Source organism: Nonomuraea sediminis, from assembly GCF_018531495.1.
Taxonomy (GTDB): domain Bacteria; phylum Actinomycetota; class Actinomycetes; order Streptosporangiales; family Streptosporangiaceae; genus Nonomuraea; species Nonomuraea sediminis.
Map to the genome: position 1 here is coordinate 56,825 of NZ_JAHDTI010000004.1, position 55,968 is coordinate 112,792.

Sequence of the window (55,968 nt, forward strand, 5' to 3'; positions counted from 1 at the left end):
GCGGCCTGGCGCTGGGCGCGTCCCTGTTCGGCTACGCCGACGGTCTGCAACTGCGCAGCTCCACCGCCATCACGGGGTTCTTCCTGTTCGGCTCCATCCTGCTGCTGCTCTGGGTGGTCAACCGGGTCCGCAGTCACCTGAAGAGCAGGCTCGCGCCCGAACTGGCCGGGCCGGGGGCCAAGGAGTACACGCTCCTCGGCGCGGCCGTGGTCGGCGCGATCGCGCTGTTCTGGCTGTGGCTGACGGTCAAGGCGCTGCCCAACGAGCTGGTTTTCGTTACTCCGCACATCCTCACGCTGCTGGTGCTCTCGGTCGCCTCGCAGCGGCTGCGGCCCCCCGCGGCCGACGGCGTGCGCTACCGACGGGGAGAACAACACTGATGGTGATGGACATCGACTGGGACGGGCTGCGCGCCGAGGCGGTCGAGGCGATGCACAAGGCCTACGCCCCCTACTCCAAGTTCCCCGTGGGCGCCGCGGCCGTCGTCGACGACGGCCGCATCGTCACCGGGTGCAACGTGGAGAACGCCTCCTACGGGCTGGGCCTGTGCGCCGAGTGCGGCCTGGTCTCGGCCCTGCACGCCTCCGGCGGCGGGCGGCTGGTGGGCTTCACCTGCGTGGACGGCCACGGCGAGCTGCTCATGCCGTGCGGGCGCTGCCGCCAGCTGCTCTACGAGTTCGGCGGCGAGGATCTGCTGATCGAGACCGTGGACGGCCCCAAGCCGATGTCGGAGATCCTGCCCTACGCCTTCGGCCCCGACGACCTGAACAGGGGCGCGTGATGGACGCCATCGAGGTCATCCGCGCCAAGCGCGACGGCGGCGAGCTGTCCTCCGACCGGATCGCCTGGGTGATCGACGCCTACACCCGTGGCGTGGTGGCCGACGAGCAGATGTCGGCGCTGGCCATGGCGATCCTGCTGAACGGCATGAACAGGCGCGAGATCGCCGACTGGACCCAGGCGATGATCGCCTCGGGCGAGCGCATGGACTGGTCGTCGCTGGACCGGCCGACCGCGGACAAGCACTCCACGGGCGGCGTCGGCGACAAGATCACGCTGCCGCTCGCGCCTCTGGTCGCCGCGTGCGGCGCCTACGTGCCGCAGCTTTCTGGGCGCGGGCTCGGGCACACCGGCGGCACGCTGGACAAGCTGGAGTCGATCCCCGGCTGGCGTGCCTCGCTGTCGAACGAGGAGATGCTGGCCGTACTGCGCAGTGCCGGAGCGGTCGTGTGCGCGGCCGGGTCGGGGCTCGCGCCGGCCGACAAGAAGCTGTACGCGCTGCGCGACGTGACGGGCACGGTCGAGTCGATCCCGCTGATCGCCTCGTCGATCATGTCCAAGAAGATCGCCGAGGGCACCGGGTCGCTGGTGCTCGACGTGAAGGTCGGCTCCGGCGCGTTCATGAAGACCGTCGACACGGCGCGCGAGCTCGCCGAGACCATGGTCGCGCTGGGCACCGACGCAGGCGTGCGCACGGTCGCGCTGCTGACCGCGATGGACCGCCCGCTCGGGCGCGCGGTGGGCAACGCGCTGGAGGTCGAGGAGTCTGTCGAGGTCCTGGCGGGCGGCGGGCCGTCCGACGTGGTCGAACTGACCGTACGGCTGGCGCGGGAGATGCTCGAGGCCGCCGGGGTCGCCGGGGTCGACCCCGAGGACGCGCTGAAGGACGGCTCGGCCATGGACGCCTGGCGGCGGATGATCACCGCCCAGGGCGGCGATCCCGACGCCCTGCTGCCGCGCGCGGCCGAGACGATGACCGTGGAGGCGCCCGAGTCGGGCGTGCTCACCCGGCTGGACGCGTACGCCGTGGGCCTGGCCGCCTGGCGGCTGGGCGCGGGCCGGGCACGCAAGGAGGACCCGGTGTCGTTCGGCGCGGGCGTCACGCTGCACGCCAAGCCCGGCGACGTGGTGCGGGCCGGGCAGCCGCTGCTGACCCTGCACGCCGACGAGACCGAGCGCTTCGCCCGCGCCCTGGAGGCGCTGGAGGGCGGCTACGCGGTGGGTCCCGCCTCGCAGGAGCAGCTCCCGCTGGTGATCGACAGGATCACCGCTTAGACGAGGGCAGGGTCCTCGGAGAAGATCTCTTTCAGCACGGCCATGTGGGTCGGGCGCGCCTGTTCGTAGCGTGCCCGGCCCTCTTCCGTGATGCAGACGAACACGCCCCGCCGGTCTGAACTGCACACGCCGCGGGTGACCAGGTCGGCCTTCTCCAGGCGGGCGACGACGCGCGACAGCGCGCTCTGGCTGAGGTGGACCTCCTCGCAGAGCTCCTGAATGCGCAGGTCGGCATCGTGATGGACGATGCGGTCGAGCACCTCGAACTCGCTGGGCCCGAGACCGTGCTTCTCGCCGAGCTCGCGTTCGAGCGCGCACATGGCCTTCGCATGCTTGGCCAGGACGTAATGCCAGGTCCCGACCACGAACTCCTCGTCCATGACGCGGAGGTTACCACCTCGCTAAATCTCATGCAACGGAATTAAATGCTGTTGCATAAGATGCTGATGCATGTATTGTTTGGACCCATGTCCTCTTCCTCGTCCCGTTGGGGCGCGCTTGCCGTGCTCTGCGCAGTGATCTTTCTTGACGCGCTTGATGTCTCGATGGTCGGTGTGGCGCTTCCCTCCATCCAGAAGGATCTAGGGCTCACCACCTCTTCTCTTCAGTGGGTTGTCAGCGGCTACGTGCTTGGCTATGGCGGTTTGCTCCTCCTCGGAGGCAGGACCGCCGACCTGCTCGGGCGACGCAGGGTGTTCCTGGTCGCGCTGGGTGTCTTCGCCGTGGCGTCGCTGCTCGGCGGCCTCGTCGACGACGGGGGGCTGCTGATCGCGGCCCGGTTCATCAAGGGTGTTGCCGCCGCGTTCACCGCGCCTGCGGCATTGTCCATCATCACTACGACATTTCCTGAAGGGCCGGAGCGCAACAGAGCGCTCAGCATCTTCACCGCCTGCGGCGCCAGCGGATACTCCCTGGGGCTGGTGCTGTCGGGCATCCTGACCGAGATCGGCTGGCGGTGGACGCTGCTCATGCCGGTGCCCGTCGCGGTCATCGCGCTGCTTGCCGCCTTGAGGGTGCTGCGGAGCAACGAGCAGGAGGAGCGGGCCGAGGGCGGCCACGACCTCCTCGGCGCCGTGCTGATCACCGCCTCGATGCTGCTGCTGGTCTACACCGTCGTCCAGGCGCCGGAGGCCGGCTGGGGCTCGCTGCGCACCATCGGCTCGCTGGTCGGCGTCGCCGCCCTGCTCGGCCTGTTCGTCTTCGCCGAGCTGCGGATGAAGCACCCGCTGGTCCGGCTCGGCATCCTCAGGTCCGCCTCGCTGGTCAGGGCCAACCTGGGCCTGCTCATCCTGATGGGCTCCTACGTGGCCTTCCAGTTCGTGGCCATGCAGTACTTCCAGAACCTGCTGCACTGGTCCGCGTTGGGCACCGCGCTGGCGTTCTTCCCGGCCGGCCTGCTGGTCGCCGTCACCTCGACCAAGATGGGCGACTTCGCCGACCGCTTCGGCACCGGCAAGCTCATCGTCATCGGCGCTGCCGCGCTGTCCGGCGGGTACGCGATCTTCCTGGGCATCGACGAGCACCCGAGCATCGGCGGTCTGGTCCTGCCCGGCATGATCCTCATGGGCATCGCCTTCGCGCTGATGTTCCCCTCGCTCAACATCCAGGCCACCAACGGTGTGGACGACGACGAGCAGGGCCTGGCCTCCGGGCTGCTCAACACCTCCGGCCAGGTGGGCGGCGCGATCGTGCTCGCGGTGGTTACCGCCGTGCTCACCTCGAACTCCCCGCACGGCATGACGGTCGACTCGCTCCGCTCGGCGATCGTCGTCCCGCTGGTACTGGCGGTCGTCGGCCTGCTGATCTCGGCTCTGGGCCTGCGCACTCCCCGTACGGCTCCCGCCGTCGAGGAGACCAAGGCCTACGAGACGGTCTGACCCTTCGGTGTAAGGCCCCCGGCGCGTGCCGGGGGCCTTTCGTCATTCCGTGAAGGAGCCCAGGACGTCGCCGTACTCGAGGTCGCCCGTGTCCAGGTCACGGGTCTTCCCGGTGCGCACGTCCACGGCAGCCAGGTAGACCTCGTCTTCCTCGTCCGAGAGGCGCACCATCACCTCGTCGGCGTTGAGCCAGCGCTCCACGGTGTCGATCTCCTGGGCGCCGTCCGCGCCCACCAGGCGCCGCAGTTTGGTGACGTGTCCGTTGCGCGTATCCAGCGTGATCACGCGCTCGTCGTCGGCCACGGCCAGCGTCCGGCCGTCGGGTGAGAGCGCCCCGCCGCTGATGCCCACCTCGGCGTCGATACGGAAGCGGCGGCCGGCCACCTTGATCTTCGTGTACAACGAGGTGTCGCTCTCCATGGACTCGTCGATCACGCGCTTGCCGTCGTCCGTGACGGCCATGGTCCAGGCGCCGTAGGTCGTCGTGCCCTTGGTGAAGTCGAGCAGCGGGCTGTCGACGCCGCTCTGGAGGAAGTTGACCGCGAAATAGCGGCCGTTGCGCGAGGAGGCGAACTCGGGATCGGAGCCGTGCAGCTGGATCCTGAACGTCTTGTACTTGCCGGTGGCCAGGTCGCGGACCACGTAGTCGTTATGGGTGTCCAGGTAGGCGATGCGCCGGCCGTTCTGGCTGACGGCCACCTCCGGCACGTACGTCCCCTGGTGGGGCTTGTCGGCCTGGGCCTCGTCCAGCCGCCATTCGGCGCCCGACGTGCCCACGAGGCGCCACTGGGCGCACTCCGGCGGCTGCCGCGAGTCGATGGGCGCGTCGCTGTTGCAGAAGCCTTGGTAGGCGCGGCTGATCGGCTCGTCCAGCCGCTCGGGAAGCGGGTCGGGCTGCACGTCCTCGGCCGTGGGGCCCTCGGCGGTGGGCGTGGGGTCGAGCTCGGAGATCGGGGCGTCGGCCTGCTGGGCGGCCCTTTCCATGTTGTTCGCCACCGCGTTCGCCGCGACGATGGTGACCGCCACGAGCGTGCCGGCGCTCGCGAGGCTCAGCGCGGTGAACACGCTCCGATTGATGAGGCGGCGCCTGACGACCAGCCGCGGCGCGGTCTGGGCGACGTCCATCGGCACCGCGGCGGGCAGCTCGGCCGCCAGCCGTACCAGGGCGGGCGAGGGGACGGGTGCGGTCGATGGAGCCGGCGGGGGCGGGGCCATCGCCCAGGGGTTGGCGGTCGCCGTGAGGACGTCGGCCTGCCCGGGCGCCACCCATGGGCTGTCCGCCTGCGGGGCGCCGGTGGGCGGCTCGGGCGTGGGGTCCTCGGCGGGAGGCTCGGGCTCCTCGTCCTGGTCGAAGAGGGCCGGGTGGGTGGCGCGGGCCTGGCCGGTTTCCTGGTGGAGGGCGCCGGGCCAGGTGCCGAGCAGTTGGGCGGCCCGGTCCGGGTCCAGGCCGTCGTGGAACTGGGCGACCACGGCCGCTCGGCCGAGCGGGGAGATCCCGGCCAGCGGGAAGCCCGCGGGCGGCTCCGCGGGGGCGGCGAGGTAGGCGCGGTAGAGGGCGCCGAGCACCGCCTCGGCCGGTCTGTTCCACCGATACCCGGGCCAGCGGCGGCCCGTCGTCACCAGGGCCCGGATGGCCAGGTGCCTGGCCTTCTCCGGATCTCCCGTCAGGAGGTAGGCCGATCGGGCGAACCACTCCGCATGGTCGGCGGCGAACTGCGATAAACCATCATTCTTGGTCAATTGTTCGACTCCTCGTGGAGTTGATCACAGTACGGGGGAGTTGGTCACCAGGTAAACCCGCCGTGCCATGCCGATACCGCGTACGCCGCATGCATGCGGCGTGAGCAGGGAATCCCTCGGATATGCGGCCCTCACGCAGTGGCTCCTTCGCGCTCGTCGCGCTGTGTCTCCTGGTAGGGGGGTGCGGTGCGGCTCCGCCGTCCAGCACGTCGGTCACCGTCACCCCGACGGCCTCCGCGACGGCTTCGCCGACGCGGACTCCGGCGGCCGCGCCCACCTCCACGCGCGAGGTGGACGTCCAGCACGAGCCGGGCGAGGCGGCGCTGGTGTCCACCGTGCGCTTCGCGACGCACCAGGGGTACGACCGGGTGGTGATCGACCTGCGTGGCGAGATGCCCGGCTACACCGTGAAGTGGGTGGACGAGCTGGTCCAGGACGCCTCAGGCAAGCCGATCCACGCCAAGGGCGGCGCCTACCTGCAGGTCGTGCTCACCCCCGCGCAAGCCCACACCGACAAGGGCGACCCCACCTGGACGGGCGGGCCCGTCTTCCAGGCCAACCTGGGCAACGTGACCGACGTGGTCAAGACCGGCGACTTCGAGGGCCGGGTCGGCGTCGGCATCGTGCTCGACCACCGGGCGCCCTTCAGGGTGCTCGAGCAGAGGGGGCCGAACCGGCTGGTCATCGACGTGGCAAACTGAGCTGCGTGGTAAGAAAGATCGAAGGGGCGACCCGGATCCCGGTGCCCGGCGGCAAGGTCATCGACGAGCATGTGGGCCGCGTCAACAGCGGCGACGAGGCGATCTCGATCGCGCACATGGTGGCTCCGCCCGGCTGGGACGAGCCCGCCCAGACGCCGTCCTTCACCGAGTACACGGTGGTGTTGCGGGGCACCGTACTGGTGGAGCACGCGGGCGGTACCACCGAGGTGACGGCCGGGCAGGCCATCATCACCGAGCCGGGGGAGAAGATCCGCTACAGCACGGGCGAGGAGGGCGCCGAGTACATCGCCGTCTGCCTGCCCGCTTTCAGCCCGGAGAGCGCCCAGCGCGACTGAGGCCGGGTAGCCGGCCCGAGTCGAAACGGTCGAGGACCGCCGCCGCACGCCCGCCGTACCGGAAAACGGGAGAACCCGGGGCGCGCGGGATGCCGCGCGGCCCTCCGTAGCAGGGGAGCGGCGACCGTATCATGGCCAGATGAGCCCCACCCTTGACGAGATCCGGCGAGCGCCGAAGGTGCTGCTGCACGATCACCTCGACGGCGGACTGCGCGCCGAGACGATCGTGGAGCTGGCGCGGGAGGCCGGCTACGACGACCTGCCGACCACGGATCCTGACAACCTGCGTCAGTGGTTCGAGGAGGCGTCCGACTCGGGGTCGCTCGAGCGCTACCTGGAGACGTTCACCCACACGGTCGGCGTCATGCAGACCCGCGAGTCGCTCGTGCGGGTGGCCGCCGAGTGCGCCCAGGACCTGGCCGCCGACGGGGTCGTCTACGCCGAGGTGCGCTTCGCGCCCGAGCAGCACACCACGCACGGGCTGAGCCTGGACGAGGTGGTCCAGGCGGTGCTCGAGGGGTTCAGGGAGGGCTCGGAGGGCCGGATCAAGGTCGGCACGCTGCTCACCGCCATGCGGCACCAGGCGCGCTCCATGGAGATCGCCGAGCTGGCGGTGCGCTACCGCGACGTCGGCGTCGTGGGCTTCGACATCGCCGGCGCGGAGGCGGGCTACCCGCCCACCCGGCACCTGGACGCCTTCGAGTACCTGCAGCGGGAGAACGCGCACTTCACCATCCACGCCGGCGAGGCGTTCGGGCTGCCGTCGATCTGGCAGGCGATCCAGTGGTGCGGGGCCGACCGGCTCGGCCACGGCGTCCGCATCATCGACGACATCTCCGAGGACGGCGCCAAGCTGGGGCGGCTGGCGGCCTACGTGCGCGACAAGCGCATCCCGCTGGAGATGTGCCCGACCTCCAACCTGCAGACCGGGGCGGCCGCCTCGATCGCCGAGCACCCGATCGGGCTGCTGCGGCGCCTGCACTTCCGGGTCACCGTCAACACCGACAACCGGCTGATGAGCTCGACCAGCGTGTCGGAGGAGTTCGCCAAGCTGGTCGAGGCGTTCGGCTACGGCTGGGATGACCTGCAGTGGTTCACGGTGAACGCGATGAAGTCGGCGTTCATCCCCTTCGACGAGCGGCTCGCGCTGATCAACGGCGTGATCAAGCCCGGGTTCGCGCAGCTGAAGTGGCAGCCGTGAAGCAGACCTACCGCTCCAAGACCGCCTTCGCGCTCGGGTGCGTCTGGCTGGCGTTCGTCGCGTTCAACGCCTGGGATCTGACCGTCCGCTACAACGGCAAGCCGTCGCTGATCGCCGCGGCGGTGCTGGGCGTGATCACGGCGCTGGTCTACGTGATCGCGCTGCGCCCCGCCACCGTCTTCACCGAGGCGGGGCTGGTCGCGCGCAACCCGCTGCGCTCGACGTTCGTGCCGTGGACCCTCGTGGAGGGCGCCGGCGTCTCCCACTCGATCAACGTCGAGCACGACGGCGGCCAGATGCTGCGGCTGTGGACGCCGATGAGCTCGGCCCGCGAGCGGGCCAGGGCCCAGCGCCGCGGCGCGCCCAAGGCGCCGCGCCGCGGGCGCTTCCAGACCGAGCCGGTGCAGACCAAGGCCGAGCAGATGGCGGCCGAGGCCTTCGCCGGCAAGACGCACGCCGACTGGGTGGGCGAGCAGATCAACGAGCGCGCCCAGGCCGCCAAGGGCCGCACCGAGGAGGCCGCGACCACGAAGGTGACCTGGTCGATCGACGCGATCGCCGTCCTGGCGCTGGCCGTGGTCCTCGTGGTGGCCGCGATCATCTTTCCCTAGAGACAAACCTGTTCATCCCCGCCTTGGCGATGCCGCTGGCCTCCACCTCCAGCGCCGCCTCGGTCTCCCGCGCGAAGGCCCGCTCCACCTCCTCCAGCGACGGCCGCAGCAGCCGCAGGTGCACCGAGGTCGCCATGCCGGGCTGCGTCCAGCGGTGGATCAGCCCGATCGCGGTCTCCATGAGCACGTCGGGCTCGACGATCTCGTCGAGCAGCCCGAGCGCCTGCGCGTCGGCCGCGCCGGTCCTGGTGGAGTCGAGCACGAGGCGTAGCGCCCGCCCGCCGACCACCCTGCCGAGCAGGTAGCTGGAGGCGTTCGAGATCGACAGCCCGATCCCGTTCTCCGGCAGGAAGTACTCGGTGGACGGCGTGCCGATGCGGGCGTCGAAGCAGAGCGTCCATTCCGCGGCCCCGCCCACGACCAGCCCGTTCACCGCCGCCACGACCGGCACCCGGGTCTCGAGGACGGCCCTGGTCAGGTCGTGGAAGCTCTCCACCCCTTCGGTCATCGGCAGGTTCGCCGCCTCGCGCAGGTCCTCCCCGGCCGAGAACGCCCGCCCGGTTCCTGTCACCACGATCCCGCGGGCTGCCTTCCCGTCGCCATGAGCCCGTACGGCTGCCGCCAGGCCGGCCCGCATCGCGGCGGTGAGCGCGTTGAGCTTCTCCGGCCGCCGCAGGGTGACCACGGCCACCTCGTCCCGGATGGTTGTCTCGATCATGCGGACTCCTCGACGTGGAAGGCCCCGGCACGCTGGTCGCGCCCGGGGTCGAGCAGGTGGCGCTTCTCGATCCTGGCCGAGGGCGTCAGCGAGAAGCCCTCGACGAACTCGAGGTAGGCGGGCACCTTGAAGCGGGCCAGCCGCTGCCGCGCGTGGTCGGCGATGGCGCGGGCCGTGGCGGCGTCGGAGGCGTGCCCGGGCCGCAGCTGGACGAAGGCCTTGGGCAGTTCGCCGAACAGCTCGTCGGGGATCGGCACCAGCGCCGTGGACAGCACCGCCGGATGCTCGCCGAGGACGCTCTCGACCTCGGCGCAGGAGATGTTCTCCCCGCCCCTGCGCACCATGTCCTTCAGCCGCCCGGCGTGGTGTATGTAGCCGTCGGGGTCGCGGAAGCCCAGGTCGCCGGTGTGGTACCAGCCGTCGCGGAAGGCGTTCTCGGTGGCCTCGGGGTGGTTCCAGTAGCCGTTCATCATCGGCGTGCCGCGTACCACGATCTCGCCCACCTCCCCGTCGGAGGCCAGCACGCGCACCTGCTTGCCGGGCGGCGGGAACCCGAGGGCGCCCGTGCCGACGGTGTCGTCGGCGTCGGGGGAGACGAGCAGGTCGGGACCGGTCTCGGTCGAGCCGTACAGCTCCCGCCAGGGCGCGCCCCAGCGTTGCTCGAACGTGCGGTGCAGGGCGGGGGCGATGCCCGAGCACAGCACCAGCCGCATCCGGTTCTCGGCGTCAAGCGGGTGCGGGGGCTGCTTGTGCATGAGCATCGGCATCGTGCCGAGCACGTAGGTCATGCTCGCGCCGTGCTCGCGCGCCGAGGCCCAGAACCCGGAGGCCGAGAAGCGCGGCAGCACGACCAGGGGGATGCCGCCCAGCATGCACATGATCGCGATCCACTGCGGATCCATGTAGGAGAAGGCCTGGGCGACCATCAAGACGTCGTCGTCGCGGAGCCGTACGACGTCGGCGGTGAGCTCGGCGCTCCTGAGCCAGTAGTCGTGGGTGAGCATGCACGCCTTGGGGAAGCCCGTCGTCCCCGACGTGTACTGGAAGTTCGCCAGATCCTCGCGGGACAGGGAGAGGTCGGGCGGCGAGCCGTCGGAGAGGTCCTCGACCAGGTGCACGGTGCCGGGGATGCGGGAGGCGTGCTCGGCCGTCGTCAGCGTGGCCACGGCGCCCGAGTCGCGCAGCACGTGGTCCAGGTCGGCGGCCCGGTAGCGGACGTTCACCGGGACCGTGACGGCCCCGGCCCGCACGATCGCCAGCCAGCTCAGCGGCCAGCCGGACACGTTGTCCATCATCACGGCCACCCGCTCGCCCGGGCGGACGCCCCTGTCCACCAGCGCGCCTGCCATGCGTCCCGACTGCTCATGGACGTCGGCGAAGCTCAGGGACGCGGAGGGGAAACGGAGGAACTCCCGCTCGCCGTACTTCTCGGCGGCGTGCCGGAGCAGGTCGGGAATCGAGTCATAGGTCATGAGGCGGCTCCCAGGGGTAGTCCGGCAACACGGAAAGGTCCAGCCCGGCCGTGGGCCGGACCGGGCAGCGGACCGCGGCCAGCCCGATCTCCACGAACTCCGCGCACACCTGCTCCAGCGAGGAGTCACCGGAGGGCCGGTACCACTCGCTGGTGCCTGTGCACATCGACATCAGCGCCAGCCGGGTCAGCCGCTGGTCGGCCACCCGGAAGATCTCCCGGTCGACCCCGTCGGCCAGCGTGGCGCGCCAGTACTCCTCGTAGGCGTCGCGCAGGCCGATGATCTCGGCGTGAGAGTCGGAGCCCGGGGTGAGGGAGCGGAGCTCGCCGTCCATCACCCGGGTGATCATCGGAGTCAGGGCGTGCACGGCGGTCAGCGTGGTGATGAGGATCGCCAGCCGGTCGGCCGGGTGTTCGGCGCCGACGAGCGCCTTGCGGGTGGAGTCGATGAGCTCGCGGTGTCCCTCTCGCATGAGCTCGGCGAGCAGGGCCTCCTTGCTCGCCACGTGGTGGTAGATCCCGGCGTTGGTCATGTCGACCTCCCGGGCGAGGTCCCTGATGCTGGTGGCCGCGTATCCCTGGCGCGCGAACAGCAGTACCGCCGCCGTCCTGATCCGCAGTTTCGCGTCTGTCATGAGTACCTACCGAACGTTCGGTCGCGCCTTGCATGGGAACATAACCGACGAAACCGCCCATCGGCAAGACTTGGGTTGACCCTGACACCGTGTGAGGCCCTAGATCTGGAGAGGTCATGTTCAGCATCGGAGACTTTGCCCGCCTCGGACTCGTGTCGGTGCGCATGCTGCGCCACTACGACGCGATCGGGCTGCTGCGGCCCGCGCACGTCGACCCGGTCACCGGCTACCGCTCCTACCAGGCCGCCCAGCTGTCCAGGCTCAACCGCATCGTCGCGATCAAGGATCTGGGCTTCACGCTCGAGCAGGTCCGCGCCATCCTCGACGACAAGGTCAGCACCGAGGAACTGCACGGCATGGTACGGCTGCGCCGCGCCCAGCTCGAGGCCCAGATCAGCGCCGACCTGGAGAGGCTGCGCGGCGTGGAGACCAGGCTCAGGACCATCGAGACCGAGGGGCACATGAACACCGACGAGGTGGTGATCAAGCGCATCCCTCCGACCCGGGTCGCCGAGCTCAGCGGCAGCGCCGCCAGCTACGACGCCCCCGACATCGGGCCGGTGATCAAGCCGCTCTACCGCGAGCTGATCGCCAGGCTGGAGGCCGCCGGCGTGACCATCACCGGCCCCGGCTGCGCGTACTACGTGCCCGAGGACGACGGCAGCGTCATGGTGCACGCCGGGCTCGGCGTCTCGGTGCCGCACGGCACCGACTTCGACGTGGTCGACCTGCCGCCCATCGAGGTCGCGGCGACCATCATCCACAACGGCTCGATGGACGACGTCGGCCGCACCTTCCAGACGCTGGCCCACTGGATCGAGGAGAATGGCTACCGCTCGCTCGGCCTGGCCAGGGAGGTGTCGCTGCACTGCCCGGAGAATCTCGACGAGTGGGTCACCGAACTCCAGATCGAAGTGAGCCCATGGATCTCGAAGAGCACCGCGCGGAGCTGACCGGTTACTGCTACCGCATGCTCGGCTCCGGCTTCGAGGCCGAGGACGCGGTGCAGGAGACGCTGGTCAAGGCCTGGCAGGCGCGCTACGACCCCGATCGCGGTCCCGCCAGGGCGTGGCTGTTCCACATCGCCACCAACGTCTGCATCGACATGCTGCGCGGCACGCAACGCCGGGCCCGCGCCATGGACCTGGGTCCCGCCGCCGAGCCCGGCTCCCCGCTGGGCGAGCCGCTGCCCGGCGAACGCTGGCTGTGGCCCTCGCCCGATGGCCACGATCCCGCCGACGTCACGATCGCCAAGGAGTCGGTACGGCTGGCGTTCCTGGCCGCGCTGCAGCACCTGCCGCCGCGGCAGCGGGCCACGCTCATCCTGCGCGACGTGCTGCGCTGGTCGGCCGCCGAGGTTGCGGGGCTGCTCGGGACCAGCCTCGCCTCGGTCAACAGCGCCCTGCAGCGGGCCAGGGCCTCGATGCCGGCCGCCGGCCTGCCGTACCAGGAGGTGGACGAGGAACTGCTCGGGCGGTACGTGGACGCCTTCGAGCGGCACGACGTCGAGCTGCTGGTGTCGTTGCTGCACGAGGACGCGACGATGACGATGCCGCCGTTCGGCTGGTGGCTCGACGGACGCGCGGCCATCGCGGCCGTGGTGCGCGTGGCCGACGCGCCGTGCGACGGGTCGCGCCTGGTCAGGGTGGGCGCGGGGATGTACGGCCAGTACGTGGGCGGACGGGCGTTCGCGCTGGTGGCGCTCGAGACCGGGGGCGGTCTGGTCACGGGCTCGACCACCTACCTCGACCCGGATCTGTTCCGGCTGTTCGGGCTGCCGATGAGTTTCGAGGCCGCGCTCCGTACCAACGGTTGAAGGAGGAGGACATGCCTACTATCACCGAATTTCCTGACCGCCCTTACCTGGGGATCAAGCGCGAGATCACGATGACCACGTTCGGCCTGGTCGGCGACCGGATCGCAGAGATGATCGGGTGGCTCTTGCAGCGCGGCGTCACCCTGGCCGGCGCGCCGTTCTTCCGCTACGAGGTCATCGACATGCCCAATGACCGGCTGCTCGTCCATGCGGGCATCCCGGTGGCGAGCCCGGTGGAGCCGGAGGGCGACTACTTCGCCGACGTGCTCCCCGCCGGCCGCTACGCCACCGTGCTCCACCACGGCCACCCCGACCAGCTGATGGGCGTCACGGCCGACCTGCTGCGCTGGGCCACGGACCAGGGCCTGAAGTGGGACATGACCGAGGAGGCCGACGGCGAGCACTGGGTCGCCCGCACCGAGCACTACCTGACCGACCCCCGCGAGCGCCCCGACCTGCACGACTGGGACACCGAGCTGCAGTTCAGGCTGGCCTAGAGCCCCAGCGCCGCGCTCACGTCCGCCTTGAGCGCCTCGAGGTCGTGTACGGCCAGCGCCCGCGCGTCGGCCACCTCCCCGGTCACCGGGACCACGACCTCGAGGTAGCACTTGAGCTTGGGCTCGGTGCCAGAAGGACGCACCACCACGCGGGCCCCGCCGGCCAGCCGGTAGCGCAGGCCGTCGGTGGGCGGCAGCCCGCCCTCGCCCTTGGCCAGGTCGTCGGCCGTCTCGACGGCGCGCCCGCCGAGCTCCTTGGGCGGGTTCGCGCGGAGCCTGGCCATGGCGTCGGCGATCAGCGACAGGTCGTCCACGCGGAACGACAGCGGCGCCGTGGCGTGCAGGCCGTACCGCCTGGCCTGGTCGTCGAGCAGGTCGAGCAGCGTGCGCTCGTGGTGCTTGGCCGTGGCCGCGATCGCGGCCACGGTCAGCGCGGCGCCGATGCCGTCCTTGTCCCTGACCACGTCGCCCACGCTGTAGCCGATGGCCTCCTCGTAACCGAAGACCAGGCCGGGACCCGCTCGCATGATCCACTTGAAGCCGGTCAGCGTCTCGCCGTACCGCACGCCGTGCGCGGCCGCGATCTTGCCGAGCAGGGTGGAGGAGACGATCGTGGTGGCCACCATCCGGTCGCCGGAGGTGTGGGTGATCACGTGCTCGCCCAGCAGCCCGCCGAGCTCGTCGCCGGACAGCATGCGCCAGGTGCCGTCCGGCTGCCGGACCCCCACCGCGCACCGGTCGGCGTCGGGGTCGTTGGCCAGCACCAGGTCGGCCTCCATCCGGTCGGCGAGCGCCAGCGCGAGATCCATCGCGCCGGGCTCCTCCGGGTTGGGGAAGGAGACCGTGTGGAAGTCGGGGTCGGGGTCGCGCTGCTCCGCCACGGCGACCGGGCTGTGGAACCCGGCAGCCAGGAACGCCCCCATCAGCGTGGCACCGCCCACGCCGTGCAGCGGCGTGTAGGCCACCCGCAGGTCACGCGCGTCGCCCAGCGGCAGGGAGGTCAGCGCCTCCAGGTAGTCGTCGACGATCCCGTCGCCCAGCTCGGTCAGCGTGCCCGGGCCGTGCAGCGGCAGCTCGTCGACCCGGCCGACCGCGTCGATGGCGGCGGAGATCTCCGCGTCGACCGGCGGCACGATCTGGGAACCGTCGCCCCAGTAGACCTTGTAGCCGTTGTCCCTGGGCGGGTTGTGGCTGGCCGTCACCATGACCCCGGCGTCGGCGTCCAGGTGACGCACCGCGTAGGCCAGGACCGGGGTCGGCAGCGGGCGCGGCATCAGCGAGGCGTGCAGCCCCGCCCCGGTCAGCACGGCCGCGGTGTCGCGGGCGAACACGTCCGACTTGTGGCGGGCGTCGTAGCCGATGACGACGTGCTTGCCGGGTCCGAGGACCTTGGCCAGCCCGGCGGCGGCCCGCATCACGGTCACCCGGTTCATCCGGTTCGGGCCCGGGCCCAGCTCGCCGCGGAGGCCTGCCGTACCGAACTCCAGCTTCTTGTCGAAGAAGTCGGACACGTCGCCGTGCTCGATGAGGGTGGACAGCTCGACCCGCGTGTCGGGGTCGGGATCCTGGGCCAGCCACTCCCTGGCCTGGCGGAGCAGATCGGTCACAGCCGGTCGACCACCTTGGCGAGCAGGCCGCCCATACGTGCGGCGGTCGCCCTGCCCACCTCGAGGACCTCCTCGTGGTTCAGCGGCTCGTCCGACAGGCCCGCAGCCGGGTTGGTGACCAGGGAGATGCCGAGCACCTCCATCCCGGCCTCGCGGGCGGCGATCGCCTCCAGGACCGTGGACATGCCGATCAGGTCGCCGCCGAGCGTGCGCAGCATGCGGATCTCGGCCGGCGTCTCGTAGGTGGGGCCGCGGAAGGCGACGTAGACGCCCTCGGCGATGGTCGGGTCGACCTCGTGCACCAGGGCGCGCAGCCGCTTGGAGTAGACCTCGGTCAGGTCGAGGAAGCGCGTGCCGGTCAGCGGGTTGGCGCCCGTCATGTTGATGTGGTCGCTGATCAGCACGGGATCGCCGACGTGCTGCGTCTCGGGGCGCAGCCCGCCGGCGGCGTTGGTCAGCACCACCGTGCGCACGCCGGCCTCGGCCGCGGTGCGGATGCCGTGGACGACCTTCTCGACGCCCACGCCCTCGTACAGGTGGGTGCGGCCGAGGAAGACCAGCAGGTGCCTGCCGCCGTCGGTGCGCACCACGCGGACCTTGCCGCCGTGTCCCGCCACGGCGGGCGGCGCGAATCCGGGCAGGTCGGCGAAGGGGACCTCGGCCACCGGCTCGCCCAGCGCGTCGGCGGCCGGGGCCCAGCCGGACCCCATGACCAGCGCGACGTCGAAGGACTCGATCCCGGTGGCGGCGGTTAGTGCGTTGCTCACGTCAGTAGTTTAGGAGCAGCCTGTCGAGGACCCTCACACCGAACTGGAGGGCCTCGACGGGGACGCGCTCGTCCACGCCGTGGAACATGGCCGCGAAGTCCATGTCCTTGGGCAGGCGCAGCGGCACGAAGCCGAAACCGCGCACGCCCAGGTCGGCGAAGAAGGTCTTGTTGTCGGTGCCGCCCGACATGCAGTACGGCACGGCCCGCGCGGTCGGGTCCTCCGCCTTCAGCGCCGCGATCATGGACTCCACCAGCGCCCCGTCGAAGGAGGTCTCCAGCGCGATGTCGTGGTGCACGAACTCGCGCCTGACCCGCTCGCCCAGCAGCGAGTCGATGGTCTTGAAGAACTCCTCCTCGTGGCCGGGCAGGAAGCGCCCGTCGACGACCGCGGCGGCCTGCCCGGGGATCACGTTGGCCTTGTAGCCCGCCTCGAGCTGGGTCGGGTTGGTCGTGTTACGCAGCGTCGCCCCGACGAAGCGGACCAGCGGCCCGATCCTGTCCAGGACGGCCTGCGGGTCCTCGGGGTCGAAGGGGATGCCGAAGGCGTCGGCGACCTCGGTGAGGAAGGTCCGCACCGTCGGGGTGTAGGTCAGCGGCCATTCGTGCGCGCCGATGCGCGCCACCGCCTTGGCCACCTCGGTCACGGCGTTGTCGACGTTGAGCATCGAGCCGTGCCCCGCCCTGCCGTCGGCGACCAGCTTCATCCAGGCCAGGCCCTTCTGCGCGGTCTCGATGAGGTAGAGCCGCAGCGACGGGTCCACCTCCAGCGAGTAGCCACCGACCTCGCTGATCGCCTCGGTCACGCCCTCGAACAGCTCCGGGTGGTGGGCCGTCAGGTGCTTGGCGCCGTAGACGCCGCCCGCCTCCTCGTCGGCGACCCAGGCGAAGACGAGGTCGCGCCTGGGCTTGCGCCCGTCACGCTTCAGCTGCCGGAGTACGGCCAGCATCATCGCGTCCATGTCCTTCATGTCCACCGCGCCCCGGCCCCAGATGTAGCCGTCGCGCACCTCCCCGGCGAACGGGTCCACCGACCAGTCGGCGGCGTTGGCCGGGACGACGTCGAGGTGCCCGTGCACGAGCAGGGCGGGAAGCGACGGGTCGCTGCCCTCGACCCGGGTGATCACGTTGCCGCGGCCGGGCTCGCTCTCGATGTAGGTGGGCTCGATGCCGACCTCGGCCAGCCGGGCCATGACGACCTCGGCGGCGGCGCGCTCGCCCGGGCCGCTGCCGTCGCCGTAGTTGCTGCTGTCGACCTTGATCAGCTCGACGCAGAGCTCGGCGACTTCTTGTTCGGCAGGAGTCATGGCACCTTCTCCAGGGTCAGCAGGCCCGACTTGCGCAGGAAGCCGCGCTTGTAGGCCCGGGTGATCAATGTGACGTCGACGTCGGTGACGTCGTCGAGCGGTCCGACGACCGCGGTCAGGAAGCGGTAGAGCTCGGCCTCGTGCGCGACCGTCACCTGGACGATCACGGAGTGGGTGCCGGAGGTGGCCGCGCAGTAGCGGACGCCGGGATGGGTGGCCAGCGTGGTGCCCACCCGGTCCAGGCCGTGCGGCCGTACGGCCAGCCACAGGATGGCGTCGACCTCCAGCCCGAGCAGCACCGGCTCCATCTCGGCCCGCGGCAGGATCAGGTGCCGGTCGAGCAGCGAGGCGACCCGCTTGCGCGCGGTCGGGACCGAGATGTCCAGCCGCTCGGCGATCGCGGTGAAGCCCATCCGGCCGTCCTCGGCCAGCAGGTCGGCGATCTCCTGTTCCAGGGGCGACAGCACGTCCTGGTCCTGCGGCTCCTCGCAGGGCGGCTCCGGCCGGAGCTCCTTCACCTCGGCGTCGGTGAGGAAGGGAGCGTGCCACTCGGCGACCGTGCGGAAGGTGTGCAACACCACCTGCGTTCGCGTCTGCAGGACGCCGTCGATCGCGCTGACCTGCGCGGTCAGGATGTCGTGCATCGCTTCCCTGGTCGGGGCGACCAGCTCGCAGGCCAGGTCTGCCGCGCCGGTCACCGCGTAGACGGAGCGCGTGTCGGGCCGCCGGGCCAGCGCCTCGGCCACGCCGGCGGTGCTGCCCGGCCGTACCTGCACGTGGAGGTGGACCGGGCGGCCGTGGCCCGTGCGCAGGTCGTCGTGGATGGCGGTGACCCGCAACTGGCCGTCGGCGATCAGGCGCTGCAGACGGCGGGCGACCGTCCGCTCGTGCTCGCCGATGGCGCGGCCGATGTCGCCCCACGAGGCGCGCGGGTTCACCTGAAGTGCGGCTACCAGCCGTTGGTCTAGAACATCCACCTCAAACCGCTTACATGTCGGAAATGTAAAGATATTTCTGGATGTTTGACTGTTTCAACTTGTTGCCTGCACAGTAAGCCATCACCGCACCTATGGCAAAGGAGCCCCCCTGTGGCCAGCCCTCCCCTTGCATCCACTCCTGTCGAAATCCCACGAAGCCGCGTCCGCCAGCTCATGGCGGCCAGCGTCGGCAACGTCGTCGAGTGGTTCGACTGGTACACCTACACGTTCCTGGCCACCACCCTCGCCACCCAGGTCTTCCCGAAGTCGGCGAACAACGATCTCGTCCCGCTGCTGGCGACCTACGTCGTGTTCGCGGTCGGTTTCGTCATGCGTCCGCTGGGCGGTCTGGTGGTCGGCGCGTTCGCCGACCGTTTCGGCCGCAAGTCGGCGATGACGTTCACGATCATCTTGATGGGCGTGGGCTCGCTGTTGCTGGCCGTCACGCCGACGTACGCGGCGGCGGGCGTCTTCGGGCCGATCGTCTTGGTGGTCGCCCGGCTGATCCAGGGTCTTTCCGTCGGCGGTGAGTTCGCGGCCGCGACCACGTTCCTGGTGGAGTCGGCGCCGCCCGGGCGCCGCGGCCTGTTCTCCAGCTTCCAGTACGTCAGCACGACCATCGGCCAGCTCCTCGCTTCGGGCCTGGCCGCTGTGCTGGCGAGCACGCTGGTCGAGGCGGACATGAACTCCTACGGCTGGCGCATCCCGTTCGTGGTCGGCGCGGTGATCAGCGTGGTCGGCCTGTGGATCCGCAAGGGCGCCGACGAGACGTCCCACGTGGCCGGGGAGATCCAGAAGGGCGAGGCCGAGCGTCCCAGGCTCTTCGACTTCTTCCGCCATTACCCCAGGCAGGCGCTGCTCATCATCGGCATCACGATCGCGGGCACCGTCGCCTACTACACCTGGACCAGCTTCCTGCCGACCTACGCGCAGATCACCGTAAAGTTCCCCAAGGCGGACTCGCTGCTGATCGGCACGATCTCGCTACTGTTCTTCATGGTCCTGCAGCCGCTGGTGGGCATCCTGTCGGACCGGATCGGCCGCAAGCCGGTCCTGATCACCTTCGGCCTCGGGTTCACCCTGCTCCCCGTGCCGCTGCTGGGCCTCCTGTCGAACTCCTTCGCCAGCCTGCTGATCATCCAGTGCATCGGCATGCTCTTCCTGAGCGGCTTCACGGCGATCTCCGCGGCGGTCAACTCCGAGTCGTTCCCGACCCGGGTTCGGGCCTCCGGCGCCGGCTTCCCGTACTCGCTGACCGTGGGACTCTTCGGCGGCACCGCGCCGCTGATCGGCACGGCGTTCATCGAGGCCAAGAACCCGGGCGCCTTCCCGTGGTACATGTCCGCGCTGGCGCTGGTCTCGACGCTGGTCTACATCTTCGCGCTGAAGGAGACCAAGGACCAGCCGCTCAGCTAGGTTCGCAGGGGCGTTCCCGCATCGCCTTCACGTAGTCGGCAGGAGCTCCCGCGCGCTCCGCGGCGTCGGCCAGGATGCCGAGGTAGCGCGCGGAGGGCAGCCCGCCCTCGTAGCCGTCGAGCACGTAGCACCAGGCCACCTGCTCGCCCTCGAGCGTCTGCACCCGCAGCCGGATCTTGTGATAGACGCCGCGGGCCGCACCCTCCCACTGGTCGAGCGAGGTCTCGTCGAACTCGGGCACGTCGTACAGGACGACGAACACGTGCTCGGCGGCATCCTCGACGATCGTGGACAGGCGGCCCTCACCGCCGAAGGTCAACCGCCAGCGCGGCAGCCAGCCGACACCGCGCACCGGCGAGTGCGGCGCGCGCATGGCCATCTGCTCGGGATCCATGTTGCTGCCGTATGCGGCGTAGACAGGCACAGCAGACAAGCGTAGCGCGACCCGTTCGTCGGCACGGTGAACCATGCGGGACAATAGGACACGTGACTAGGATCGTGATCATTGGCGGCGGACCGGGCGGCTACGAGGCGGCCCTGGTCGCCGCACAGCTGGGCGCCGAGGTCACGATGGTCGAGCAGGACGGGCCGGGAGGCGCCTGCGTCCTGACCGACTGCGTGCCCTCCAAGACCCTGATCGCGACCTCGGTCCGCAAGCAGGCTCTGCTGGACGCGTCCTCGCTCGGCGTGTCGTTCACCGGCGGCGAGGACCGCGACGTCGGCGTGGCGACCGTCGACCTGCCCCTGGTCAACAAGCGGGTCAAGGAGCTGGCCCAGGCGCAGTCCGCCGACATCGCGACCCGGGTGTCCGCCGAGGGCGTGGAGATCATCAAGGCTCACGGGCGGCTGGTCGACCCCCAGGTGGTCAAGGCGGGCGACCGTACGATCAGGGCCGACGTCGTGCTGCTGGCCACCGGCGCGACACCGCGCATCCTCAAGGGCTGCGAGCCGGACGGCGAGCGGATCCTCACCTGGCGCCAGCTGTACGACCTGGACGAGCTGCCCGAGCACCTGATCGTGGTCGGGTCGGGCGTGACCGGCGCGGAGTTCGCCGGCGCCTACCGGTCGCTCGGCGCCGAGGTCACGCTGGTGTCCAGCCGCGACCGCATGATGCCCAACGAGGACGCCGACGGCGCCGAGGTGCTCGAAGAGGTCTACCGCCGCCGCGGCATGAACGTCATGGGCCGCTCGCGCGCCGCGTCCGTCACCCGCACCGAGAAGGGCGTGCTGGTCACGCTGGAGGACGGCCGGGTGGCCGAGGGCTCCCACGCGCTGATGACGGTCGGCATGGTGCCCAACACCGCCGGCATCGGCCTGGAGGAGGCCGGGGTCCAGCTCGACAGGGCCGGCTTCATCAAGGTCGACAAGGTCTCGCGCACCTCCGCGCCCGGCGTCTACGCCGCCGGCGACTGCACCGGCGTGCTGATGCTCGCCTCGGTCGCGGCCATGCAGGGCCGCATCGCGGTCTGGCACGCGCTCGGCGAGGCCGTCCAGCCGCTGCGGCTGGCGACGGTCGCCTCCAACATCTTCACCGACCCGGAGATCGCCGCGGTCGGCGTGGCGCAGCAGGCCATCGAGTCCGGCGAGATCGAGGCCAACGTGGTCAAGCTGCCGCTGGCCACCAACGCCCGGGCCAAGATGCAGGGCTTCAACGACGGCTTCGTCAAGCTGTTCTGCCGCCCGCACACCGGCATCGTGCTCGGCGGCGTGGTGGTGGCGCCGCGGGCCTCTGAGCTGATCCTGGCCGTGTCCGTGGCCGTGCAGCAGCGCCTGACGGTCGACCAGCTGGCCCACACCTTCGCCGTCTACCCGTCGCTGTCGGGTTCGATCACCGAGGCCGCCCGCCGCCTCATGCAGCCGGAAGCCGCCATCGGCATCTGAAAGCGCGGCGGGCGCGCTCCCCGAAGGGAACGCGCCCGCCTTTTCTGGCTTGCTTACCAGTCGCCGCCGCCGAAGTCTCCGCCGCCGAAGTCGCCTCCGCCGCCACCGAAGTCGCCCCAGCCGCCGCCGTCGCCTCCGCCGCCGCCGAAGTCACCGAAGCCGCCGCCGTCACCGCCGCCGCCGTCCTGGAAGCCCTCGGCGTAGCCGGCCCCGTAGCCGCCGCCGCCCCAGCCCCAGCCGCCGAACGAGCTGCCCAGCAGCGTGCCGATGAACATGCCGGTCATGACGTCGCCGAAGCCGCCGTAGTAGCCGTAGGCGTAGGGCTGGTAGGCCGGGCCCGCGTCGTAGTACGGGCGGCGCTGGCCGTCGACCATGACCTCGCGCATCTGCGGGTCGAAGCCGCGCTCGACCGCCTCGGCGTCGGCCGCGCAGGCCGGCACGTCGCGCACCGCGCCGCCGGGCGGGGCCCAGCGCACGTCGCGCACCGACGGGCCGTGCTGCGGGTTGAAGAAGCAGGGGGCGCGCCGCTCGGGGATCGGCAGGTTGCCGACCTTGGCCTTCACCACGGCCAGCGCGTAGCGGCCGTCCTCCAGCGTCTGCGTGACGTCGCGGACCTGCTCGGCCCGCTGCACCGCGGCCAGCTGCGTCTTGGCCTTGTCGTAGGAGTCGAGGGCCTGCTGCCACTCGGTGATGTGCTGGCCGCCCTGGCCGGTGAGCTGGACGTCGGTGTCGAGCGCGGTGATCTCCTCACCGAACTTGGTGACGTCCTCCTCCACGGTCTGCTTGACCGCGGCCAGGTCCTTGGCCTGCTGGATGGCCCGCTGCTTCTTCTTGTTGCGCGAGTACAGGAAGTATCCGCCGCCGCCGACCAGGACCAGCGCGCCCAGGCCGAGCAGCACGCCGGTGCCGCCGCCACCGCCGGCCTTGCTGCCGGACTCCAGCGCCGCGCGCTTGCCGTCGACCGCCAGGTCGACGCGCTTGACGAAGTCCTGCATGCCCTTCACGACGTCACCGGAGTTGGCGTTGACCGACAGGTTGGCCAGCCTGCCCGCGACACCCGACTTCAACGCGCTGGACGCGGCGAACAAGGTCGTGCCGTCGAGCACGGCAACGGTCGCACTGGGACGCCCTGCCTGGGTCAGCCCATTGCCGAGCGACTTGATATAAGGGCCGACAGAGGAGTTGTCAACGGTCCCGTCGGGGAGTGCCACGGCATAGATCTTGCTGTCGGCGCCCTTCAGGGCGTCATTGATCTGCTCCTGCTGATCGGAGGTCAGCGTGGAGCCCGGCGCCACGTAGAGCCGATCCTGTTTCCAGGCCGAAATCACCGAGTTGGGATCGGGCGGCGCCGCGGCCATGGCGGCGGGCGAAACAGCAAGTACGACGAGTAGACCGGCGATCAGAGCCGCGATCGCGGCCCCTGCTCGGCGCAGCGAATGGGTCATTGGCAGCAAGCCTCCTTCGCCCATGAGGACGAACGGGCGATCGGTAAAGTTCCTCACTGCGCACGTTACCCTCAGCGGGCGGAGCGAGCGCGCAGCGTGCTCGCAGATCCTGGGATCTCAGGCGTCCTTGATCTCGCAGATCGTCGCGCCCGCCGTCACCGTCTGCCCGACCGTCGCGTCGAGCCCGGTGATGGTGCCGGACTTGTGCGCGGCCAGCGGCTGCTCCATCTTCATGGCCTCGAGCACCACCACGGTGTCGCCCTCGGACACGACGTCGCCGTCGGAGGCCACGACCTTGACGATCGTGCCCTGCATCGGGCTGACGAGCGCGTCGCCGCCCGCCGCCGCCTTCTTCGCCCCGCCGCTTCTGCGCTTGGGCGCCGTGGCATTCGCGGAAGGTGTACGGCCGGCCGTACCGAGGCCCTCGGGCAGGACCACCTCCAGGCGCTTGCCCCCGACCTCGACCGTCACCGTCTGTCTGGCGGCGGGCTCCTCCACGGCGACCTCGCCCGCATAGGGCGGGATCCGGTTGTCGAACTCGGTCTCTATCCACCGGGTGTGGATGGAGAACGGCTCGGCGGTGAACGCCGGGTCCTCCACGATCACCCGGTGGAAGGGCAGCACGGTGGGCATGCCGTCGATCTCGAACTCGGCCAGCGCCCTGCGCGAGCGCTCCAGCGCCTCCCTGCGCGTCCTGCCGGTCACGATCAGCTTGGCGACCAGCGAGTCGAACGTCTGCGGGACCGTCATCCCCGCCTCGAACCCGGCGTCGAGCCGTACACCGGGGCCCGCGGGCGGGCGCCAGACGGTCAGCGTGCCGGGCGCGGGCAGGAAGTTGCGGCCCGCGTCCTCGGCGTTGATGCGGAACTCGATGGAGTGGCCGCGCAGCACCGGGTCGTCGTAGCCCAGCGCCTCGCCGTCGGCGATCCTGAACATCTCCCGCACCAGGTCGACGCCCGCGACCTCCTCGGTGACCGGGTGCTCGACCTGCAGGCGGGTGTTGACCTCGAGGAAGGAGATCGTGCCGTCCTGGCCGACAAGGAACTCGCAGGTGCCCGCGCCGACGTAGCCCGCCTCCCGCAGGATCGCCTTGGAGCTGGTGTAGAGCGTCTCGATCTGCTCCTGCGACAGGAACGGCGCGGGTGCCTCCTCCACCAGCTTCTGGTGGCGGCGCTGCAGCGAGCAGTCGCGGGTGCTGACCACGACCACGTTGCCGTGCGTGTCGGCCAGGCACTGGGTCTCCACGTGGCGCGGGCGGTCGAGGTAGCGCTCGACGAAGCACTCGCCGCGGCCGAACGAGGCGATCGCCTCGCGCACGGCCGATTCGTACAGGTCGGCGACCTCGTCCATGCTCCTGGCCACCTTGATGCCGCGACCGCCGCCGCCGTAGGCCGCCTTGATCGCGATCGGCAGGCCGTGCTCCTCGGCGAACGCGACCACCTCGTCGGCGCCCGAGACCGGGTCCTTGGTGCCCGCCACCAACGGGGCGCCCACCTTCTGCGCGATGTGCCTGGCGCGCACCTTGTCACCGAGGGCGGCGATGGCCGCGGGCGGCGGGCCGATCCAGATCAGCCCGGCGTCGATCACGGCCTGGGCGAAGTCGGCGTTCTCCGCCAGGAAGCCGTAGCCGGGGTGGACGGCGTCGGCGCCGGAACGCCGGGCGATCTCCAGCAGCTTGGCGATGTCCAGGTAGGTCTCGGCGGGCGACTGCCCGCCCAGCGCGTACGCCTCGTCGGCCACCTTGGCGTGCAGGGCGTCGAGGTCCTGGTCGGCGTAGACGGCGACGCTGGCGATGCCCGCGTCCTGGCATGCGCGGGCGACCCTGACCGCGATCTCGCCGCGATTGGCGATGAGAACCTTCCGCACCGACTTGCACCCTTCCTCGACTAGTACTCAACGGAGTTTAGGCAACTGCCCTCAGCGGCCCAGGTACGCGCCCCCGTTGAGATGGATGACCTGGCCCGTGAGATGCCGCGCTCCCCTGGAGGCCACGAACAGCACGGTGTCGGCCACGTCGGCCGGCGTGCCCGGACGGCCGTTCCTGGTGTTCTCCACCCGGGCCCTGATGCCCTCCTCGGTCAGGCGGCCGCGGAAGAACTCCGTGTCGACCACGATCCCGGGCGCGACCACGTTCGCGGTGATGCCACGCGGGCCGAGCTCGGCAGCCAGGTCGGCGGTCCACGACTCGACGGCCGCCTTGGCCGCGCCGTACGAGCCCGAACCTGTGCCGCGGGCGGCGATCGAGCCGATCGAGATGATCCTGGCGCCCTTCGGCATCCTGGGCAGCAGGGCGGTCGTGACGAGCACGGCCGACAGCAGGTTCGCGTTGAGGTTGGCCCACCAGGCCTCGGCGACGTCGATCAGCTCGGGCGCCTGCTGCCGATCCAGGTTGGTGTTGCCGCCGGCGTTGTTGACCAGCACGTCCACCCGGACGGGCAGCTCGTCGAGCGCCTCCTTGACGGCCACCGGGCGGGCGGCGTCGAAGGCGACGTAGGAGGCGCCCAGGCGGCCTGCGGCCTCCTTGAGCACGTGCTCGCGGCGGCCGGTGATCGTGACCCGGTCACCCAGCGAGACGAACGCCGCGGCGATCGCGTATCCGATCCCGGTGCCGCCGCCGGTCACCACAACCTCGCGCATGGCATCCCTTTGATCCGAATAATCCTCTGGAAGACCATAGCCGCTCGGCATAACCGGAGGCGATGGGCCCCTGCGATGCCTATGGTGAGGTCGCTCTCACGTCGATCTCACGTCGGTCTTGGAGGTATGCATGAGCCAGAGCCTGCTCGGTGGCGACCCCGGTGAAATGCAGCTGATGGCCACCCAGTTCACCCAGCAGTCGGAGGCGGTCCGCACCACGATGACGGCGCTCGACAGGGAGGCCGCCAAGGTCGGCACCGCGTGGACGGGGCCGGGGGCCGAGCGCTTCAACGGCGCCTGGCAGAACTACCGGACCGCCTTCCAGCGCATGACCGAGGAACTCCAGGAGGCGGCGCGCGTCATCAACACCTACCGCGGCAACATCGAATCCGCCACGCGATAACTACATCCTGCTGTACGGCGGGCCGCCGCGAACGGCCGCCCGCCGTACTCCCACTACATCCTGCTGTTGTACGGCGGGCCGCCGAGAACGGCCGCCCGCCGTACTCCGGCCGAGGGCCCGTGCCCGGCGCTTGCGGCGAGTCGATGACGCTTGCCCGCCGTCACGGCGCTTCGTCACCCCGGCGCCACGGCCCCCTGGCCTGCCGTACCTGCGCGCCGGACAATCGCCGCGCTTCTCCTCGCCGACCCCGGCGCCACGGCCCCCTGGCCCGCCGTATCTTTGCGCCGGACAACCACCGCACGCCTCCTCGCCGACCCCGGCGCGGGGCGCGTCACGCTTTTCCGGCCTGCCGTGTAGATGCGCTGTCGCGGTGCGTCGCGTTTTTCTGGCCCGCCGTACTTTGCGCTGCGATTCTTCCTCGCCCTGGCGTGCCGTGACCTCTGGGGTTGTTCGGGGGTTGGGGTTTATGGGGGTTTAGTAGGCTCTGGCGGCATGATCGGTCGAGGCGTTCTGGCGGGTGTGCTGGCGCTTGGCTCCGGGGGGATCGTTCCGGCGCAGGCCAGGGCGGAACCCGACTGCAATCCGCCCATCGGGCACTACACGATGGCCGAGTCGTGGGCGCAGCGCAGGCTCGACATCAAGCGCGTCTGGCCGCTGACCCGGGGTGAGGGCGTCACCGTCGCGGTGATCGACAGCGGCGTCGACCAGAACCATCCGCAGATCCGGCTGGCGGGCAAGGCCGATCTGACCAACACCACGTTCCGCGACTGCGTGGGACACGGCACCGCGGTGGCGGGGATCCTGGCGGGGCAGTACATCAAGGGGTCGGCGTTCTACGGCGTGGCGCCGGGCGTCAGGCTGCTGTCCATCAAGCAGTCCAACGAGGACACCGGCGACGTGGCCCTGCTCGCCAAGGCGATCAGGACCGCCGCCGACCTGGGCGCCCGCGTCATCAACGTCTCCATCCAGGCCTCCGACCAGCCGGACCTGCGCGACGCGGTCAAATACGCGCTGTGGAAGGACGTCGTCATCGTCGCGGCGGCGGGCAACAGCGAGAACAGCAACGAGGGCCCCGCCTACCCGGCCTCCTACGACGGCGTGCTGTCCGTCGGCTCGGCCAACCCCGACGGCAAGCGGTCCGACTTCTCCAACGTGGACTCCACCGTCTCGGTGCTCGGCCCGGGGCAGGACATCATCTCGACGTGGCCGCGCAAGGCCTACGCCAGCGGGCTGAAGGGCACCAGCTTCGCCACGCCGTACGTGGCGGGGGTGGCCGCCCTGGTGCGCTCCCGCTTCCCCCGGCTGGACCAGGTCAGGGTACGGCAGCGCATCATCGCTACCGCCGACGGCGAGCTTGGCAAGGGCACCGGGGCCGGCATGGTGAACCCGCTGCTGGCCGTGACCGCGATCCTGCCGTCCGAGCAGGTAGCCGTGGCCCCGCCCGCGCAGCCGCCGCTGCCGGCCACCGCCATCCGGAAGGTGCCCCCGCCCGACACCCGCGCGATGAACGTCGCCGGAGCCGTCGCCGGGGGCGCGCTGCTGCTCACCGGGCTGCTTGTCGCGGCGTCCCGAGTCGTCCCATTGGGGAGAAAAAGGGGCTGGCGTGCCAGTAGGGCGAATTGACGGTGAAATGTCATAGATCGTAACCGAAACCCCTGATGCGTATGGGGCGTATTTGGCTAAAGTGTCCCTCGATCATGGTGCTCTGTTGGAAGGACATTCATGGCGGAGAAGGACTCTTCGCAGCCGGAGCACGCCCGGCGCATGGGCGATTATGACATCGTCGGCCGGCTCGGTGATGGCCCCCGTGGCACCGTCTACCTGGGTAAGGAGTCCGCGGACTCCGACGTCGTGGCGATCAAGACCGTCCCCGGCGCCGACCCTGAGTTCGTGCCGCGGCTCAAGAGCGTCAAGCGGGTATCGAGCGCCTACGTGGCGCGCACGATCGACGCGGGGATCGCGGACGGCGTGCCGTACATCGTCAGGGAGAACGTCGAAGGCCGCTCGCTTGCCGAGGTAGTCGAGCACGAGGGACCACTGGACGGCGACGCGCTCGAGCGCGTGGCCGTCGGGACACTGACCGCGCTGACCGCCATCCACCTGGCCGGGCTCGCACACCGGGGGCTGACCCCGCGCAACGTCATCCTCACGGCCGACGGGCCGCGAGTAACCGACTTCGAGATGGGCGACCCCGTCGGCGAGGTGGCCTACCAGGCGCCCGAACAGGTCGCCGGGTTGCAGTACGGGCCCTATGCCGACGTCTTCGCCTGGGCCGCGACCGTGGTGTTCGCGGGGACCGGCGCCGCGCCGTTCGACCAGAACCCCGAGGCCGTGCTGAACGCCGAGCCCGAACTCGGTGCGCTGCCCCAGCAGCTGCGCGAGGTCGTGGCGACGGCGCTGGCCAAGGACGTGGCCGGCAGGCCGACCGCCTACACCGCGCTGCTGCGCCTGCTCGGCGACAAGGCACCGGCGATGCAGTCGGTCATGCCCGTGCCGCCGCAGGGCGAGCCGATCGAGGGCGTGCCGATCGAGGGCGTCCCGGTCGCGATGCCGGTGCCGCTGCCCCAGGCGATCCCGCAGCAGCCGACGCAGCAGATGTGGGGACCGCCGCCGGGCGCCCCGCAGGCGCAGCCGCAGCAGAACTGGACGCCGCCGAACACGCTGCAGGGCCAGACCACCGCGGCGGCGAAGAAGAAGCCGTTCCCGATCGGCCTGGTGGCCGGCGTGGCCGCGGTGGCGCTGGTGTCGGGCCTCGGCCTGTGGGGCGCCAGTCGCTACTCGACGGTCCACCTGACCACCGTCGCCGAGCAGGCCGCGGCCTCCAAGCCGAGCGCCGGCTCCGGGGCGACCTCCTCGGACGGGACGGTCGGCGTGCCGCAGAACGGCCAGCCGACCCAGGCGGCCCAGCCGGGCACGACCCAGCAGCCGCAGCAGCCGCAGGTGGTCGTGACCGCGCCCTGGGCGGCCACGCCCAGCCCGGACGACGACGGGGTGGTGCCGCTGGTCCTGCCGACGGACTCCAGCCTGCCGCCCTCGAACGTGCCGGTGCTGACGCAGGTCCCGACGCCGGTGCCGACGCAGCCGGTGGTCGTGCCCACCCAGCCGGCGACCGTGACCGTCCAGGCGACGCCCACCAATGACAGGCGCGGGCACGGCAAGCCGACCGACAAGCCGAAGGACAACCAGGACGACCAGAAGCCGACTCCCACGGCCACGGTCACCAAGACGGTCGAGCCCTCGCCGGAGGGAACCCCCACCACGAGCCCGACCCAGCCTCAGTCCGCGACCCCCACGCCGTCCCCCACCGAGGGCAGGCCATCGGACAAGCCCACGGACAAGCCCACGGACAAGCCCACGGAGAAGCCGACCCAGACGCAGAAGCCGGAAGAGCCCAAGCCAACTCCCACGAGGACCACTGAGCAGCCGAAGCCGACGCAGGCGCCCGCCCCGGCGCAGAAGTACACCCCCACTCAGGTGTGCGGCTCCGGATTTTACGTCCAGCGCCAGCAGCCTGTAGAGGGTGGCACCGTCTATCAGCTGTACAACAGCGGTACGGGCGAGAACTGCGTGGTCACGCTGAAGTCCGGCGACGACGTGGGCAAGTCCACCCCCGTCAGCGCCAGGCTCGAAGTGCAGGGCGGCGAGAGCAGGACCGACAGCGGCAATTACGAGTGGTACGCCGGTCCGGTGAAGCTCGTCGCCAAGGGCAAGTGTGTGAGGTTCGCCGGTAGCGCTGGTTCCAGCGCCACCGTCTCGGCCTGGGGTAACTGCGGTTGATCCAGCGATAGCGCAAAAGGCGGCCGGGGAGTTCCCCGGCCGCCTTTCCCGTCTCAGTAGGGGCGGTAGCCGCCGCCGTGCTCGATGGAGTAGATGCCAGGGTGGTGCGCCATGTCCCCGTAGCGCTTGTAGGTGTACAGGACCCCGGCGATGATGTTGTCCACCGGGTCGAGGATCTGCTTGTGCCCGGGCAGGGAGTTGGCATCGAACGTGGGCGGGATCGTCTGCATCAGCCCCTGCGACGGCACGCCGTTCTGGGCGTTGATGTCCCAGTTGTTGATGGCACTCGGGTTGCCGCCGGACTCGTGGTAGATCACGGTCCAGATGCGCTCGATGTCCTTGGGGTCGTTCGGGTCGAGGTCGTCGACGTTGATGCCGCGTTTGGCCAGCGCATCCTTCATCTCCGGCGACTTCATGATCGTGATGGCCTGCTTGATCCAGTCGACGATCTTCTCCTTGGGCTGCGGTGTCGTGCCGCCCGAGGAGGTCCCCGTGTAGTCGTAGGAGCCCGTCCCGCCGCCGTCCGAATTGCCGCTGCCGCCGTCGGCGGAGGCCGACTCGGTCCCGCCCGTGGAGTCCTTCGGCGGCGTGGCCACCCAGTGCACCTTGTGGTTCGGGTCGGCCCAGGTCTGGTCGCCTGCCTTCGGGATGTCCTCGAAGAGCAGTTTCTCCTCGCCGAAGCGCTTGTTGATGGCCTTCATCGCCGTCGACAGCGCCGTGTCGGCAGTATCCACGTACGGCTGGGCCGTCCCGACGTACGAGTTGACCGTCTTGGAGATCTCGTCGTCGACGTTGACCTTCGGGTCGTCGGATTCCTTGCCCTTGTAGCGCGCCCTGATGGTGGCGACGTCCGTGAGCAGGTCGTTGCCGGCCCCGTCGACGAGCCCCTTGGCCTTCTCCAGCGCCCTGGCCGCGTCGTCCAGCGACATGGCGCAGTCGACGAGGGCGTTGTTGAGCGCGGTGCCCGCCGTGCCGTACTTGGTCATGTAGGCCACGAACGCGTCGGCCGACTCGCCGCTCCAGCCCTTGTCGACCTTGGTCACACCGCCCTCCAGGCGGTTCATGTTGCCCAGGGCGTCGTTGCCGGCGTTGCGCCAGCGCTGGGCGATGCGCCGGATCTCGGCCGGGTTGCCGTCGACCTTGTCCATGAGCGCGGTGAACTTCTCGCCGTCCTTGAGTGCGGCTATCGCGGCGCGGTCGGCCATCACTCGCCCTTTCCGCCGGAGGCGGAGTTGGCATTCGTCACGTTCTTGATGACGTCGTCCAGCGCGCGTTCCACGCCGTCGAGGCGGCTCTTGGCGGTGCCCAGTTCCTCGCCCATCTTGTTCTCCACGCTCTCCACGGCGCCGCTCATGCCCTCCGAGTTGGGCAGCTTGCCGAAGATCTTGGATTCGGGGCGCTTGGCGGGGATGTCGCCGCCGAAGTCACTGGTGGCCTGGCTGTCCCAGTTGTCGGCCGGCTTGCCGCCCTTGAGCTTGACGAGGTCGATGGCCCGGTCGTGAACCGACTCCTGGAGGTCCTTGAGTGCCTTCTGGCTCCACTCCACCCCTGCCACCGGCAACCTCTTTCTGGCCTGTTGACGGAAAAGACGATATTGATGTTACTTGTGAGGCACGCGTGGAATAAGAGCTCCGAGAGCATAGTGTCCCATTCGAGCCTTCATGGCGCGTCCAGCGGGCTCTCGGGGGCCGCCGACGATTTGGACGAGGACGTCACGGCCCTGAGGACGGATCTCAGCGGCCTGGGCGACATCTGGGGACACGGCCTGCTGGGTGCCACGCTCGGCGACCTGGACACGTCACTGAAACGCCGCCTGTTCGAGCGGTGCGCCGAACTCGCCGAGGAGTACCGGGGCTCCTCGGGCAAGGTCGGCAAGATGTCCGATGTGCACCACGCGGCGGAGTCCGAGATCATCCGACAGATCTGACTACGGGCCGGCGTCGGGCCGCCGCCCGGTCTCGTCCCAGAGATCGAGGATGCGCTGAGCCTTCCTGCCCTCCTTGCTGCCCGGGGAATCCATGGCTTTCTGCATCAGCTCCCATCGCGTGGGCAGCGGCTTCGGAGCGGTCTCGGACAGCGGCCTGGCCGCCTCCTTGGCCGCCTTCGCCGCGGCCTCCTTCTCCAGCGCCGCGGCCTGCTTCTCCAGCTTGATCTCCGCCCGTTTGAAGATCATCCGCCCGATCCACTTCAGCGCGTTGAGCGTCAGCCGCCACAGCAACTTCAGCAGCGCGCCGATCAGCCTGATGCCCCGCTCGGCCATCCACCACCCGGCCGCGCCGAACTTCCCTGAGCTCCACAACCACCGCACCAGCTTGTAGCCGGCCCAGACGGACGTGGCGATGAAGGCGGCGATCGGGACGCTGGCGGAGACCTCACCCGCCGCCAGCAACAGCGTCGCCTGCTTGGTGTCCTGGGCCTGCGCCGAGGTGCCGTCCTGGGACACCAATCGGTCGTGCATGGCCGTCACGCCGTCACCCGCGTTGGCCGCCAGGACCCCCTCGGCCGCACCGTCCGCCCGCCCGTTGTGGCGGTCGATGGTGTCGGCGAAGGAGATCAACCGGCGGCCCGACGCGAGCAGATCCCGGGGATCGACGTCGGGCAGCGGATGGCCCGTGAGTGCGAACGCGAACTTGACCGTGGTGGGCAGCTCGAGCACCTGTCACTCCTCCGGCTGCGGGATCGGCATGAACGCCGTCTGGACGAGGCGGTTGCCGAACCTCCGATCGACGTGATACCCGCGGCCCACCGGGAGCGGATGCGGGCGGATGTTGCCGAAGACGAAGCCCTCGTCCTTGTTGCCCGACAGGACCACGGCCGGGCTGGCCATGTCCTTGATCTTGGTGATGACCGGGTCGAACATGGCCCGGCCGATACCACCCATCTGGCGCGCCATCACCAGGTGCAGCCCGATGTCGCGGGCCTGAGGCAGCAGGTCGGCCAGCGGCGCCAGCGGGTTGTTGGAGGTGGCCACCAGGTCGTAGTCGTCGACCACGATGTACAGGTCCGAGCCCTGCCACCAGCTGCGCGACCTGAGCTGTTCGGGCGTCAGGTCGGCCGGTGGCAGCCGCTTGAGCAGCGCCTCCTTGGCGTTCTCGATCAGTTCCGCGGCCGCCGTGCTGGAGGCCGCGTAGCCGATGCGGTGCTCGGTGACCGCGCTGTCCAGCAGCGACCTGCGGTAGTCGATGACGATCATCATCGCGTCCCGCGGCGGCATCCGCGCCACGATGCCCTCGCTGATCAGCCGCAGCAGGTTCGACTTCCCGCTCTCGGTGTCGCCCACGACGATGAAGTGCGGGTCGGCGTCGAAGTCGAGCAGCACCGGCTCAAGCGCCTGCTCGTCGATGCCGATGGGGATCCGCTTGGGCCCCGTCTCCTCCGGCCCCGGCAGCGTCTCCGCGGGCAGTACGGCCGGCAGCAACCGGATCCCCGGCGCGGACGGACCCTGCCAGGCACCCCGCACGGCCTCGACCATGGTCCGCACGCCGGCCGCCAGGTCCTCGGTCTCCTGCACGCCGTCGATCCTGGGCAGCGCGGACAGGAAGTGCATCCCGTCCTTGGTGAGCCCGCGTCCCGGCACGCCCTCGGGCACGGCCATCGCGGCCTTGCGGTTGACCTCGGACTCGTAGGCGTCACCGAGCTTGAGCTCGATCCTGGTGCCGAACAGGTCGCGGATGCCGGGGCGGAACTCCGACCACTTGTTGGTCGCGGCCACCACGTGGATGCCGTAGCCCAGGCCGCGCGCGGCCAGGTCGGTGATGATCGGCTCGAGCTGATCGAACTCCTGGCGGATCGTCAGCCAGCCGTCCACGACCAGGAAGATGTCGCCCCAGCCGTCGCCCTCGATCTGGCCGTCGGCCATCATCTTGCGGTAGGTCGGCATCGAGTCGACGCCCTGCTCGCCGAAGCGGCGTTCGCGGTCCTTGAGGATGCCGGCGACCTCGGCCACCATCCGGCGGACGCGGTCGCCGTCCAGGCGCGAGGCCACGCCGCCGACGTGGGGGAGCCCGTCGAGCGACCCGAGCGCGCCACCACCGAAGTCCAGGCAGTAGAACTGCACCTGGCGCGGGGTGTGGGTGAGCGCCATGCTGGAGATCAGCGTCCGCAGCACGGTGCTCTTGCCGCTCTGCGTGCCGCCCGCGAGGCCGACGTGTCCGGCGGCGCCGGACAGGTCCAGCCAGAACGGGTCACGGCGCTGCTCGAACGGCTTGTCGATGATGCCCACGACCGCCTGCAGCCGCCCGCGCCCCGGCCAGGCCGCGGTCGTCAGGCCCAGCTCGGGCGTGACCGACAGCGGCGGCAGCAGGTGCAGCAGCGTAGGCGGCTCGCCCAGCGGCGGCAGCCAGATCCGGTGAGCCGACGGCCCCCGGTCCTTGAGCCGGCCGACCACCAGGTCGAGCAGGCTGATCTGCGGCCCCTTGTCCTGGACGTCGACCGTGGACTCACCCGGCAGCTCGGCGGGCTGGGGCACGGGCTGGTAGGCCGTGCCGTACTCCACCACCTCGGGGATGGGGGCGCCGCCCGCGGCGGAGGAGGCCGAGCGCGGGTCGGCCTGGTACGGGCCGGAGACGTAGGCGGCCTTGAAGCGGGTCATGGCGGTGGTCTCGAACTTCAGGTAGCCGTTGCCCGGCGCGGAGGGCAGCTCGTAGGCGTCGGCCACGCCCAGGACCACCCGCGACTCCATCGCCGAGAAGGTACGCAGGCCGACCCGGTAGGACAGGTGCGTGTCCAGGCCGCGCAGCCGGCCCTCCTCCAGCCGTTGCGAGGCCAGCAGCAGGTGCACGCCGAGCGACCGGCCCAGCCGGCCGATCATCACGAACAGTTCGATGAACTCCGGCTTGGCCGACAGCAGCTCGCTGAACTCGTCCAGGACGACGAACAGGGTCGGCATCGGCGCCAGCGGCGCGCCCTGCTCGCGGGCGCGCTCGTAGTCGCGCAGCGAGGCGTAGTTGCCCGCGGACCGCAGCAGCTCCTGGCGCCGCACCATCTCGCCGTGCAGCGCGTCGTGCATGCGGTCGACCAGAGGCAGCTCGTCCTCGAGGTTGGTGATGACCGCGGAGACGTGCGAGAGCCCCTCGAGCCCCAGGAACGTCGCGCCACCCTTGAAGTCGACCAGCACGAAGTTGAGCGTCTCCGAGGAGTGCGTGATCGCCAGGCCGAGCACGAGCGTGCGCAGCAGCTCGCTCTTGCCGGAGCCGGTGGCGCCGATGACCAGGCCGTGCGGTCCCATGCCGCCCTGGGCGGACTCCTTGATGTCCAGCTCGACCACGCGCCCGTCGGAGCCCAGGCCGATCGGCACGCGCAGCCGGTTCCGTCCCGCCCTGGGGCGCCAGGTCTGCGCCGTGTCCAGCCGGGTCGGGTCGCCCACGCCGAGCAGATCCGTCAGCGTGGTGTTGATCGACAGCACGTCCTGCGTCTCCGTGCTGCCCGCCCCGCTGGACAGCCGCAGCGGCGCGAGCTGCCTGGCCAGGCCTTCCGACTTGAGGAAGCCGAGCCCGTCGGGCGCGCCCAGGCGCGTCATGCTCTCCTTGCCGGCGTGGTCGATCTTGATCATGTAGAAGCCGTCGGGCTGGATCTCCAGCCGCAGCATGGCCCTCTCCTCCACCAGGCCGGTGGAGTCCGACAGGTCGATCACGGTGACGCCCTGGATGGCGTCCATGCCCAGCTGAGAGTCCAGCGGCACGTGCCCGCCGTCCACGATCAGCACGTGGTACGGCAGAGCCTCCGAGGGGGAGCCTGGCTTGAACCTGGCCCGTTCCTTCAGCTCCCCGCCCACCAACTGGTCGAGCTCGCTCAGGTTCTCCGACATGAGCCGGACCTGCCCCGCCGCGTCCGTCTCCTCGGGGTGCAGGGCGTGGGGCAGCCACTTCACCCAGTCCCAGTGCGGCATCCACTCCGGGCTCGCGCAGATCATGATCCGCATGTCGTCGGGGGAGTGGAAGACGGTCATCTGCGCGATCATGGCGCGGACCAGGTCACGCATGGCCTGTGGCTCGCCGCGCATCCTGATGCGGGCGAAGGAGCCCAGTGCCACCGCCACCGGCAACTCCGACACCGTGGAGTGGGCGCGCACGAACCGGCGCAGCGCGCCGGCCGACAACGCGTCCAGGTCCTCGACCGGCTTGGAGTCCGGCGGGACGAGCTGGATGCCCAGCTTCTGCACGCCGGTGCCGAGCCGTACCGTGCTGAAGTCCTCATCGCGCGGTCGGCGCTCCCACAGCCGTGGGCCCATCGCGGTCCACCAGAGCGTGTCGGGCGCGGGCCCGCTCCACTCCAGGGCCTCGCGCTGCTGCCTGGCAGCCCTGCGCGACCTCTTCCTGGCCTGTGACAGGTAGCGGAAGTAGTCGCGGCGCAGCCCGTTGAGCCGGTACTTGCGCTCACCCGCCTGCCGGCCCATCTGGCCGATGCTCATGCCCACCATCGAGAAGGCGAACAGGCCGCTGGCCACGTACATCAGCGGGCTGCCCGAGCCGCCCGAGGTGAACATCAGGGCCATGGCCGCGCCGCCGGCCACCATCGGCATGTATGTCAGGATCATCATGAGACCCTGCCCCTGCACCTCGGGGATCTCCGGCGGCGACTCCAGGAGGATCTCCCCGCGCGGTGGCTTGGGGCTGGGACGGCGCTCGGGGCGCCGGACGATGACGATGCTCACCCTGGGATTGCCTCCAATGGTTGAGGAAGACTTTCTTACCAGAAGCGCACATACCTCCGCTTGACCGATATCTTCGTGCTGTCGTGATGGCTGTGGCAAAAGGGGAGAAAAAGGCGTGAAGTCGCTGTCCCAGAGAGCGCCGGGTCCCGTGCCCCAGAACGCTCTGCCTCAGTCGGCGCTGCCGCAGACACCCGCGCCGCTGCCGCCGCTGTGCCACGTGACGATCGTCGCGCCGCGTAGGCGGGCCGACCTGGCCCTCCCTTCCGACCTCCCCCTGCCCAACGTCCTGCCGGGACTGTTGCGCGCGGTGGGCGAGGTGGGCGGCGACGCGAGCGCCGCCCCTGGCTGGGTGCTGCAGCGCCCCGGCGGCGCGCCGCTGGACATCAGCCAGAGCCTGGGCGCGCTCGGCGTGCTCGACGGCGAGGTGCTCTACCTGCGCCCGCGCGAGGCGGCCATTCCGCCCGCGCTCTTCGACGACGTGGCCGACGTGGTCGCCACCGGCGTCAAGGAGCGCTCGACCACGTGGACGCCCTCGCACACGCGCAGGCTCGGCATCGGCGCCGCCGCCGCGCTGCTGTCCGCAGGGCCCCTGGCCCTGGTGCTGGCGGGCCCGCCCTGGCTGCTCGCCGCGATCATCGCGGGCGCGCTCGCGCTGCTGCTCGTGGCCACGGGCGCGGTCCTGTCGCGGGCGATGGGTGACTCGGGCGCCGGTGCCGCGGTGGGTTACGCGGCCCTGCCGTACGGCTTCCTCGCGGGACTGCTCGCGCCTGCCACGGACGCGCAGAGCATGCTGCAGCTCGGCGCGCCCAGCCTGCTGTCGGCGCTGGCCGCGACGGCGCTGGTGGCGGCCTTCGCCGGGGCGCTGACCGCCGACGGGCTCGCGGGCTTCCTCGGCACGGCCATCGCCTCCGTGGCAGGGGCGGCCGGCGCGGCCGTGGTGATGATCTGGGGCACCTCGGCGGCCGGGGTGGCGGCGGTGACCGCGACCGTGCTGCTGGCGTTCAGCCCGCTGATCCCGACGCTGTCGTTCAAGCTGGCCAGGCTGCCGCTGCCGAACATGCCGACCACCGCCGAGGAACTGCGCAACGACAACTCGCTGCTCGACGCGAGCTCCATCGTGGAGCGCACCGCCCAGGCCAGGAGCTACGTCACCGGCATGATCACCGGGATCGCGCTGATGGTCCTGGCCGCACAGGTGCTGCTCGTGCTCGACGGCGGGTGGATTGCGCAGACCATGAGCGTGGTCCTGGCACTGACCACGATCATGCGGGCACGCGTCTTCCAGGGACCGCCGCAGCGGGTCTGGCTCGTGGTCGTGGGGCTGACCGGGCTCGTGCTGCTCGCCGTCTCGTTCAGCGTCGGCCGCGGCGGGATCGCGGCCGCGGTCGCCGCGATCGCGCTGCTGTGGGTGGCGCTGACGGCCGTGGGGATGGGCATGTGGCTGCCGACGGGCAAGCCGTCGCCCTTCTGGGGCCGCGCGGGGGACATCCTCGACCTGGTGCTGATCGCCGCCCTGTTCCCGCTCGCGCTCGGCGTCCTGGACATCTACTCCTGGGTGCGCGGCCTGGCAGGCTGACTTCTCCCGTACGGCGGGCCGCCGCCACCGGCCGCCCGCCGCACTTCGGCCGAGGACCCGCGTCCGGCGCTTGCGGCGAGTCGGTGCCGCGTACCCGCCGTCACGGCGTGCCTAGCCCCGGCACCACGGTCACCGGCATCACCAGTCGTTGCGGCGTGTGAGGCGCTCGATCTCGGACAGGCTGCTCTCCACCGTCATGGTGAACGAGTCCTGGATGTCCTTGGTCTGGCGCTGGAGCGCGTCCAGGTCAAGCGGGAAGCGGGCGGCATCACCGCCCATGGCCTGGGCCAGCAGCTCCTCGCCCTGGCGCTGCGCGCTGTCCTGGGCCACCCGCACCGCCTCCACGATCTCCTCGCTCAGCTCCGCGCTGCTCAGGCGCATGGCGCGCGGCTCCAGCTCGATCCGGTCCAGACGCCCGCCGTTGTCGACGACGGCCCCGACCATCCCGCTGCGGCTCGCGCCCTTCCCGGTGATCGAGGCCAGCTCGTCGGTCATGTCGGCGAGCCGCCGCAGCGATTCCTCGCTGTCTCTGACCATCCGCTCGAGGTTCTCAGGCAGCAGGTCGTCCGGCTGGAAGTAGGACATCGGTTTCCCTTCAGGCATGGATCTTCCATGATCCAGCCAAAGTGATCTCCGTTAACCCGCGCCGAACTGTCCAGGACAATCCCGTGAACTCCGGTTACCTCCGTGATTTCCGCTTCTAACGTGACATTTGTAGGTTTCTGGGAGTTTGGGGGACTTGTGGGTCTGGATATCCACGTCACGTCGCGTGGCATCGCGCACCTGGGCGTCCGGGTGGGCATGGAGCTGAGGCCGATCTTCACCGGTCTGAGCGCAGCGGTTCCCGCCACCGATGTCGCGGGACTGGGTTTCGGCGCGATGGGCCATCTGCAGCTCACGTCGGCGTACGCGGACGCGCAGCTCATGGCCACGCATTTCCTGGACGGCGCCGCCGAGGTCGTCCGTAGTTGGGAGGACCTGCTCCAGACGGCCTCCCAGAACTGGGCGATGGCCGAACAGGCGAACGTGGTGCTCTACCAGTGAGCACGCCGGAGTTCGATCCCCGCATCGCCCATCCGATCGACCCGACCTCGGGCTTCGAGCGCAGCTCGTCCGGCCTCTACACGCCCAAGGGGACCGCCGCGACCTCCCTGGGAGAGGCCGCCGTGCCCAAGGTGGCGCCCCCTGCCGGGCCGGGGCCGACCCCGCAGGGGCTGCAGGCGATGCGCATGGCAGGGCGGATCTCCAAGTTCGTCCTTCCGGCCGCGCTGCTGGCGGCCACCGCGCTGGTGAACGAGCCCGGCATCGCGCAGGCCGCCACCAACTGGGCCACGGGCCTGTCCATGCCGCTGGACGACGGGGTCAAGATGACCTCGCCCAACATCATCAACGAGTCGCGCAAGAACTGGAAGGCCGAGGACCAGGAGGCCTTCGAGGGCGCCGTGGCCCGGCTGTCCGGCGAGGTGGCCAAGCTGCGGGACTCCTTCAAGAGCGTGGGCGGCGTGGTGGACGAGGTGGGCGGCACCATCCGCAAGTACTGGATGGAGCTCGGCATCGCCGCCGTCGCCGTGCTCGCGGCCGCTCTGGCCGTCCAGTTGGCCAAGCGCTTCCCGCAGTTCCGGCTGGCGGCGATGCTGCAGGAGATCGCGATCGGCAAGCTCGCGTGGGGGACCACGGCGTTCCTGCTGACGCAGCTGGGATTCCTGTTCGGGTCGTCGGCCCGGGCGATCACGATGGAGACCAGGAAATGGCACCAGCTCCAGTACGTGACGCCCACCGGGGCACTGGCGATCGACTTCGCCAAGGCCAAGATCGACATCCACAACCTGCCCTCCTACAACCAGCCCACGACGCCGGGTCAGCTGCCGCCGGGGAGCCAGCAGTTCGACTGGCTGGCGCCCAAGCGGGACCTGCCGGAGAAGGCACCATGATTGCGTATAAGTGGCGCTTGGCGTAGCTTGCTCGGCATTTGGCGATTCAGGAGGATGGAGTAGCGATGCAGGAGTTCGGGGACTTCGCCAACATCGATATCGACAAGCTGCTCAAGACCGCCGACAACCAGTTCGCCCGGGTTGAAGAGTTGCAGAAGACCATGGCCGACCTGGTCGGGCGGGCCGAGGACGAGGACGGGCTGGTCTCGGCGGGCTTCACGGCCGCCGGGCTCACCGAGCTGGAGCTCCACCCGAAGGCGATGCGGCTCAGCTCCGGCGAACTGTCGGAGAAGATCAAGCAGGTGGTCCGCGCCGCGTCCGACGACCTGCAGCGGCAGATCAACAGCGCGATGAACGACGTTTTCGGCGAGGAGGACAACCCGATGCGGTTCGTCGACGACCCCGACGCCGCGCTGGAGCAGGTCAGGAGCGCTGAGGCTGCCTACAACCGGACGTTCGAGGACGTGATGGGCGAACTCGACCGCATCCGCCGCCGCCTGGACCTCTGAGTTCAGGCCTCAGGCCTTCTGGGCCCAATTCATCTTCACCTTCTTGAAGTCGGGCGAGCCGCCCTCGGGAGTCTTGGCCTCGCCCGCGATCGTCTGGGCCTCGTACTCGTGCAAGCCCGCCACGATCAGCAGGACCCCGCCGGCGGCCGCAGCCACCATCCCCTGCTTCTCCAGCACGCCGGACAGCACCGTGTAGATCCTGGAGGCTTTCGCCCACCCAGCGAGACGCATCATCGGAGACACCGGGCCCAGGGGGATGGTGACAGTACTGAGCCAGGCGGTCGTCAGCAGGGCGGCGCTGGCGGTGAGGCATACGTAGCCGGATACCGTCGTGGTCGTGGCCGAACACTGAACGGTGTCGCAGGCGCTCTTCACGCCCCTGACGGCCTGGTCGATCTGCTTGACCAGCTCAGTGACATTGTTGTTGAACTCCGCCTTGTCCTTGGCGGTCCACTCCTCGGGAGCGGTGGCCGTCTTCGTCTTCCCCAGGTTCTCCTTGCTCGTATTGAGGAGATCGGCCGTTTTCGCGTACTTGTCGGCCACGCCCTGCTGTGATTCGTCGCTTCCCGTCATCAGGCCGATGATCGGAGGGAGTGCCCAGGTGGGACCGCCGAGCAGGCCGGCCGCGCATACGCTGGTCGCCGCCGCGGATTCGAAGATCACGAGCGAGTCCATCAGGGGTGTCCCGTCGGGTTGTTGTGGTCCTTGGCCGCCTGCCAGACGGCAGAGGTCTTCTTGAGCGCGGCGTCCCAGCGGGTCATCAGCATCGAGCCCTCGACGAGATAGTCGGCTACGGCGCTTCTCGCCTTGTCGTGGGCGAGGCCGAGGTGCAGGCCCACGACGCCGAACGCCGGGGCGAACGCGTGGTTGCCGCTGGCGGTTTCGAAGGCCTCGTGCATGTGCGGGGAGACGTCGTTGATCACGATGCCCGCGACGTTCTTGGTGGGGTCGTCGCCGATCTGCTTGGTCTCCTTGTCGGAACTGCCGGGCTTGCCTCCGTCGTCCTGGCCTGTGCCGTCTTTGCCGGTGCCCGTCCCGTCTTTGCCGGTGCCCGTCCCGTCCTTGCCTGTGCCGTCCTTGCCTGTGCCGTTCTTCGGGTCGGTGCCGCCTCCGCCTCCCCCGCCGGGGATGGACGTGCCCGGGTCGCCGGATCCACCTGTGTCGCCGGGCTTTTTGGCGTCCTTGGGGTCCTTGGGGTCGCCTGTACCGGGGTCCTTGGGGTCCTTGGGGTCCTTGGGGTCGCCCGTGCCGGGGTCCTTGGGGTCTTTGGGGTCGCCCGTGCCGGGGGTCTTGGGGTCGCCTGTGCCGGGGGCGTTGGGATCCCCTGTGCCCGGGTCCTGCTGAGAGCCCTGGTTGGCGGGGAGGGTGTTGGTGGGGTCCTGGGAGTTGCCCGCGTCGCCGGGGACCTGGTTGCTCGCCGGGTCCGTGCCCTGATCCCCGGACGCGTCCGAGTTCTGGGGGTCCTTCTGGTCGCCCTGGTCGGCGTTCTTCTGGTCGGCGTCCTGCTTCTTGTCGTCGGTGTCGTGCTTCTTGTCGTCCTTGAGGTGCGGGTTCGGCGGGCCCTGCTTGTCGACCGCGTGACCTTGATCGTGATGGTGGCCGTGGTGCTGGTCGTGGCCGCCATGGTGTTGATCGTTGTGATGGCCGCTGTGGTGGTCGTGCGAGGTGTGGTGCGTCTGCCCGCCGGACGTTGTCATGCCGGGGACCGAGACTTGCGAGACGACTGTCTGGTCCGACCCGCCGCCCATGGGCGCGGCGACGGTGGCCTGAGTCGTGGACGATCCCCAGTTGATCAAGCTGTCCACACTACGTTGCTCGCTCACTGTCCCCTCCGACCGTGGCCCCGTGATCGAGACCGTATCTCAAGGCGGGGCACCAGGCACAGAAGGGACGAAAGCCTACGCGTGTTGACTAGGAGTTCACGATCCGCGTCAATGGCGAAAATGGCCCCTCACCTGCATGTTTGCCCAAAAGCCCACTAGGTGTTATAGATCCGTGATCTACATACTTGTTAGTTATGTTGCTAGAGATAGCTACCGTGTCCTTTGATAGTTTTTGTGACGATCGTGCCGTCGTCTGCGCATGGCCGCATCGATGAGGCTCTGCGCTGCGTTGGATCTCGCGAGAGGGAGTTTCAGTGAGCATCACCGGCTATAGCCCAGAGAAGCTCGTGCAGGCCGCCGGCCTCGTGGAACAGGCAGGGCAGGAAATCGAGGGCCTGCGCAAGGGCGTCGCGGCCAAAGTGCAGGAGCTCCTCGGCGCGGCCAGGCAGATCAACCCGAGGGACGTCGGCTGGGGCGGAGACGCCGCTGAGCGCTACAGGCTCGCCATGCAGGACTGGGATCTCCAGGCGAAGAACATCCTGGACAGTCTGGAGCGGATCTTCGACAACCTGAACATCAGCGCCGGGCAGTACCGCAAGGCGGCTGACGACAACATGAACCTCAACGTGGGTGCCAACACCAACGCTGTGAACGACCTCATCAACCGCCCGGTGCCCGCAGCCTGATCCAGCCTCGAGCCGGCTCTGAACTCGCCAGGAACGGAGAACCACATGTCCGACCAGACCGTCGTCAACTTCATCAAGATGGAGGAGGCGCAGGGCCACCTGCTCAACGTGGTCACGAAGCTCGACAAGATCACCGACGATCTGTACAAGAACGTGCAGGGCATCCTGTCCGAGCACTGGTTCGACGACTCCAGCGGCGCGCGCACCATGTTCGACGAGGAGCGCGCCAAGTGGGACGTCGCCGAGCAGCAGATGGGTAGCGACCTGCACACGGCCGCCCAGGCGCTCGGTATCGCGAACAGCAACTACCAGGCCGCCGAGAACTTCAACCGCAAGCTCTGGTCTCAGCACTGAAGACGTACGCCTCTCGCCCTGGTCATTGCCCTTGCGGGTGGTGGCCGGGCGTACGGCTTTTTACGGAGGAGTGAAGCATGCTCATCGAAGAAGGGGACGGCAGCTCCTTCACCCTCGACCCGAACTGGAAGGGGCTGGGCGGGGACGTCCCGCTCAAGTACGACGTGGGCCAGATGCGGGCTGTCGTACGGGAGATCCGGGACTCTCTGTCCGGCATCCAAGGGGCGGGCTCTGACGACGGCTACACCACGGGCTCGCCCAACAGCATCAAGGCTCACTGTCAGCTGGACGAGAAGCAGATCGGCGCGTGGGATGACGCCCTGGCGTTCGGCAAGACCGTGGGCAAGAGCAGCGGGGGCTCCAAGTTTGACCAGGCCTACAGCGAGTGGGCCAAAGCCGTGTTCGCGGTCCTCGACGCGATCGAGGCCAACGCCGACGTGTACGCAAAGACGAATCCGACACAAGAGGCCTGAGGTGGCTCGTGGCTAAGCGCGAGGAACTGGTCATCTGGGCGTCCGTGACCCCGCAGGGGGCGGAGGTCAACAAGTCCAAGGCGGAGATCGAGAAGCTGCTCGAGGACACCGAGCCGCTCATGATCGATGATGCCGGCTTCGCCTACATGCACGCGGCCAGCGCCGTGCAGGCGGTCACCAAGGCGTTGCAGGACCATCATGGCAGGCTGGCCGAGATCTGGCAGGGCCCGACCTCGGCGGAAGTGCAGACGGCCCTGCAACTTCTGCACGCCACCGGCACCGAGCTGTCGACGAAGATGGACCAGATGAGCACGGCGCTGCGGTTGTACGCCCAGCGCGTGCCCGAGGCGCTGCAGAACGTCCAGAAAATCGAGACCGACCTGAAGGAGAAGGACGGCACCTACTCCTCCGGGTCGATGGCCATCGCGGGCTCGTACGTCCCGCAGAGCACCAAGGATGAGGCCGCAAACATCCAGGCTCGCAAGATCATGCACGAGCTGAACCAGCAGATCTCCGAGATCTACGCGGTCAACGTGCCGTACAGCGTGACCTACGAGGTGCCGACCGTTGAGACCCCCAGCGGGGACCCCAACCAGATTCCGGTGGTCTACGCGGACAACTCGCCGGGCGACGGCCGGCACCCGGGCAAGTACACCCCGGTGGAGAAGAACCACGTCACCGACCCCGGGCACCGCACCACGGATCCCGGGACCACCGGCCACGACAGCACCGGCGGCCATGACCAGGGCGACAAGCCCGGCGGCGCGGACCACACGGGCGGCGGCAAGGACGACGGGTCCACCGGGTCGGACCACCACACCGGCGACAACGGCAACGGTGGTACGGATCACCCGGGTGGCTCTGATCAGAACGGGACCAACCCGGACGGTTCGCACTCCGACACCACGGCCGGCCGGCCGGGCGACACGTCGAGCACGAGTCACGACCGCCAGACCACCGTGCCCTCCGTGATCGACCACAACCCACGGCAGAGCGAGGTGGCCACCTTCACGCCCACCACCGTCACGCCGCACACCCCGACACCGCAGACCTGGGCGCCGAACACGCTCGCCGCGCCGAACGGCGCGACGCCGAGTGTGCCGTCGGTGCTGGGCGAGCCGGCGCCGTTCCCGGGCAACGGGCTGGCGGCGGGCGCGCGTGGCGTGGCGAGCGGCAACGGGACGTTCCCATGGATGCCGATGGGCGGGGGTGCGGGCGAGGGCGAGTCCTTCGAGCACACCCCTGAACTGCAGGGTGATCGGGACGACTGGGCGGTGCCGCACACGGTGACCGAGCCCCGTATCGGCTGAAGCCAGGAGGAGACATGGCGGATTCCAACGATCTCGAGGCCAAGCTCAACCAGCTCATCGGCCAGCAGGGGGCGAGCTCCGGCACTGGGCTGCAGTTCAAGCCAGGGAAGCTGGCTGAGTCCGGAAAGAAGATCGACGGCACCGTCGGTGTCGTGGACGGCTTCATCAAGCGGTCGGGCGGTATCAGCACGGGCTGGCTGGGCTGCGGCCTCACCGGTCGATCGATCGACAACGGCCATGAGAAGACACTCGAACAGAACGGCAAGACCCTCGAGGTGGCCAAGCAAGCCCTGGACTCCTGGAAGGTGGCGCTGAAGGCCGGCGATGCCGCCTACCAGGCAGCCGATGACAACAGTGGTGGGAAGAAAGGCGGCGATCTGGGGGGCGGCCCTGGCAACATAGGTGACTTCGGAGGGCTCGGAAACGGCAAGGGAATAGTCCCGGGGGACTACAAGACTCCTGATTTCAAGGACCCCAAGCTGAACAACCCCGACCTGAAGAACCCGGACCTCAACAACCCCGATCTCAAGAACCCGGACCTGAAGAACCCGGACCTCAACAACCCGGACCTGAAGAACCCGGACCTCAACAACCCCGATCTCAAGAACCCGGACCTGAAGAACCCGGACTTGAAGAACCCCGATCTCAAGAACCCGAACCTCTCAGGCCTCGACCCGAGCAAGACCGGCATGGACGGTCTCAATATCAAGGACCCCACGAAGACGGGTCTGTCGGACTTCGATCCGTCGAGCATCAAGACTTCTCAGACCCCCACCACGAAGATGCCCGATCTCACGGCCTCGCCAGGTTCGCCGGCCGGCCTGCTCAGCGGAGATGGTGTCGGCTCTGGTTCGTCGCTGTCCGGTGCCGGGAAGCTGGGCAGTGGCATGGGCGGCATGCCGTTCATGCCACTCGGCGGGATGGGACAAGGGGGAAACGAAGACAAGCCGGGCAATGGATCCGACCTGCTGAGAGCCGATGAGAGCGATTTCATGGGCGACGACATGACAACGGACGCCGTTCTCCGGCACGAAGGCGCGTGACATGGTTGCATTGGGTGAAGACGTCTTCGGTTATACCGGCGCCATGGGTCGGTACACGCTGGCGGCCGCGATGGCGAGCAGTGCCGCCTATTTTCTGCGCCGGCCCTCCGCGTGGGGCATAGCGGCGGCGATCACGGCGACGACGGCCGATCCGCACTCGGTGTCCCAGGCTGCCGTTCAGTTGAGGACCGAGGACAAGGGCGGGCAGACCAAGGAGATCGCCCAGATCGAAACAGAGGTCACGAAGCTTCTGGACTTCCTGAAGGACGAGGCGAAGTACGCCGGGACAACGGCCGATGTCGTGCGGGGCCAGCTCACCAAGTTTCTCGAAGAAACAAAGAAGGTGCCCGACCTGTTCAATGCTCCCGCGGACACTCTCGATGCGGCGGCCAAGAAGTACAATGCGCTGTCCTACGTGGCTCTCGGCCTGGCGACCGCCCTGTGGGCGTGGCGCATACTCGAGCAGGTCAGCTGGTGCACGTGGGTGAACCCTGCGGCGAGAATGACCTACGAGGTAAGCAAGGAAATGGGGCTGAGGGCCCTCTGGGCCATTGCGAAGCCGTTACTGGGCAAGGCCGCGATGTTCGCGACCGCCGCGGGCGGCCTCTTCACCTACGTCATGATGAAGAGCCAGGAGCAGGCGATGCACTTCAACGACGTGAAGGCCAGCCTGCCCGCCGACTTCAGCGGCACCGGCCTGGCGTACGACCCCAAGTCCGGCATGGTCCCGAAGTCCGTCGGCCAATCGCAGATCCCCGGTATAAACGTGGACTCGTCGCTCTACCCGGCCTGATCGTTCGCCAGTTCGGAAACGATCCTCTCGAGCTGCGTGCGTGCCTCCTCTGCCGAGGGGAGCACGCCGAGCACGGTCAGCGCCCTGTCGGCCTGCTTGTCCTGGGCGCGCCTCACCGTGGTGGTGATCTCTCGCGCGAGAGTGTCACGGTCCATTCGCATCGCGCGCGGGTTCAGCTGCACCTCGCGAACTCTGCCCCGGGCATCCACGATCGCCCTGACGAGACCGTTCTCGTTTTCCAGGACGAGGTCCTCGAGGCGGGCCGCCGTGGACGCGGCCCGCTCCGCCTCGCCGACGGCGCGTTCCACGTCGTAGGCGGCCTGCTCGAGATCCTCCGGACGCACCGTCAACGTCCTCCGACCTGTGGCACCGGAATCTCGGGAATGGTGAGGAAGACGCCCTGTTTCAGCAGGTTGGGGTCGGGCCCGATCACGTTTCGATTGGCGTTGTAGATCGTGCGCCAGTACGCATCCGTACCGTAGACCTGGCGCGAGATCTCGGACAGGGTGCCACCAGTCGATATCTGAACCCGTCCACCGCCCACCGTGTTGTGCTGTTGCGGCGGTGGTGGCGGCGGCTGCGCCGGCGGATCGGGAATCCGCGGCGTCACGTGGTCCGTGCGGTGGACCGGATCCGGATAGATCGTGCCGGGCGCGAGGGCGGGCGGCGGGGATCCGGCGTTGAACGGCACCACGGCCCTGATCGCCGTGCTCGGGACGAACCCGAGAATCGACGACTGGACCATCGTGTTCAGGTTGGAGAAGCCCCTCGCCATGGCATTGTTCTGCGTTGCCCGCACCCACAAGGGCGCGTCGTCCGCGCGGACGGTCGGCATCTCGCGCGGCGGGTAGAGCGCGAACGGGTCGCCCGCCATGTCTCTCGTGGGGAGCCTGATGTATCTGCCGTTGGGGTCGAGCCCGATGGTCGAGCGGAACCCGGCCAGGCGCGCCGGGTCAGGCTTGATCGTGAGCCCGAGCCTGTCCGCGTTGTTGCGCGCCCAGACCGACAGCGTGGAGGAGTCGGGGAAGAGGCGGCCCACCGCCCCGTTCGCCCCGCCCGCGACCGTGCCGATGAAGAGCCCGTCGAAGAGCGTGGAGTCCGTCATCCAGTTCTTCAGCGACGTCTTGTCACCGCGCGGCACCCAAGGTTTGGGGTCCTTGCCGAAGGCCCGGTCGATGATGATCGTCGGGATGGAGCCTGCCGCGAAGCCGATCGCCATGTTCCTCAGCAAGGGGTTACGAGCGCCGAGGCCCACGAGGCCGGTGGTGCGCCCAAGCGTCCCGAACGCGCCGCCGGCGCCACCCACGAACAGCAGTTCGGCCAGGCCTTGCACCGACCAGTCGAAGGGGCGGACCTTCGAGTTGAAGGGGTGCATGATCAGTCGGCTGATCTCGCCGGCGGCGTAGTTGCCTCCCAGGGACCAGAGGCTCACCTTGGTGTAGCCCTGCAGAGCGCTGCGGAAGGCCTGGCCGAAGGAGACCGGAGTCTTGGAGTAGAGCCCGAGCTTCATGATCTTGAGCTTGCTCAGTAACCTGGCGACCCTGGCCAGGAAGGCGACGAGGATCCCGAGGATCCTGGGGGCCTGGCCGACCAACCTGGTCAGGACCGGTGCCGCTCTTACCCACCAGACCGCGATCCCGCCCATGACCGCCGAGAGGGCGATTCCCTGGAGGATCACCTCGACTGCCACCTTGAGCAGCAGCCGGAACTGACGCTTGGTCTCCTTGGTCGCGTCCGCCGCCGCTACCAGCGTCGTTTGCGCGAGGCGGCATCTGCCGGCGAGATCCTTACGCGCCTCGGGGTCCAGTCGCCGTATCTTCAGCCACTCGTCGAATTCGGCACGGGCGTCGCCGTGCCAGGCCTTACGCAGCTTGCCGGTGGACTTTTCGACGGTCGGCCCGACCTTGTCGATGTCGTCGGCCAGCACCCCGGCGGCCTCAGCCATGTCCCTGAGCTTGCGCTCGTCCTCGTCGCTGCCCAGGGTGGTCAGACATCTCCAGAGGATTTGCGGGATATCGAGGATGTTAGCCATGTGTTCGCCCCTTCCCCGCGATCACGAAGGGGTGCTGGCTTGGTTGGCGGTGGAATACTGCTCGCTCGACAGCTTCAGGTCGGTCGAGCCATTCGACAGCGCCGACTTCAGGCCATCGAGTTCGGCGAGTACGCTCTGGAAGAACTCCGCGTACTGCTGGTGCAGGTCCTCTGAAGCGCCCTGAACCAAGCCGAAGGGGTTTCCCTGCATGGAACCGCGCGGTGCGTAGACGTCCCTCGCGATGCTGACTTCTGTCCCCGCCTCGGTGAAGTCACCACCTGCGTCCTTGAGCGTGTCCGCGATGAACCTCAGTTCGTCCATGGCCCCCTGCGCAGGTGCGATGTTCCCGTGGAAACATGCGAGTAACCTTATATTTCCCGGAATGTATCACACGATTCATGTAATACAACATGTGTCACTTGAGACGTTTTTGAGCCTATAGGGTGACGAATGTGGACATTTCGCCCAACGGGGATGAGTTGCCGGAAATTGTCGATGGTGTGCGCAGTGCTCAACGACGTACCGAGCAGGTGGGAGAGGAACTCGGTGCGATCGTAGGGTGGGGCGACGGTGCCGATGGAGCGGTACATGCCCAGGTTGACGCGCAAGGGCGGGTCATTGAGATCGGTCTCGGGCTCGCGGCCATGGAACTGGGCAGCGATCTGCTGGGCGAAGAGATCACGCGTGCGATCCAGCGAGCGCAGGACAACGTGGAGGACAAGCAGCGCGAGGTGGCGACACAAGCGCTGGGCACCGATCCGATCGGCTCCATGGAGACCCGCCTCGACGAGAGCTTCGACGCCTACCGCCGGTCGATGGAGGCGCGGCTCGAGATGCTCGACCGGCTGATCGATGGGTTCGACTAGCGCCGCTTAGGGATGTTCAGTGCCTGTCCGGCCCTGGTCGCGTTCGGGTCGGGGCCGATGAGGCCACGCCCGACTTGGTCACCGACGCGCCCCAAGTGGCGGCCGTCTCGCGGACGTCTACTGGGTTATGTCAACTGGAGTGCGGGCCTTTGTCGGATCGAGGGCCGGGCCCTGGGGAATCAGGTGCAGCAGATGGGCGGGCACCGGGGCCACGTCGGTGGCGTCGTAGCCGAGCTTCTCGATCTGGTCCGCCGCGATCAGCGGGAAGCGGCGGCCCTGGTCGCTGATGATGTCGTAGGTGGAGATGGCCGACAGTTGCCCGTCGCCGGGGAGCAGGCCGGCCAGCGCCGCCCGGCCCGGCGGCAGCAGGACCTGGTCGAAGCGCTCCTGGTTGCCCATCGTGCGCGGTACGGGGATCGCCAGCGTGCCCACGGTCAGCGTCGCCTTCGCGGAGCCGGCCTGCGTGTTGGCGTACACCGCGCACAGGGGCGCGCTGGTGCCGGGTGTGATCAGCTTCGGCAGCGTCGGGGGGAGCCCGCCACCCAGGATCTGCTGGCGCGACAGATGGGCGTTGGCCGTGGCGGCGTCGATCTTGATCGGCTCGACGGGGAGCTTGCCGTACGCCAGCTTCGTGCGCTTGTCCTGCCACAGGAGCCTGGCCTGCGTGACGCTGATCGGCGCGAGGCCGTCGTCGAGCAGCACGTACCAGGAGTCGGCGGCGCCGGCGATGCCGGCCGCGGTGAAGATCTGGCCGACGCGGGCACGGCCGCCCGCGGGACCGGCGACGACCTTGCCGCGGCTGGCGATGGACGGCGCGACGAAGTCCTTCGGGCCGGCCGGGATGGCGTTCAGCCAGGAGGAGGGGACCTTCCTGATGCCGGCGGCGCCGAGCGCCTGGACGCCCTCCGGGCCGATGCGCATGCGCTGGTTCGCCCAGATGATCCAGCCCTGCTGCTGGTCGTCCTTGACCACCAGCGCGCCGCCCGCGACCGGGGCCCCGCCGACGGAGATGCCGCCGACCAGCGTGACGAACTGCTTGACGTCGCCCGCCGGGCCCGTCATCTCGGAAACGCACGCCGACCAGGGCCCCTTGACCAGTTGATCCTTGGTCGGCAGCGAGTCAGGAGCGCCGGGAATGCCCACCATCGGTCCCCGGCTGAAACCGGCCAGCGAGGCGGCGGAGACCTTGCGCGTCTTGACGTCCCCCGCGTCGAGCAGCAGGCGGGCTGAGACGTAGTTGGCCACCGGCAGGAGCCGGCTGTCTTGCTGGCTGTAGACGAACTTGGCGCCCGTCTCCTCCTCGACCAGCAACTGTCCCGCGTCGGTGAGGTTGGTGGCGTTGCCCGGCTTGAGCATTCCCCAGATGCCGAAGGCCGCCGCGACCAGGACGGCGACCAGCACCCCGCTGAACATCGCGATGTTCTGGCGCCGCATCGGCGACTCGGAGACGTCGGGCTCACCCTGCAACAAGGCCATGCCCAGGCGCTGCGTCATCAGCCGGTGCGCCTGGTAGAGGTCCTTCCGAGTCTGCATGCTGCTCCTGGGAGAAGGGCGACTACTGGGACAGCATAGAAGTGATGGCTATCTATGTCCCATTGAGGTGTGACTGAACTAGTCTTGGTGATCTAACGGGAGGTGTTGCCGTGGCGATGGATGAGAAGGACTGGCCAGGACTGAACCCGAAGCCCGACCAGATCACCTACAGCGCCAGCAAGCTTAAGAAAATCGCCGCTGATCTCGCCGCAGACCTGGAGAGGCTCGGCGGCAACAAGGCGGGATCCCTGCAGGATTTCACGAAGTACGCGGTCGTGCCGACGATCATGGACAACGAAGCCGGGTCCGTGAAGGACTTCTTCGACTCGGTGGCCGGAGGGAGCGAGGGCTTCCGGACCATCTACAGCAACGTGGTCGCGCAGTACCAGAACGCCATCCTGTTGATGTTGGAGGGCGCCAAGGGCTTCCACACACTGGACCAGCGGATGGGTGGCTCGGGCACCCCCGAGGAGACCTGATGGCGACCGAATACACGATCAAGCCTCACCCCATCGACTTCAACGTCCATGGGAAGCAGCACGCCGACAAGGTCAAGATGCTCTTCGAGAATCTCGACGAAAGGGGCGTCGAGAAAGCCGGGAACGCCTACACCGACGCGAGCACCGTATTGAAGACCACCCTCGGCAAGATCGAGGACGCTGCCCGCGCGATGGCGGACTGCTGGGGTGACCAGGGGTCCGTCGAAGCCCAGAAGGCGCTCCAGCAACTGCACACGACGATCCGCGAGTTCACCGAGAAGGCGGACAAGATGGGTCCGCCACTGGTGAAGCTCGGCAAGGAGATCATCCCCAAGTACAAGGGCCAGTACGGCGGGACGTTCGGGTGGGGCCGCACATGGGATGCCGGTTTCTCCTTCACTGACGGCGACGACCTCAACTTGTTCGCCATGGACAAAGATGGCAACTGGAACTGGTTCTCGACCAACAACGACCAGGCCAAGGACGAGGTCCAGAAGTTCAGCAACGACCTCCAGTCGATCTTCAGCAGTCTGCCTGACACCGTCCGGGAGGACCTGCCCAAACTGGGTCCGTCGGGAGGTGGCCCCGACGTTCGGGGCACGGACACTGACACCCATCGCGGGTGGGTTCTGCCGAAGTATCCCTACACCGGCTACGACCCCACCTCGAACGGCGGGGACGGCTCCGGGATCGACGGCTGGCCTGGTTCGACGACCGGGGGCGACAACGGCACGGGGGACCAGGGAGGCGTCGGCGACCACACCGGCACCGGTAACGGCGCCGACACAGGAGGAACCGGTGGCGGTGTGGACGGGAACAACGGCCTGGCGTCCGGGACTCACCCGAGCGTGACCGATCCGTCCCGTAACACGAGCCTGTCCGACTTCCACAAGCCGAAGATAGACCCCACCTCGTACACGACGCCCACCTCCACGCCCTACTCGTCGGCCCACGCGCCTACCGCCAACGGCGGGACGCCGGTCATGGCGCCCAACGCCCTCGACGGCGCCCTGGATGGTGCCAGGACGACGCGGCTGGCCTCGGCCGGGGGGTCGATGGGCGGCATGCCGTTCGTACCGATGACCGGCGCGGGCGGTGGCCAGGAGGACGAGCTCTCGCGCGACTCGGGGGCCTGGATGGCAGAGCCGGACGAAACCTGGCGCGGCGACACCTCCCACACCGTGGACCACCTCATCACCTAGTAGCCCCTACCTGGAACGTCGAACCCGCGGGAGCCGCCTCCGGCCGCTTCCGCGGGTTCTCGCGTCTGCGAATTGTCTGTGCCTCGCATCGGTGGTGCGCTTTTGCGGTTGCATGCCGTACTCGATTAGTGATCTGGCCATGGTGAGCAGCAACGATGCTCTGCTCGAGGGGACGGTCCCGCGGTGCCCGCGCCGGGGCCGCGGGCGCGCCAACGTAAGCCAAGAGCGCCGCGACCAGAACAGCGCGATGATCATCCGGTCGAGTCCGCATGCTGCTCGTGGGACAAGAGCGACTACTGGGATAGCACTGAAGTTCTGACGACGTATGTCCAATTTGACCACTAGTTGCACTAGGCTGGTGATCTATGCCTGGGAGGTAGGAATGGCCGGGGATGACGATCTCACTCTTGACCCCAAATGGCGTGGTCTGGACAGCGAGAATGACAAGGTCAAGTTTCCCACGGAGCAGCGCTTCAAGGAGATTGCGAAGATCCTCCAGGAAGCGCTCGACCCGCTGACAGGGGAGAACGACAAGGGCGGTGACGTCCACCCGACCGGCTCGAAGCGGTCTATCGAGGTCCACGGGGCGCTCACCGAGAAGGACATCGGCAGCTGGATGTGCGCGCAGCAGTTCGCTGCCAGTTGTCAGATGTCCCACAGCAAGCTGAGCATGACCTACTCCCAGTTGATCGCGCAGGCGGAGCTGGCCGCAGCCGCACTGCGTGCGGGCGGCAAATCGTGGGGCAACACGGAGACCGGCAACACCGGCGCTTAGGCGCATGTGAGGGGATATCCACGTGGGATACAGTCGCGAGACCATCAAAGGGACCAAGCCGGATTCCGGCAACGTCGACGGTGCGGTGGCGACGATCAGCAAGCTGCTCCAGGATACGGACGCGCCGCGGGTGGCACGGGCAGGCACCGCCTACGCAGAGGGTGCTAACCGGCTCAAGACATTGGTCGAGGCGCTGGAGAAGGTCAACCAGTTGCTGGCCGACGAGTGGCATGGCAAGGACGCGGTCACGGCCCAGAAGAACCTGCAGCAGATGCACGCCACGGCGAGACACCTGCGCGGCCAGATGGCCAAGTTCGGCGAGCAGCTTTTCGCCTACGGCAACGACTACCTGCCGTACTTCCGCGACAGCGCCTTCGCCAGCAGCGGCGCCACCTGGAACGACGACCTCTCGGTGGGCGACTGGAAGACCTACTCGGGCAAGGACGCGCGCTACACCGGTGAGAAGGCGGGCCACGAGCTCGTGGTAACCGGAAGCGCCAACGGCATCGCGCAGACCCACCTCAAGATGCTCAACCAGCGCATGGTCGAGCTGTGGGAGAAGATGCCCGACATCCTGACGTCCGACCTCCCCGAGATCCCCCCGGCGCCGATCGGCACGCCCTCGGTGCAGGCGGTCGACTACGGCAGGGACCACCGCCCCGGCACCTCGGGGAACCCGGGTGGCCCGAACGGTGGTCTGAATGGCCTGGGGAACAAGGATGGCCACTCCGGTCTCGACGGTCTCGACGACTCGGGCAAGGATTCCGGTGACCTGGGGGGCAAGGACGGTACCGGCGACTCGGGCAAGGGCGGTAACGGCGACCCTGGCCGGGGGACCGGCGATCATCCGGGCAAGGGCGGCTCTGATGGCTCCGGCAATCCCGGCCAAACCGACGTGCCCGGCGGTAAGGACGGCAACGCGTCCGGCCAGCCGGACGGGACTACTACCACCACCACGGGTGCGACGCCCACCTCGGTCACCGACCCGACCAAGGGCTCACGCGGGACGGATCTCTCCCAGTTCCAGCAGCCGAAGCTCCATCCCACCACGTTCACCGACTCCACGCCTCATTGGGGGAATCAGTCGCCCACCAGCGGAGGGACGCCGACAGGAGCCATCGCGATACCTAATGCTCTCGGTGCGGGTGTCGACGAAGCTCGGATGACGCGGCTCGCTTCCGCAGGGGCGTCGACCATGCCGTTCGTGCCCATGACTCCCGGACATGGGGGAGAGGAGCAGCAGGCACCGGATGGCACGGGGACCTGGCTCCACGAGGAGGACGACGTCTGGGGCACCGACACCCCCGACGCCCGAGACCACCTGATCGCCTAACCCAGCCGGCCAAACCCGCGGACCCGCGCCCGGACCGCGCCCCCACACACCCGAGCGCCCCGCGGGCTCTCCCGCCCAAGGGCCCACCACGTCTGAGTGCCCCGCAGATCTTTCGCCTGTGGGTCCCGCGCATGACCGCGTTCCGGCGTCCCTGAGGGCACCCGGCGGCGGATCCCCCGACCGTGTCTGAGCGTCCCGCAGGCTCCCCTCCCGTGGGACCGTCCCGTGGCTCACGTCCTGCCCGTGTCCCCACGCATCCGAGCGCTCCCGGGCACCCGCCGGAGGGCCCCGCGCCCCCGTCCGGTGTTCCCTACGTGTCCTGCGGTTGTGTCGGTTGTTCGCTCGCGTGTTCCGCACGGCGCAGTGGTCTGGGGCAGTGCTCTGGCGAGAGGTCGCATGCGACCTTGCTCCGAGCGCTTCGGGTCCGCCCTGCTTCAGCGGTTTCTGTACGGCTCTCGCCTTTGGCCGTGGGGGTTAGGGGGTGGGGAGGGCGGTTTGGATGGGGGTGGTGGTGCCCATGGTGACGAGGAGGCCGCGGCCCGGGGGGCCGCCTACGGAGCCGCGGGGGAGGCGGATCGTGAAGAGGTCGCCGTCTGCGGGGCTCTGGACCGACAGGAGGAGGCCTGTGCGCGACTTGCGGGTGTCGGCTACGAAGCCGCGGTAGGAGGTTGCCAGGTCGCCGGTGGCTCCGGCGATGATAAGGC

General features: G+C 69.2%; 57 protein-coding genes (2 of these 57 only partly in view). 32 read left to right on the plus strand and 25 right to left on the minus strand.

Going from position 1 to position 55,968, the window contains the following annotated elements:
- The 3 genes in view from KIK09_RS20115 to KIK09_RS20125 are tightly spaced (at most 5 nt apart) and all read left to right on the plus strand, a layout consistent with a single transcriptional unit that may run on beyond the window.
- A protein-coding gene (locus KIK09_RS20115) for an ABC transporter permease (RefSeq protein ID WP_250573516.1) crosses the window boundary here: on the plus strand, positions 1-380 show its 3' end. Its footprint begins 919 nt before the window's first position; the window shows 380 of its 1,299 coding nt (coding positions 920-1,299); its start codon lies beyond the left edge, outside the window; the stop codon is at positions 378-380.
- Positions 381-385: 5 nt separating this feature from the next.
- Positions 386-781: a cytidine deaminase gene (locus tag KIK09_RS20120; RefSeq protein ID WP_214320818.1), complete on the plus strand. Its 396-nt coding sequence runs from the start codon at positions 386-388 to the stop codon at positions 779-781.
- Positions 781-2,055: a thymidine phosphorylase gene (locus tag KIK09_RS20125; RefSeq protein ID WP_214320819.1), complete on the plus strand. Its 1,275-nt coding sequence runs from the start codon at positions 781-783 to the stop codon at positions 2,053-2,055. The genes KIK09_RS20120 and KIK09_RS20125 overlap by 1 nt, the downstream gene beginning before the upstream one ends.
- Here KIK09_RS20125 and KIK09_RS20130 read toward each other — a convergent pair.
- Positions 2,052-2,435 (minus strand): MarR family winged helix-turn-helix transcriptional regulator, encoded by a 384-nt coding sequence (locus tag KIK09_RS20130; protein WP_214320820.1) that lies wholly within the window; start codon positions 2,433-2,435, stop codon positions 2,052-2,054. The two genes, KIK09_RS20125 and KIK09_RS20130, sit on opposite strands and share 4 nt — an antisense overlap.
- An 87-nt stretch (positions 2,436-2,522) precedes the next feature.
- On the opposite strand from KIK09_RS20130, the gene KIK09_RS20135 reads away from it, so the two are divergent.
- Positions 2,523-3,932 (plus strand): MFS transporter, encoded by a 1,410-nt coding sequence (locus tag KIK09_RS20135; RefSeq protein WP_275956221.1) that lies wholly within the window; start codon positions 2,523-2,525, stop codon positions 3,930-3,932.
- A gap of 42 nt (positions 3,933-3,974) precedes the next feature.
- Here KIK09_RS20135 and KIK09_RS20140 read toward each other — a convergent pair whose 3' ends face one another.
- On the minus strand, positions 3,975-5,672 hold the full coding sequence (locus tag KIK09_RS20140; protein WP_214320822.1) for a hypothetical protein: 1,698 nt from the start codon (positions 5,670-5,672) through the stop codon (positions 3,975-3,977).
- A gap of 122 nt (positions 5,673-5,794) precedes the next feature.
- Here KIK09_RS20140 and KIK09_RS20145 point away from each other — a divergent pair, with 122 nt between their 5' ends.
- The 4 genes from KIK09_RS20145 to KIK09_RS20160 all read left to right on the plus strand — a co-directional run bounded on the left by KIK09_RS20145 (position 5,795) and on the right by KIK09_RS20160 (position 8,541).
- Positions 5,795-6,373 carry an AMIN-like domain-containing (lipo)protein gene (locus KIK09_RS20145; RefSeq protein WP_214320823.1) on the plus strand — a complete coding sequence of 193 codons (579 nt, stop codon included), beginning with the start codon at positions 5,795-5,797 and terminating at the stop codon, positions 6,371-6,373.
- 5 nt (positions 6,374-6,378) lie between these two features.
- Positions 6,379-6,729 (plus strand): cupin domain-containing protein, encoded by a 351-nt coding sequence (locus KIK09_RS20150; RefSeq protein ID WP_214320824.1) that lies wholly within the window; start codon positions 6,379-6,381, stop codon positions 6,727-6,729.
- A gap of 139 nt (positions 6,730-6,868) precedes the next feature.
- Positions 6,869-7,930 (plus strand): adenosine deaminase, encoded by a 1,062-nt coding sequence (locus tag KIK09_RS20155; protein ID WP_214320825.1) that lies wholly within the window; start codon positions 6,869-6,871, stop codon positions 7,928-7,930.
- Positions 7,927-8,541 (plus strand): PH domain-containing protein, encoded by a 615-nt coding sequence (locus KIK09_RS20160; protein ID WP_214320826.1) that lies wholly within the window; start codon positions 7,927-7,929, stop codon positions 8,539-8,541. The genes KIK09_RS20155 and KIK09_RS20160 overlap by 4 nt, the downstream gene beginning before the upstream one ends.
- Here KIK09_RS20160 and KIK09_RS20165 read toward each other — a convergent pair.
- Genes KIK09_RS20165 through KIK09_RS20175 form a run of 3 tightly spaced genes read right to left on the minus strand, consistent with a single transcriptional unit; the run spans position 8,528 to position 11,365 of the window.
- Positions 8,528-9,259, minus strand: a complete 732-nt coding sequence (locus KIK09_RS20165; RefSeq protein WP_214320827.1) for an enoyl-CoA hydratase/isomerase family protein — start codon at positions 9,257-9,259, stop codon at positions 8,528-8,530. The two genes, KIK09_RS20160 and KIK09_RS20165, sit on opposite strands and share 14 nt — an antisense overlap.
- On the minus strand, positions 9,256-10,731 hold the full coding sequence (locus KIK09_RS20170; protein ID WP_214320828.1) for an AMP-binding protein: 1,476 nt from the start codon (positions 10,729-10,731) through the stop codon (positions 9,256-9,258). The genes KIK09_RS20165 and KIK09_RS20170 overlap by 4 nt, the downstream gene beginning before the upstream one ends.
- Complete coding sequence (locus KIK09_RS20175; RefSeq protein WP_214320829.1) at positions 10,721-11,365, minus strand: TetR/AcrR family transcriptional regulator; 645 nt, start codon at positions 11,363-11,365, stop codon at positions 10,721-10,723. The genes KIK09_RS20170 and KIK09_RS20175 overlap by 11 nt, the downstream gene beginning before the upstream one ends.
- A gap of 116 nt (positions 11,366-11,481) precedes the next feature.
- Between KIK09_RS20175 and KIK09_RS20180 the strand changes: the two genes are divergently transcribed.
- Genes KIK09_RS20180 through KIK09_RS20190 form a run of 3 tightly spaced genes read left to right on the plus strand, consistent with a single transcriptional unit; the run spans position 11,482 to position 13,678 of the window.
- Positions 11,482-12,318: a MerR family transcriptional regulator gene (locus tag KIK09_RS20180; RefSeq protein WP_214320830.1), complete on the plus strand. Its 837-nt coding sequence runs from the start codon at positions 11,482-11,484 to the stop codon at positions 12,316-12,318.
- Entirely contained in the window at positions 12,288-13,181 is an 894-nt protein-coding gene (locus KIK09_RS20185; RefSeq protein ID WP_214320831.1) for an RNA polymerase subunit sigma-70, read from the plus strand. The genes KIK09_RS20180 and KIK09_RS20185 overlap by 31 nt, the downstream gene beginning before the upstream one ends.
- An 11-nt stretch (positions 13,182-13,192) precedes the next feature.
- Positions 13,193-13,678 (plus strand): GyrI-like domain-containing protein, encoded by a 486-nt coding sequence (locus KIK09_RS20190; protein WP_214320832.1) that lies wholly within the window; start codon positions 13,193-13,195, stop codon positions 13,676-13,678.
- Here the strand turns inward: KIK09_RS20190 and KIK09_RS20195 are convergent.
- From KIK09_RS20195 to KIK09_RS60070, 4 genes are read right to left on the minus strand one after another with little or no spacing between them, the layout of a single operon-like run.
- Positions 13,675-15,285 carry a phospho-sugar mutase gene (locus tag KIK09_RS20195; RefSeq protein WP_214320833.1) on the minus strand — a complete coding sequence of 537 codons (1,611 nt, stop codon included), beginning with the start codon at positions 15,283-15,285 and terminating at the stop codon, positions 13,675-13,677. The two genes, KIK09_RS20190 and KIK09_RS20195, sit on opposite strands and share 4 nt — an antisense overlap.
- Positions 15,282-15,995, minus strand: coding sequence for a purine-nucleoside phosphorylase (locus KIK09_RS20200; protein WP_250573588.1), 714 nt, complete (start codon positions 15,993-15,995; stop codon positions 15,282-15,284). The genes KIK09_RS20195 and KIK09_RS20200 overlap by 4 nt, the downstream gene beginning before the upstream one ends.
- Before the next feature lie 58 nt (positions 15,996-16,053).
- Positions 16,054-17,358, minus strand: a complete 1,305-nt coding sequence (locus tag KIK09_RS20205; protein WP_214320835.1) for a M20/M25/M40 family metallo-hydrolase — start codon at positions 17,356-17,358, stop codon at positions 16,054-16,056.
- Positions 17,355-18,335, minus strand: coding sequence for an Lrp/AsnC family transcriptional regulator (locus tag KIK09_RS60070; RefSeq protein WP_214320836.1), 981 nt, complete (start codon positions 18,333-18,335; stop codon positions 17,355-17,357). Before KIK09_RS60070 ends, KIK09_RS20205 begins: the two co-directional genes overlap by 4 nt.
- A 174-nt stretch (positions 18,336-18,509) precedes the next feature.
- On the opposite strand from KIK09_RS60070, the gene KIK09_RS20215 reads away from it, so the two are divergent.
- Positions 18,510-19,751, plus strand: coding sequence for an MFS transporter (locus tag KIK09_RS20215; RefSeq protein ID WP_214320837.1), 1,242 nt, complete (start codon positions 18,510-18,512; stop codon positions 19,749-19,751).
- On the opposite strand, the gene KIK09_RS20220 is transcribed toward KIK09_RS20215, so the two are convergent.
- Positions 19,744-20,175: a gamma-glutamylcyclotransferase family protein gene (locus tag KIK09_RS20220; RefSeq protein WP_214320838.1), complete on the minus strand. Its 432-nt coding sequence runs from the start codon at positions 20,173-20,175 to the stop codon at positions 19,744-19,746. The genes KIK09_RS20215 and KIK09_RS20220 overlap by 8 nt on opposite strands.
- A gap of 62 nt (positions 20,176-20,237) precedes the next feature.
- On the opposite strand from KIK09_RS20220, the gene KIK09_RS20225 reads away from it, so the two are divergent.
- The gene (locus KIK09_RS20225) at positions 20,238-21,632 is read left to right on the plus strand and encodes an NAD(P)H-quinone dehydrogenase (RefSeq protein ID WP_214320839.1); all 1,395 of its coding nucleotides are present in this window, start codon (positions 20,238-20,240) and stop codon (positions 21,630-21,632) included.
- A 53-nt stretch (positions 21,633-21,685) separates the two neighbouring features.
- On the opposite strand, the gene KIK09_RS20230 is transcribed toward KIK09_RS20225, so the two are convergent.
- The 3 genes from KIK09_RS20230 to KIK09_RS20240 form a co-directional block, all read right to left on the minus strand.
- Positions 21,686-23,077, minus strand: coding sequence for a hypothetical protein (locus tag KIK09_RS20230; RefSeq protein WP_250573518.1), 1,392 nt, complete (start codon positions 23,075-23,077; stop codon positions 21,686-21,688).
- A 117-nt stretch (positions 23,078-23,194) separates the two neighbouring features.
- On the minus strand, positions 23,195-24,943 hold the full coding sequence (locus KIK09_RS20235) for an acetyl/propionyl/methylcrotonyl-CoA carboxylase subunit alpha (RefSeq protein WP_214320840.1): 1,749 nt from the start codon (positions 24,941-24,943) through the stop codon (positions 23,195-23,197).
- A gap of 51 nt (positions 24,944-24,994) precedes the next feature.
- Positions 24,995-25,714 (minus strand): SDR family NAD(P)-dependent oxidoreductase, encoded by a 720-nt coding sequence (locus KIK09_RS20240; protein WP_214320841.1) that lies wholly within the window; start codon positions 25,712-25,714, stop codon positions 24,995-24,997.
- Positions 25,715-25,844: 130 nt separating this feature from the next.
- Between KIK09_RS20240 and KIK09_RS20245 the strand changes: the two genes are divergently transcribed.
- From KIK09_RS20245 to KIK09_RS20255, 3 genes are all read left to right on the plus strand, one after another.
- Positions 25,845-26,117: a WXG100 family type VII secretion target gene (locus tag KIK09_RS20245; RefSeq protein ID WP_214320842.1), complete on the plus strand. Its 273-nt coding sequence runs from the start codon at positions 25,845-25,847 to the stop codon at positions 26,115-26,117.
- A gap of 492 nt (positions 26,118-26,609) precedes the next feature.
- Positions 26,610-27,740, plus strand: coding sequence for a type VII secretion-associated serine protease mycosin (mycP, locus tag KIK09_RS20250; RefSeq protein WP_214320843.1), 1,131 nt, complete (start codon positions 26,610-26,612; stop codon positions 27,738-27,740).
- Between the two features lie 99 nt (positions 27,741-27,839).
- Positions 27,840-29,894 (plus strand): serine/threonine protein kinase, encoded by a 2,055-nt coding sequence (locus KIK09_RS20255; protein WP_214320844.1) that lies wholly within the window; start codon positions 27,840-27,842, stop codon positions 29,892-29,894.
- Positions 29,895-29,947: 53 nt separating this feature from the next.
- Here KIK09_RS20255 and KIK09_RS20260 read toward each other — a convergent pair whose 3' ends face one another.
- Together KIK09_RS20260 and KIK09_RS20265 are read right to left on the minus strand one after the other, a co-directional pair.
- On the minus strand, positions 29,948-31,099 hold the full coding sequence (locus KIK09_RS20260; protein ID WP_214320845.1) for a WXG100 family type VII secretion target: 1,152 nt from the start codon (positions 31,097-31,099) through the stop codon (positions 29,948-29,950).
- Positions 31,099-31,449 (minus strand): hypothetical protein, encoded by a 351-nt coding sequence (locus KIK09_RS20265; RefSeq protein WP_214320846.1) that lies wholly within the window; start codon positions 31,447-31,449, stop codon positions 31,099-31,101. Before KIK09_RS20265 ends, KIK09_RS20260 begins: the two co-directional genes overlap by 1 nt.
- Positions 31,450-31,593: 144 nt before the next feature.
- Here KIK09_RS20265 and KIK09_RS20270 point away from each other — a divergent pair, with 144 nt between their 5' ends.
- Complete coding sequence (locus tag KIK09_RS20270) at positions 31,594-31,821, plus strand: hypothetical protein (protein ID WP_214320847.1); 228 nt, start codon at positions 31,594-31,596, stop codon at positions 31,819-31,821.
- On the opposite strand, the gene KIK09_RS20275 is transcribed toward KIK09_RS20270, so the two are convergent.
- Positions 31,822-32,550, minus strand: a complete 729-nt coding sequence (locus KIK09_RS20275) for a hypothetical protein (protein ID WP_214320848.1) — start codon at positions 32,548-32,550, stop codon at positions 31,822-31,824.
- 3 nt (positions 32,551-32,553) lie between these two features.
- Positions 32,554-36,546 carry a type VII secretion protein EccCa gene (eccCa, locus tag KIK09_RS20280; RefSeq protein ID WP_214320849.1) on the minus strand — a complete coding sequence of 1,331 codons (3,993 nt, stop codon included), beginning with the start codon at positions 36,544-36,546 and terminating at the stop codon, positions 32,554-32,556.
- Positions 36,547-36,661: 115 nt separating this feature from the next.
- On the opposite strand from eccCa, the gene eccD reads away from it, so the two are divergent.
- The gene (eccD, locus tag KIK09_RS20285) at positions 36,662-38,122 is read left to right on the plus strand and encodes a type VII secretion integral membrane protein EccD (protein ID WP_214320850.1); all 1,461 of its coding nucleotides are present in this window, start codon (positions 36,662-36,664) and stop codon (positions 38,120-38,122) included.
- A gap of 138 nt (positions 38,123-38,260) precedes the next feature.
- On the opposite strand, the gene KIK09_RS20290 is transcribed toward eccD, so the two are convergent.
- Positions 38,261-38,725, minus strand: a complete 465-nt coding sequence (locus KIK09_RS20290) for a YbaB/EbfC family nucleoid-associated protein (RefSeq protein ID WP_214320851.1) — start codon at positions 38,723-38,725, stop codon at positions 38,261-38,263.
- Positions 38,726-38,863: 138 nt separating this feature from the next.
- Here KIK09_RS20290 and KIK09_RS20295 point away from each other — a divergent pair, with 138 nt between their 5' ends.
- The 3 genes from KIK09_RS20295 (at position 38,864) to KIK09_RS20305 (ending at position 40,562) form a co-directional block, all read left to right on the plus strand.
- Positions 38,864-39,166, plus strand: coding sequence for a hypothetical protein (locus tag KIK09_RS20295; protein ID WP_214320852.1), 303 nt, complete (start codon positions 38,864-38,866; stop codon positions 39,164-39,166).
- Complete coding sequence (locus tag KIK09_RS20300) at positions 39,163-40,053, plus strand: hypothetical protein (protein ID WP_214320853.1); 891 nt, start codon at positions 39,163-39,165, stop codon at positions 40,051-40,053. Before KIK09_RS20295 ends, KIK09_RS20300 begins: the two co-directional genes overlap by 4 nt.
- 65 nt (positions 40,054-40,118) lie before the next feature.
- Positions 40,119-40,562 carry a YbaB/EbfC family nucleoid-associated protein gene (locus KIK09_RS20305; protein ID WP_214320854.1) on the plus strand — a complete coding sequence of 148 codons (444 nt, stop codon included), beginning with the start codon at positions 40,119-40,121 and terminating at the stop codon, positions 40,560-40,562.
- 9 nt (positions 40,563-40,571) lie between these two features.
- On the opposite strand, the gene KIK09_RS20310 is transcribed toward KIK09_RS20305, so the two are convergent.
- Both KIK09_RS20310 and KIK09_RS20315 read right to left on the minus strand, forming a co-directional pair.
- The gene (locus KIK09_RS20310) at positions 40,572-41,225 is read right to left on the minus strand and encodes a hypothetical protein (RefSeq protein ID WP_214320855.1); all 654 of its coding nucleotides are present in this window, start codon (positions 41,223-41,225) and stop codon (positions 40,572-40,574) included.
- Positions 41,226-41,236: 11 nt separating this feature from the next.
- Positions 41,237-42,358: a hypothetical protein gene (locus KIK09_RS20315; protein WP_214320856.1), complete on the minus strand. Its 1,122-nt coding sequence runs from the start codon at positions 42,356-42,358 to the stop codon at positions 41,237-41,239.
- Between the two features lie 341 nt (positions 42,359-42,699).
- On the opposite strand from KIK09_RS20315, the gene KIK09_RS20320 reads away from it, so the two are divergent.
- The 6 genes from KIK09_RS20320 (at position 42,700) to KIK09_RS20345 (ending at position 47,044) form a co-directional block, all read left to right on the plus strand.
- Positions 42,700-43,071 (plus strand): WXG100 family type VII secretion target, encoded by a 372-nt coding sequence (locus KIK09_RS20320; RefSeq protein ID WP_214320857.1) that lies wholly within the window; start codon positions 42,700-42,702, stop codon positions 43,069-43,071.
- Between the two features lie 45 nt (positions 43,072-43,116).
- On the plus strand, positions 43,117-43,425 hold the full coding sequence (locus KIK09_RS20325) for a WXG100 family type VII secretion target (RefSeq protein ID WP_214320858.1): 309 nt from the start codon (positions 43,117-43,119) through the stop codon (positions 43,423-43,425).
- A gap of 77 nt (positions 43,426-43,502) precedes the next feature.
- Entirely contained in the window at positions 43,503-43,898 is a 396-nt protein-coding gene (locus KIK09_RS20330; protein ID WP_214320859.1) for a hypothetical protein, read from the plus strand.
- 8 nt (positions 43,899-43,906) lie between these two features.
- Positions 43,907-45,208 (plus strand): WXG100 family type VII secretion target, encoded by a 1,302-nt coding sequence (locus KIK09_RS20335; protein WP_214320860.1) that lies wholly within the window; start codon positions 43,907-43,909, stop codon positions 45,206-45,208.
- Positions 45,209-45,222: 14 nt separating this feature from the next.
- Positions 45,223-46,251, plus strand: a complete 1,029-nt coding sequence (locus tag KIK09_RS20340; protein WP_214320861.1) for a hypothetical protein — start codon at positions 45,223-45,225, stop codon at positions 46,249-46,251.
- 1 nt (position 46,252) lies between these two features.
- Complete coding sequence (locus KIK09_RS20345) at positions 46,253-47,044, plus strand: hypothetical protein (protein WP_214320862.1); 792 nt, start codon at positions 46,253-46,255, stop codon at positions 47,042-47,044.
- On the opposite strand, the gene KIK09_RS20350 is transcribed toward KIK09_RS20345, so the two are convergent.
- From KIK09_RS20350 to KIK09_RS20360, 3 genes are read right to left on the minus strand one after another with little or no spacing between them, the layout of a single operon-like run.
- Positions 47,032-47,388: a YbaB/EbfC family nucleoid-associated protein gene (locus KIK09_RS20350; RefSeq protein ID WP_214320863.1), complete on the minus strand. Its 357-nt coding sequence runs from the start codon at positions 47,386-47,388 to the stop codon at positions 47,032-47,034. The genes KIK09_RS20345 and KIK09_RS20350 overlap by 13 nt on opposite strands.
- Before the next feature lie 2 nt (positions 47,389-47,390).
- Positions 47,391-49,076: a LysM peptidoglycan-binding domain-containing protein gene (locus tag KIK09_RS20355; RefSeq protein ID WP_214320864.1), complete on the minus strand. Its 1,686-nt coding sequence runs from the start codon at positions 49,074-49,076 to the stop codon at positions 47,391-47,393.
- A gap of 21 nt (positions 49,077-49,097) precedes the next feature.
- Entirely contained in the window at positions 49,098-49,397 is a 300-nt protein-coding gene (locus KIK09_RS20360; RefSeq protein WP_214320865.1) for a hypothetical protein, read from the minus strand.
- A gap of 131 nt (positions 49,398-49,528) precedes the next feature.
- Between KIK09_RS20360 and KIK09_RS20365 the strand changes: the two genes are divergently transcribed.
- Positions 49,529-49,942 (plus strand): YbaB/EbfC family nucleoid-associated protein, encoded by a 414-nt coding sequence (locus tag KIK09_RS20365; protein ID WP_214320866.1) that lies wholly within the window; start codon positions 49,529-49,531, stop codon positions 49,940-49,942.
- Positions 49,943-50,059: 117 nt separating this feature from the next.
- Here KIK09_RS20365 and eccB read toward each other — a convergent pair whose 3' ends face one another.
- Positions 50,060-51,475, minus strand: a complete 1,416-nt coding sequence (eccB, locus tag KIK09_RS20370) for a type VII secretion protein EccB (RefSeq protein ID WP_214320867.1) — start codon at positions 51,473-51,475, stop codon at positions 50,060-50,062.
- 110 nt (positions 51,476-51,585) lie between these two features.
- Here eccB and KIK09_RS20375 point away from each other — a divergent pair, with 110 nt between their 5' ends.
- The 4 genes from KIK09_RS20375 (at position 51,586) to KIK09_RS20390 (ending at position 55,264) form a co-directional block, all read left to right on the plus strand.
- Positions 51,586-51,954 carry a hypothetical protein gene (locus KIK09_RS20375; protein ID WP_214320868.1) on the plus strand — a complete coding sequence of 123 codons (369 nt, stop codon included), beginning with the start codon at positions 51,586-51,588 and terminating at the stop codon, positions 51,952-51,954.
- The gene (locus KIK09_RS20380; protein ID WP_214320869.1) at positions 51,954-53,156 is read left to right on the plus strand and encodes a hypothetical protein; all 1,203 of its coding nucleotides are present in this window, start codon (positions 51,954-51,956) and stop codon (positions 53,154-53,156) included. Before KIK09_RS20375 ends, KIK09_RS20380 begins: the two co-directional genes overlap by 1 nt.
- 358 nt (positions 53,157-53,514) lie before the next feature.
- Entirely contained in the window at positions 53,515-53,931 is a 417-nt protein-coding gene (locus tag KIK09_RS20385; RefSeq protein WP_214320870.1) for a hypothetical protein, read from the plus strand.
- Between the two features lie 22 nt (positions 53,932-53,953).
- Positions 53,954-55,264 carry a WXG100 family type VII secretion target gene (locus KIK09_RS20390; RefSeq protein ID WP_214320871.1) on the plus strand — a complete coding sequence of 437 codons (1,311 nt, stop codon included), beginning with the start codon at positions 53,954-53,956 and terminating at the stop codon, positions 55,262-55,264.
- A 474-nt stretch (positions 55,265-55,738) separates the two neighbouring features.
- On the opposite strand, the gene KIK09_RS57860 is transcribed toward KIK09_RS20390, so the two are convergent.
- Positions 55,739-55,968, minus strand: the 3' portion of a protein-coding gene (locus KIK09_RS57860) for an FtsK/SpoIIIE domain-containing protein (RefSeq protein WP_250573520.1). 5,179 nt of this gene lie beyond the right edge of the window; 230 of the gene's 5,409 nt are visible here — the last part of the coding sequence; its start codon lies off the right edge, out of view; it ends in the stop codon at positions 55,739-55,741.

Coding starts and splice junctions, on each gene's coding strand:
- KIK09_RS20175 (WP_214320829.1), bottom strand. CDS start 11,365: ATGACAGACGCGAAACTGCGGATCAGGACGGCGGCGGTACTGCTGTTC.
- KIK09_RS20205 (WP_214320835.1), bottom strand. CDS start 17,358: ATGACTCCTGCCGAACAAGAAGTCGCCGAGCTCTGCGTCGAGCTGATC.
- eccB (WP_214320867.1), bottom strand. CDS start 51,475: ATGCAGACTCGGAAGGACCTCTACCAGGCGCACCGGCTGATGACGCAG.
- KIK09_RS20360 (WP_214320865.1), bottom strand. CDS start 49,397: ATGGACGAACTGAGGTTCATCGCGGACACGCTCAAGGACGCAGGTGGT.
- KIK09_RS20380 (WP_214320869.1), top strand. CDS start 51,954: ATGGCGACCGAATACACGATCAAGCCTCACCCCATCGACTTCAACGTC.
- KIK09_RS20340 (WP_214320861.1), top strand. CDS start 45,223: ATGGCGGATTCCAACGATCTCGAGGCCAAGCTCAACCAGCTCATCGGC.
- KIK09_RS20255 (WP_214320844.1), top strand. CDS start 27,840: ATGGCGGAGAAGGACTCTTCGCAGCCGGAGCACGCCCGGCGCATGGGC.
- KIK09_RS20290 (WP_214320851.1), bottom strand. CDS start 38,725: ATGCCTGAAGGGAAACCGATGTCCTACTTCCAGCCGGACGACCTGCTG.
- KIK09_RS20245 (WP_214320842.1), top strand. CDS start 25,845: ATGAGCCAGAGCCTGCTCGGTGGCGACCCCGGTGAAATGCAGCTGATG.
- KIK09_RS20165 (WP_214320827.1), bottom strand. CDS start 9,259: ATGATCGAGACAACCATCCGGGACGAGGTGGCCGTGGTCACCCTGCGG.
- KIK09_RS20215 (WP_214320837.1), top strand. CDS start 18,510: ATGGCGGCCAGCGTCGGCAACGTCGTCGAGTGGTTCGACTGGTACACC.
- KIK09_RS20190 (WP_214320832.1), top strand. CDS start 13,193: ATGCCTACTATCACCGAATTTCCTGACCGCCCTTACCTGGGGATCAAG.
- KIK09_RS20325 (WP_214320858.1), top strand. CDS start 43,117: ATGTCCGACCAGACCGTCGTCAACTTCATCAAGATGGAGGAGGCGCAG.
- KIK09_RS20125 (WP_214320819.1), top strand. CDS start 781: ATGGACGCCATCGAGGTCATCCGCGCCAAGCGCGACGGCGGCGAGCTG.
- KIK09_RS20130 (WP_214320820.1), bottom strand. CDS start 2,435: ATGGACGAGGAGTTCGTGGTCGGGACCTGGCATTACGTCCTGGCCAAG.
- KIK09_RS20135 (WP_275956221.1), top strand. CDS start 2,523: ATGTCCTCTTCCTCGTCCCGTTGGGGCGCGCTTGCCGTGCTCTGCGCA.
- KIK09_RS20305 (WP_214320854.1), top strand. CDS start 40,119: ATGCAGGAGTTCGGGGACTTCGCCAACATCGATATCGACAAGCTGCTC.
- KIK09_RS20355 (WP_214320864.1), bottom strand. CDS start 49,076: ATGGCTAACATCCTCGATATCCCGCAAATCCTCTGGAGATGTCTGACC.
- KIK09_RS20345 (WP_214320862.1), top strand. CDS start 46,253: ATGGTTGCATTGGGTGAAGACGTCTTCGGTTATACCGGCGCCATGGGT.
- KIK09_RS20330 (WP_214320859.1), top strand. CDS start 43,503: ATGCTCATCGAAGAAGGGGACGGCAGCTCCTTCACCCTCGACCCGAAC.
- KIK09_RS20260 (WP_214320845.1), bottom strand. CDS start 31,099: ATGGCCGACCGCGCCGCGATAGCCGCACTCAAGGACGGCGAGAAGTTC.
- KIK09_RS20155 (WP_214320825.1), top strand. CDS start 6,869: ATGAGCCCCACCCTTGACGAGATCCGGCGAGCGCCGAAGGTGCTGCTG.
- KIK09_RS20200 (WP_250573588.1), bottom strand. CDS start 15,995: ATGGGGTCCGGCTGGGCCCCGGCCGCCGACGCGCTGGGCGAGCCGGTG.
- KIK09_RS20120 (WP_214320818.1), top strand. CDS start 386: ATGGACATCGACTGGGACGGGCTGCGCGCCGAGGCGGTCGAGGCGATG.
- KIK09_RS20230 (WP_250573518.1), bottom strand. CDS start 23,077: ATGACCCATTCGCTGCGCCGAGCAGGGGCCGCGATCGCGGCTCTGATC.
- KIK09_RS20145 (WP_214320823.1), top strand. CDS start 5,795: ATGCGGCCCTCACGCAGTGGCTCCTTCGCGCTCGTCGCGCTGTGTCTC.
- KIK09_RS20185 (WP_214320831.1), top strand. CDS start 12,288: ATGGATCTCGAAGAGCACCGCGCGGAGCTGACCGGTTACTGCTACCGC.
- KIK09_RS20180 (WP_214320830.1), top strand. CDS start 11,482: ATGTTCAGCATCGGAGACTTTGCCCGCCTCGGACTCGTGTCGGTGCGC.
- KIK09_RS20170 (WP_214320828.1), bottom strand. CDS start 10,731: ATGACCTATGACTCGATTCCCGACCTGCTCCGGCACGCCGCCGAGAAG.
- KIK09_RS20240 (WP_214320841.1), bottom strand. CDS start 25,714: ATGCGCGAGGTTGTGGTGACCGGCGGCGGCACCGGGATCGGATACGCG.
- mycP (WP_214320843.1), top strand. CDS start 26,610: ATGATCGGTCGAGGCGTTCTGGCGGGTGTGCTGGCGCTTGGCTCCGGG.